This is a genomic window from Aliidiomarina minuta, assembly GCF_003987145.1.
GTDB lineage: Bacteria > Pseudomonadota > Gammaproteobacteria > Enterobacterales > Alteromonadaceae > Aliidiomarina > Aliidiomarina minuta.
Genome location: NZ_PIPL01000003.1, coordinates 173,015 through 230,685, shown reverse-complemented (window position 1 = coordinate 230,685; position 57,671 = coordinate 173,015). Strand labels below are relative to the sequence as shown.

Genomic DNA, 57,671 nt, shown 5'->3' with positions numbered 1-57,671 from the left:
CAGGGACGGCTTTCTGTGGGCCCGGAATGGAGTGAGTTTGACGGCACTAAAGTCCGCTCCAGCTTTCGCGCCCGCGTCAACCTGCCTCATGCGGAACGCCGTTTTTCTGCTTTCATTGGCCGTGTCGATATTGATGACTTTGTAGCAGGTGAAGATACTCAGAGACGTAGCTCGGTATTGCGCAATGTATCTGGAGATAGTGAGTGGCTGGTTGGTTTAGGCTTTGACCCTCATCAGGGCGAACAAAGCCGGTTTTCAGTCAATGCCGGAATTCGCGGAGGCTTGCGAGCTGACCTCTATACTGAAGGCCGCTACTTATTTCAGTACCGCATGTCAGACAGAACCCAGGTACGAACCCGCAGCGTTGGTTTTTGGCGTAATAGTGACGGTTTTGGCTTTGCCCAGCGTCTGGACTATGAACAAACGGCTGGTGACGACTGGCTTGGTCGCTTTACCATAGAAGGCACCCGGGCTGAGCGCATTTCCGGCATTCGTTGGCACAGTAGCGCCTCTGTCTATCATTTATATGCTGAGGAACGCGCCATTGCGACTGAAATCTGGTATGCCGGAGAAAGTGGCAATGTAGTTCCGGACCGGGACATGGGTATACGCGGCATTCATCGCCAGTCATGGCGCCGGGATTGGTTTTACATTGAAAGCTGGATCGGTATGCACTGGCCAAAAGAAGAGCCCGGCCAGACACGCAAAGGCTCCTGGCTGGTCGGGATAGAATTTGAAATGTGGTATGGGCAGAACTAATCCTGCGACGTAAAATCTTCCATATCGAGTTCTTCGTCCAGGCGAATCTCGGCACCTGCCCGTTCGCGCAACAGCTCCATAGCACCATCAAAACCATGCTGACGTAGTACCGCCTGCATTTCAGAGCGCTGAGCACTAAGCATGCTTATATTCTCAGCTTCCAGATCAAATGCCATCCAGGGAGCATCGGGGCTTTGACGGCGTAGATTGAAGTTCAAACGAACGGGAGGCCCACCTTCCTGAATCAGCCGGGCACGAACGATTACCGTACGTTCGTTCTCATAATCGCTTTCACGGCCAAATTCTAATACGTGTTTATCTTCATCGTACTGAGTGAAAACACGGGCATAGGTAGTTACCAGATAATCACGAAAAGCATCTACATACTCGCGACGCTGATCATTATCCAAGCGTTGCCAGTTACGCCCCATCACCTGAGCCGCAGCAAAACGGTAGTCAGTATAAGGCAGTAATTCTTCTTCCATGATGGTGCGCAGGTAGTTGGGTTCTTCTTCGATTCGGCTTCGGTCATTTCCGATCCGCTCAATCATACGTTCCGCCACTTCCTGCAGCAATCGGTAGGGGTTCTCATTATCAACAATGCGCTCGTTTGCACTTGCAGGCACCATAGCAAGCACAAGAAGCATCAACCCTGCCATTAAAGATCTCATAATTCACTCCTAAAATAGAGATATCGGTGTAGTTGGACTATTCTAACCACTTTTACGTTCTGTATGTTCTCTTAATATTGTATCTACTTATGTAGAAAAGCGATCATTATGCGAGTGTAAAAAATATGCCTGCAATGGCAGCACTCATTAAGTTAGCCAGTGTAGCTGCCAACAAGGCGCGCATACCTAGCTCTGCGATGTCTTTACGACGACTTGGTGCCATCCCACCCAAACCACCTAACAGAATAGCAATAGATGAGAAATTTGCGAAACCACACAACATGAAGGTGATAATAACCTGACTGTGCTCGCTTAACTGGTCTTTATAGTTAGCAAAATCCAGGTAAGCCACAAACTCGTTTATCACCAGTTTCTGGCCAATAAAGCTACCTGCCACCCTTGCTTCATCCCAGCTCACACCAAGAATGAATGCCAGGGGCTGGAAAATAAAACCAAATATCTGCTGCATAGTGAGCTCGGCGTAACCGAACCAGCTGCCAACCCAACCAAGTATGCCATTTAACAGCGCTATCAGAGCGACAAAGGCGAGCAGCATGGCGCCTACATTCAGGGCTAGCTGTAAGCCACTGGAGGCACCCGAAGCAGCCGCATCTATAATATTGGTACGACGTTCTTCTACCGGTGTTTCAGCAAGCTCATCTCTGGGTTGTTCAGTTTCAGGCATAATAATCTTAGCCATTAACAGGCTACCCGGCGCCGCCATAAAACAGGCCGCGATCAGATATTTTAATTCAATACCCAGCCCGGCATATCCCGCCAGTACCGAACCGGCTACTGAGCCTAAACCGCCGACCATAACAGCAAAAAGTTCAGAACGGGTCATATTAGGAATAAAGGGCCGCACCACCAAAGGAGCTTCGGTCTGCCCGACAAAGATATTAGCTGCCGCTGACATAGACTCAGGACGACTTGTGCCCAAGAAACGTTGCAAAAGGCCACCAATAAGGCGAATGACCCAGCTCATGACACCAATATGATAGAGCACTGAAATAAGTGCCGAGAAAAAACGATAACACCAAGTACATGAATGGCGAAAATAAAGCCTTGAGAATAAGCGCCTAAATCGCCAAACAAAAACTCCATACCTTCATTGGCGTAGCCAATGACATTAGCTACACCTAAGGCAAAACCGCCTAGCAAATCCTGGCCAAACGGCACGTAGAGAACAAAAGCACCTAAACCCGCCTGTAATGCAAAGGCCCCGCTCACTGTGCGCCAGCGAATACTGCCCCGTGCGGCGGAAAAAAGGTAAGCAATAAGCAGTAAAACAGCGATACCAATCAGGCCTATCATGCAAAGTCCTTGTTCTTGGGTCGTTTGTAAGGGAGGTGGTAATTATTCAGCCAGCAGCTGACGGATTTTTGCTTTTATAATATCAATCGCTATTTCGTTCTGCCCACCACGGGTTACTACCAGGTCAGCATGTTGCTTGGATGGGAAGATAAAGTCAAAAAAAGCGGGCCGAACGTAATTTTCATATTGTTCAGTAATGGAGGCCAGGCTACGACCGCGCAGCTCCATATCGCGATTGATGCGGCGCAGCAGGCAAGTGTCTAAAGGCGTGTCCATAAAAACCGAGATATCAAATTGCTCACGCAAGCTTTCATCACTGAGCAATAATATACCCTCAACCAGAATAACCCGGGCCGGTGAGACCGTGATACTTTTTTCCAGGCGAGTGTGTTCCTGATAAGAATATTGAGGCATTTCAACTGACTGGCCACTACGTAACAACTGCAGATGTTCACTTAACAGGCCATGTTCGAAAGCGGCAGGATGGTCATAATTGGTTAACTGGCGCTGCTCAAAGGAAAGGTGACTTTGGTCACGATAATAGGCATCTTCCTGCAATACTGAAATGCGTTCCCCGCCCAGCTCTGCCACTAATTCCTGATAGACCGTTGATGCAAAAAGACTCTTACCAGAAGCTGACGCTCCGGCAATGGCAATAATAGTTGTTTTACCCACAAGAAACCTTCATATCGCTGCTGATAAGGACGCATTAAGCGCGCATTATCACCAATTCAGCAGCAGATATAAATACAAGAATGTATAAAAATCCTGACGGACAAATTTAACTCGTTGGTCTGTAGGGTGATTACTCAGTATTTGAGCGCTATACTGGAGCCTGACTTGACCCTTATCTCTCGACTAAGAAGGAGAACGCATGTCAGCCCGAGACTTTGCTGAAGAGCTTTTAAACAAAGCCGATATTAAAATCAATGGTGACAGACCCTGGGATCTTCAGCTGCACAACGACACCACCATTAATCGGGCGCTGGCCTACGGTAATTTGGGATTAGGCGAAGCTTATATGGATGGCCACTGGGACGCTGAGCAGCTGGATGTGTTTTTCGAAAAGCTCCTGCGCGCCAAAGTAGCCAAACAAATTAGCCCTTCCCGCCTCTTTTTTCATGTTATCAAGAACCGCTGGTTCAATCGCCAGAGTAAAAGGCGATCCTGGGAAGTAGGCCAGAAACATTACGACATCGGCAACGATTTATACCAGTCAATGCTCGACAAACGTATGGTTTATACTTGTGCCTACTGGGCCCAGGCAAGTGACCTGGACACTGCGCAGGAACACAAGCTGGAATTAACCTGCCGCAAACTTGGCCTTAAACCGGGCATGCGCATTCTTGATGTCGGCTGCGGCTGGGGAAGCTTTATGAAATATGCGGCAGAAAACTACGGCGTCGAGTGCGTTGGCGTCACTATCTCTAAAGAGCAGGTAGCGATGGGGCAGGAATTGTGTGAAGGGTTGCCCGTCGAATTTCGTTTGCAGGACTATCGCGAACTGAACGAAGAGTTCGATGCCATCGTCAGTCTGGGTATGTTTGAACATGTAGGCCCCAAAAATCACCGCACGTACATGGAGGTAGTAAATCGCTGCCTGAAAGAAGACGGACTCTTTCTGTTGCATACTATCGGGCGCAATGTTGGCGGTACTATGCCCGACCCCTGGATTGAAAAATATATCTTCCCAAATGGCGAATTACCTTCCATCGGCCAGGTAGGTAAAGCCGCGGAAAATTTGTTTGTTGTAGAGGACCTGCATAATTTTGGCGCCAGTTACGACAAAACGTTAATGGCATGGCAACAGAACTTTGAGCAGCACTGGCCTGAGTTGCAGAAGAATGAAAAATACGACGAACGCTTTCGCCGTATGTGGCGGTATTACCTGTTGTCCTGCGCGGGTGCTTTCCGCGCCCGCGACATTCAGCTCTGGCAGTGGGTCTTGTCTAAACAAGGGGTACCAGGCCACTACCAGCGCCCTTCTATATAAATCACATTAGAGGTAGCCGCCTTCATGTCCCCAGGCAGCTGGTGGCGCTTCTACTGTCTCATCTAAATAAAAATCCACGCGCCATGTCCATTCGCCGTCTGACATAGTACCGTAGCTGTAACGGACTCCTGGCTCTATCTCTATACGCCAGCCCAGCACTTCGTCGTTGGGCCCAGTGCGCTCTGTATATATAAAATACTGGCGATTAAAATAGCCTTCGTCTTCGGTATAACCACCGTACATGGTGTTGCCTTCATCTTCAGAACCATCCTCCAGCCGATGGTCATGACGCAACTCCAGGGAGTCTTCATGCATAGTGTAGATCCAGGTACGTGAGCGGTCCCAGCTGTCCTCTTCAGGCTGCTCTATATGAAAAGGCGCAAAGATCTGATCTTCACTGCACTCCACAAAATGCACAATAAGCTCTTCGTTACCTTCAAGCAGATCATTGTCCTCGCGTTCAACCACGCGCTCACCGCGATAAGCATTGCCGCACAAGTCATGCAGCGCAGCGAAAAACTGCTGCTGCGGAGGAATATCTATCTCCCGCTGTCGTTCTGTACAGGCACTTAACGTCAAAATTGAGACCGATGCCACAATCAAAGACGGACTACTCATACGCATTGCTTTCTTCCTTAAATGACACATCATACAAAAACAATAGCTTTTGCTTTGAGCTAATGCAAAAAAGCGATGTTTTCTATCGCTTTAAATCATCTGCACCAACTGTCATTAAGGGCTATACTAGCTTCAATACGTTTCAAAAAAGGATCGACTCATGCAACAATTAAACGTGATTGGTTTAGATCAGCAAGGCGCTGAAAAACTTGGTAAGAAACTGAATAAATTATTAGCCAGCTACCAGATTTTTTACATGAACGTTCGAGGCTTTCACTGGAATATTCGTGGTGAGCGCTTCTTTGAGCTACATGTGAAATTTGAAGAAACTTACAATGACCTGCTGCTCAAAATTGATGAAATAGCTGAACGGATATTAACCCTGGGCCAACAGCCGCAACACACCTATTCAAACTATCTGGATAACAGCAGTGTGGAAGAAGCTGCTAACATTCATGACGGCCGTGAATGTGTAGAAAGCATACTGAATAGTTACCAGAGCGTTATCCGTTTACAGCGTGAAATACTTTCTGCCGCCGCTGAAATCGAAGACGAAGGCACGGCTTCCCTGATGGGCGATTACATCACGGAACAGGAAAAAACTGCCTGGATGTTAACTTCTTACCTGAAATAACGCTAATGACGGCTGCCAAAGTGGCGGCCGCCTCTTCCTTTTTGTATACTGCGCACCTGATAAATTTTGGCTCTGGTTTTACGTTCCAGGCTGCGAAAAGGTGATTTACCATGCAATATATCTGCGCTGCGCTCTACAAGTTTGTCGAGCTTGATAACTTTGAACAACTCCGCCAACCCCTGTATGACGCCATGCTTGCCAATCAAGTCAAAGGCACGCTTTTGCTTGCCCGTGAAGGCATCAACGGTACTATCTGCGGTACCCAATCGCAGGTCGACGCGGTGCTGGAGCACCTGCGCCAGGATCCTCGTCTAGTGGATATAGACCACAAAGAATCTCCTAGCGAAGGCCAGGCGTTTTACCGCACTAAGGTTAAACTTAAAGATGAAATCGTCACCATGGGCGTAGACTGGATAGACCCTAAACGCACCGTAGGTAACTACGTAGAAGCCCATGAATGGAATGATTTAATCAGCGACCCCGATGTACTGCTGGTGGATACGCGCAACGACTATGAAGTCTCTGTGGGCACTTTTGCAGGCGCTATCAACCCTAAGACGGAAAGCTTTCGTGAATTTCCTGAATACGTCAAAGAACATCTGGATAAGGGCAAACATAAAAAAGTTGCTATGTTCTGCACCGGTGGCATTCGCTGCGAAAAATCTACCGCTTATTTGAAAGAGCTCGGCTTTGATGATGTTTACCACCTAAAAGGCGGTATCCTGAAGTATTTAGAAGAAGTGCCAGAAGAACAAAGCCGTTGGAATGGTGAGTGTTTTGTTTTTGATCAGCGGGTTACCGTCAAGCACGGTTTAGTGCAGGGTAGCTACGATCAGTGCTACGCCTGCCGCATGCCCATTACTGAACAGGAAAAAGCATCAGAGCAGTACCAGAAAGGTATCAGCTGCCCGCACTGCTTTGACAAAACAACGCCGAGCCAGAAAGCGCGCTACGCCGAACGGGAGAAACAGATCCAACTGGCTAAAAACCGCGGCGAAGAGCATATCCGTGACGGAAAGCTAGCTGAGCACTAATCAGCTTTTACTGACAAACTCACAAAGGCGGTCGATGGCAGTTACCACTCGACCGCAATAACGACGTAAAAAGTCAGTATCCAGCTTGCTGCCCTCGGCTAATGCCTGGAGCGCTGCTTCCCCATCAAAATCGACATAAGCCAGACGTAATGAAAACTCCGTGTCGGCACGTCCAAAGCAACTACCTGGTAAACAGGCAACGCCGGTCTCTTCCAGTAAACGCTCGCAGAATTCCTGACTGGTGGTAAATCCACGTAACATCAACAGCTCCCGCAAAGGCTCAAAGCTAGGGAATAAATAAAAACCACCCTGGGGCTTAATTACCTGAGCGCCGATACTACTCAGCTGATCGTAGGCGTATCCAGCGAGAGCAGATAATACCGCACGCGAATTCTTTAAATATAAATCCATAGCCGGATGCGCTTCAAAAGCATTAATGGCGGCATATTGAATTGGCGCGCTGGTAGAAGTGAAAGTTTCGCTGGCGACTACCGCCATGGCGTCTGCCAGCCATTTAAGCTGCGGTGGAAACGCAAAAGCGCCCAGCCGCCAGCCGCCTGCTCCGGCCCATTTACTGATACCGTCGCTAATAATGGTACCTTCAGGGTAAAAACGGGCAATGGAGATATGGTCACCATTAAAGTTCACGCCTCCATAAATTTCATCGGATAGCACCAATACCCGATAACGACGAGCTACCTCTGCTATCTCACGTAACTGCTCTTCACTGTAACTTAAGCCTGTGGGGTTACTAGGGTAGTTAATAATTAACAGTCGTGGCAATTCGGGATCCTGCTCACACAATGCTTGCAGTGACTTCGCAGTAACACCCAAACCAGTATCCAGAGAAGTCGATAACCAATGCAAATTGCGACCGATAATGCGCGCCTGAGGCGCATAAGAAACCCAGCTCGGGCTTGGAATAACAAGGTCACCATAATAGGTGAGCTGCATAATAAACATTAATTCTTTGGTGCCTGGGCCTATCAGAATATTATCCGCATCATAGTCCAGTCCCTGCGTTCTTTGCAGATAACCTGAAATACCTTGGCGCAGTGCGGGCAAGCCTTTGACCGCAAGATAGTCTTTTTCTCCAGCATGCTCACGCAACGCCTGTTGTACATGAGCTGGCACCGGAAAAGGTGACTGCCCAAGGCCAAGCTTAAAAACTTCCCGCCCTTGTGCTTGTAATGCCGCACTGCGCTCATTGATAGCCACAGTGGCCGAGGGTTTCATGCCCCGCACATTCAGGTTTATCTGCACCGCTGGTGATAATCCTTGATCTGCACTCATAATAAATAACCGCCTATTCAGTAACTTTGGGTAAACGCATAGCCCGCAATGCCGCAACAAGGCCAACTACTATCAACAACCATAAAACGCTGTGAGTACCCAGCCAGGAGTCCAATGCGCCAAGCAACATGCCAAGCAACAGTAACACTCCTATCACCGTGTTACTCACTGCAGTCAGTTGCGCCCGATTATCCTGAGTGGCCATATCCACCAGATAAGTTTTCCGTCCCACCCGAGCTCCGTGATGCGCCACTGCGGCAAGGAATATTAAGCCACCACCGACCGGCAGCCAGGCCAGGGAGTCAGCAGCAAAGGAGTCTACCGCAAGGGTCAGAGCCATCACCACAACACCCATCAAAGCAGCCGCTGCCATCACATGATGACTGGCTTTATCTGACCATTTGCCCCAAAAGCGCCCGGCAAGCATACCTGCCAGACCACTGGCCAGTAACAATCCGCCCAACCCTGCAACACCGTCATTTTCCGACTGACGCTGAATCAGAACCACAATGTAAGGAATAGAAAACGCGGTAGAAACGAGCAAAGCCCGGGTAGCCACAAAGTGGCCAAAGGTTTTATCTGTCCACAATAAACGCAGCGACTTTATCGCTTCACTAATCGCGTTGCCACCACCACTGGTAGCACCTGGAACTTCCGGGATCATGGCATAACTGAAAGCGGCCAGAACCCATAACAGGGCAGCACCACCCAATAACAACACGAATAAAAGGTTGCTGCCTTCCACATCCGGCGCAAGAATAATGACTAATGCTGTCGCCAGAGTCATCAGGCCTGCGGTACTGGCGGCTAGCCCGGTCAAACGACCGCGCCGGGTCTTTGAAATAGTCTTACCTAAAACATCTTTGCTAGCGACAGAACAAATACCTCGCGCCAAACTAAATAGCGCCAGCCAGCCAACGATCCACCAGCCAAAAGCACTGCCCTCCAGCAAGAAAATACCGACAACCATAGCTAACAATGCGAATGCTTGCCCCAGGCTACCAGCCACCCAGAACCATTTACGTAGTGGTCTTTCGCGCATTTTCTGGGCGATAAACAGTTGAGGTAACAACGAAAGCGACTCACGTAGCGGCACCAACATACTGATGAAAAAAACCGGCGCCCCGGTAGCGGATAATAACCAGGGCAATACTAAACGGGCGCTGACTAACGAATCGCCGAGCTTAGTCAGTGTTAATGACCATAGATGTAGCATGAAAGCTTTCGGTTGCTCATCACAGGCATCACCCGGAATATCCTTGCACACCCGGGCGTCTTCATCCTCAGCCAGGTACTGATACATCTTCTCTGAGAGCGGCTGCTCGTCTTTCATGGATACTCCTGCTGTCTGCTTAAGCGATTAATTTAGCATGAATTTTTTAGATACTCATGAAAAGCCGGGGTGGCGTATAAAAATTGTTCAACTTTAATAAAATAAGGTTATAATCAGTTATTAAGATGTGGCTAGGACCACTGGAGAAATAATGGATATTAACAAAGCCCCCAACCTTAGCATTCTGCAATACACCATGAGTGCGCAGGACAAACGCATGGAACAAATGGCTTCCGGTAACCGGGTCAATTCCGCTGCTGATGACGCCGCTGCATTGCAAATCATTGAGCGTATGAACTCAGAAGCCAGTGCTTACCAGCGTTCTGTGCGCAACGCCTTTGATGGCATTTCGATGCTTCAGGTGGCAGAAGGCGGTATGCAGCAGATTACTAATGATCTGCAACGCATTCGTGAACTTAGTATTCAGGCTGGCAATGGCATCTTAAACGACAATGATCGCCAGGCCTTGCAGTCTGAAGTAAACGAGCTTCGGGATGGTATTTACCGCGCCATTGATACCACCTCGATGGGCGAGCAAAACCTGCTGAATGAGGAAGTGGAACGCGGCTTTATGGTCGGTAGCGGGCGCGGTGGCGAAGAACAGCGTATGACCGTTAGCGGCGCTGACTTAAGAGCCCGCGGCCTCGATGCACTGGATGCTATTGATCTCACATCCAGTCAGGGAGCTATGGACGCTATCAGCAGTGTTGATCAAATGAGCGAGACTGTTGATAAAACACGCGCCGAATTTGGAGCACAGCAAAGCGCTTTCATGAGCGCGGTTAATAACCTGACTTCAGCGGATGTGAACACGCAAGCTGCCCGCTCGCGCATTCGCGACCTGGACTATGCTCAGGCTACTGCTGAAAGTACCCGTAACTCGATATTGTCGCAGGCCAATATTGCAGTGCTGGGGCAGGCTAACTTACAACGTAATCAGGTGCTTAATTTACTCGATTAAGTTTTTTGCAGCGCATACCAGAGCTCATTCAGTATGCCCACTAAAGCGCGCCAGGAAGCTATCTCGCCGGGTGTCACCTCACTATTGCTGGCTTGACTGTAATAGTGACATAACAGCTGCACCTGAGCCTGTTGCAGCTCATTGATTTCAATACAGGAAGCGATATCAAAATAGGGGTGTCCGTAACCGGCGTATTCCCAGTCGACAACTTTCACGGGCTCACTGAGCAAAATATGATCCAGTGACAAGTCATTATGGCAAAAACAGCCACCCTCTTTATCCCAGTCCCGGACCAGCCCGCTAAAATGTTGTAACTGTTCTAAATAGGCTTGAGCAAGTTGCGGTGCATTATGCGCCAGACTATCGCAATAATGGCTGATGCGATCATACAACGACCAATTATTAAGCCTCGGCTTACAATGGTGAATCCGCCACAGTGTATTGGCCAGAATTTGCATGCGACTGCGTTCATCCATAACACTCTGCTTTAATGTCGCCGCATTCTCCCAAACGAAAAGTACCAGCTCATAATTATCGCTGGCATATTCAATTGCAGGGCACAAATCCAGTTCGCTTAACTGCCGCTGCAGACTGACCTCAGCACTTCGGTCAATCTGGTTACGTTGCTCCGAGCGCTGGGCCTTCAGGAAGTACGTTGTCTCTTGATTACTGATTTTCCAGCTGCTATTTACTTCGCCACCATTAAGTTTTTTAGCTTCCCACTCACCTTCCAGTGGTAGCTGCTTCAATAACTCATGAATATCAGTTTTCATCAGTTACGCACCATATCCTGACGCCAGCGCCAAAATGCGATGACGACCATCACTGTGTACAAAGCAAACAGGAGTGCTGTGGCATAAAAGCCTTTGCTCCAGAATAAAAACACATAAAACGAGTCTATCACCAGCCAGTAGTACCAGGTTTCCAGTATTTTTTTCGTTACCAGGAAGGTAGCGAAAAAACTAAAAACAGTGGTAAAGGTGTCCAGGTAAACTTCTTCTGCATCCGTGTAATGGGTCAGCAACCAGACGATGCACAGGCTTAATACACTCAACACAATGATACTGTATAAATGCCAGCGCCAGTTCAGTTGGGTGACCTTAAGCTCTGCATTTTTACCAGGAGCACCGCGCTTCCACTGCCAGAAACCGTATGCGGCCATAACCAAATAAAAGGCCTGTAGCAGGCTCTCCATATATAGTCGGGCATCGGCAAACAGCACTGTGTATATAACGGCTCCAATAGCTGCCGCAGGCCAGCACCAGAGGCTCTGACGAATTGCCAGGGTCAGATAAGCAATCGCCAGAACTACTGCCAGCAACTCCCAGGGAGAGGATAGCATCAGCGCATCAAGAAACGCTGCCATTAAGGCCTGAGATCGCTATTAATGAACTTGCATACCAGAACCTGACTGGGCACCTTCTGGTAAACCCGCTCCAGTTCTTTAGTGAGCACTTCCATCACTATCTTATAATCACCAAATATTTGCGTGCTCATAGTGTTGGTATTGACGACCAGATCGGGGTAGGTCGCCAGGCGCTCTACAAAGTCTTTTATTACGGGCCGATACTCATCGGCCAATGGATATAAAGATATTTCAGCAGAAAATTGCATACCTACCTCTAGAAACTATAACGTGCAGTTAAACCGAACCGACGCGGTTCCCCGTATTGCACATACGACGCCGGCGCATATTCGTCACGAGGGTCATTACCGAAACTAAACCCACGAGTTTCATAATCTTCATTCAGCAGGTTGCGCGCCCATAAGCTAAACAACCAGTCTCCGAATTCATAGTTAAGTCGTGCATGCACTAACTGATAGGCCGATGACTTATCATCATGAGAATTAGAGAAATAGAAACTATCGCGGCCATCCACTTCAACCCGCAGCTGCAAACCTGGTAGCAACGCAAATTCGCCACCAGCATGGAACTGATAAGCAGGTGCATGCGCCTGCGAACGGCCGGTGATGTTTTCACCGTCTTCCAGCACGAAGTCACGTAATTCAGTTTGCAGTAAACCCAGGCTGGCAAACCAGCGCATACGGTCAGTGGGCAGATAGTCAAACTCGGCTTCCACACCGTAATTTATACCTGATGAGGCGTTGTCCAGATAAGAAACAAACTGCTGATCACGCTCCACATAAGCGCTGACCTGCATATCATCGCGCCAGCTGTAAAAAGCAGTCAAGTGAACGCCCATGCTTTGTTCTGGGAAGAACGCCCGGTAACCGGCTTCGGTGCTGATTAAAAGCTCAGGTGCAAAGGTAGCCCGTGATTCCAAAAACTCGCTGACCTCACTAAGCCCGTCATCACTTGCTCGACCCAGGGCTTCGCCATTCACTCCACCTTGCTTAAAACCACGGGCCACTGAAACATACACCTGCTGTTCGTTATCCAGTTCATATTGCAGGCTGGCACGACCACCCCAGGTGGTATCACTCGGGTTGGCTTCAATGCCCCGGCTATCAATATAGTCATTATCATAACCTTGCAGCCGAAGACCGTAACTGGCATGAAGGCGAGGAGTCCACTGTTGTTGCAGTTCACCATAAACAGCCCAGGTCTGAGTTTCATACTCGCTGCTGAAAGGAGCAACCAGATAAGTATACTCACGGGTTAAGTCGGTGTCGTTGCTGCGCAGGTAGGCACCTGCTACCCAGTCGGTAACTGTACCAAAAAGATTAACAGGCTCTGTTGACAACCAGCGCGCCTCTGCGGTCAGGTCGTCACGCTCGCGGAAATAGGCGTCAAAAGAGCTGTATTCCCAACCCGGTGCAATACCTACGTAAGACCAGTCTTCATCAAAGCTGTACTCACTATCTGCAGTCAGTGCACTCAACGAAAGCTGTATTTCACTGCCCTGCAGTCCGCTCCAATTGGCCTGTACCCTGCCCGCATGGCTATCCAGCGTATCGCGACCAGGTTCATCTGAAAGGGTATCGCGGTTTTGATCCAGCGACCAAGCATCATAACCGTTGTCGATATCAAAGCGATGATAGGTAAAATGCATGTCCAGTGTTTGCGACACCTGCCAGAGCATGTTCAGCCGTGCTGTCAGTTCATCCTGATTTTGCGTATCACTGCGGCCCAGATGGATGTTTTCCATAAAGCCGTCACTGCTATGTAATTGCAGTGAGCCCCGGGCGCTAAGGTTCTCATTAACAGCCCCACCAAACGCCAGACCTGAACTGTAAGTGTTGTAGTTCGCCATACTCAATTCCAGCTCACCACTGGTCGCATCTGAAACCGGTGTACTGCTCAGATAAATCATGCCAGCCATGGCATCCGCGCCGAAACGAGTACTTTGCGGACCACGGAATACTTCTACCTGCGCGATATCAAACAAAGTACCAGCAGCGCCCAGGCCACTGTAATTAATGCCGTCAATGATTAAGCCAACAGAAGGACTGATGGGGTCTACAAACTGACTGCGCTCACCAATACCTCTAATCTGGAAAAAGCTAGCGCGTGAGGCACCGGCGGCCAGATTCACATTGGGCGCCATATTGAGGCTTTCTTCGAGGTGCTCAGCCTGACGCTGACGCATGTCTTCGCCACTTAAAACGCTGACACTACCAGGCAAATCTTCAATACCCTGCGCACGAAAGTCACCGACGACGGTGATACGCTCAATAGACGCGTCATCATCCGCAAGCGCCAGTGTCGGCGCCAGAAGCATTGCAATAGCTGTACTTAGAATTGATTTTTTCATGGTGGATCTCGTCTTTAACTAAAAAAAAAGATGAGATCCGGTTACGGGCAGACTATATAGTTACGAATTGTATGACCAATCCCTACGCCAGTATTAACCGGATCAGGTAAAAAGGGTTCGCTTAGCATCTCAGCCTGTATCCAGGCACCCCTTGGCATATTTGCATATGTGCTTGCAAGATCAGCGGCAGTATAGCCGAACTGATATTTAAATAAAACTTAAGGCATCACCGTATAGCTGGTTTTCTGGTAACCCACGCTGAATAAATTCATCCCGGACCACTCGCACCATTTCAAAGCGCCCAGCGACATAAATATCCAGCGCTTCCAGATTAGCAAAATCACCTAATACAGCATGGTGAACCAGACCTCGGCTATGTTCCCATTCCGCCGGAGGCGACTCCAGTACCGGTCGATAACTAAAGTTCTCATGCATACGCTGCATTTGCTCCAGCTGTTCATGCAGGTACAGATCGTTCAACTGCCGAGCTCCCCAATACAGCACAACATGGCGCGGATCGGTACTCGACAAGTGATGTTGTAAAATTGACCAGACATAGGAAAATCCGGTGCCTCCGGCTACTAAAACCATAGCCCGCTCACTGGCAGCACGATAATGAGCGCTACCTAATGGAGCTTCCACCTTGATTTCACCCTCGGTCTGCATCAATTCAACGACTTCGGTAGAGTACGGGTTATCTTCAGCAACACCGATATGCAGTTCGAGACGATTCTGATCAGCGGGCATAGATGCAATAGAAAAAGGTCGTTTGTCGTTTTCACCCATCACAACCTGTAAATACTGCCCGGCATAAAACACGACCGGCGCAGAAGGTGTTAATTCCACACGATACACCTGGGGTGTCATTAACTTCATGCTTTTTACTTCACAACGCAATACTGACATAGACCGCCTATCCTAAAATATTTAACTCGTGCCAAAGCTCATCAACGCGCTTTTTCACATCTTCACTCATAACAATGGGTTCGCCCCATTCACGGTCAGTTTCACCCGGCCATTTATTCGTCGCATCCATGCCCATTTTTGAACCCAGACCGGAAACCGGTGATGCAAAATCCAGGTAATCAATAGGCGTATTTTCTACTAATACCGTGTCCCTGGCCGGATCCATGCGCGTGGTAATCGCCCAGATCACATCTTTCCAGTCACGGGCATCGATATCGTCATCGCAGACCACAACAAATTTGGTGTACATAAACTGCCGCAGAAACGACCAGACCCCCATCATGACGCGTTTAGCATGGCCCGGATACTGCTTCTTCATGGTTACTACGGCCATACGATAAGAACAGCCTTCAGGCGGCAGATAAAAATCTACAATTTCTGGAAACTGCTTTTGCAAAATTGGAATAAAGACTTCATTCAGAGCCACACCTAACACCGCGGGTTCATCCGGTGGGCGTCCCGTATAGGTCGTATGGTAGATAGGTTCTTTACGATGGGTGATGTGAGTCACGGTAAATACCGGGAACTCATCCACTTCATTGTAATAGCCGGTGTGATCGCCATAAGGCCCTTCGGGAGCCGTTTCTCCGGCCTCAATGTAGCCTTCCAGAATAATTTCAGCGTGCGCTGGTACCTGCAAGTCGTTGCTCACAGACTTCACCACTTCGGTTTTACCGTCCCGTAATAAACCTGCGAAGGCATACTCGGATAAGGTGTCAGGTACCGGGGTAACCGCACCCAGAATAGTGGCAGGATCGGCTCCTAAAGCGACAGAAACAGGAAAACGCTCGCCAGGGTTCTGTTTACAGAATTCCTGAAAATCCAAAGCACCACCACGATGGCTTAACCAACGCATAATAAGTTTGTTCTTGCCCAGCTTCTGCTGCCGGTAAATACCCAGATTCTGACGTTTTTTATGCGGACCCCGAGTGACCGTAAGGCCCCAGGTAATCAGTGGCGCGGCATCACCAGGCCAGCAGGTCTGGATAGGAATAGTATCTAAGTCAACCTCATCACCACTTAACACCACTTGCTGGCAGGGCGCTTTTTTAATGACTTTGGGGGCCATGCTGAGAACTTTTTTCAATAACGGCAGTTTATTCACTGCGTCTTTGAAACCACTGGGAGGCTCAGGCTCTTTTAAGTAGGCAAGTAACTTACCCACATCGCGCAGGGCGCTTAAACTTTCCTGGCCCATGCCTTTGGCAACCCGATCCGGCGTACCAAAAAGGTTTGCCAGTACTGGCATCTGATGCCCTTTGACGTTCTCAAACAACAACGCCGGCCCACCCGCTTTCAGGGTACGGTCGGCGATTTCTGTCATTTCCAGATAAGGGTCTATCTCGTGGGTAATACGTTTAAGCTCACCCTGACTTTCCAGCTGCGCCAGAAAGTCACGTAGGTCCTGATACTTCATAGCGACTTGAATGCCTCTAGTGCAGCGCCAGTATGACTACTTAGCTTTTCTGGCGCTTCATCGATTCGAAGAATTCATCATTGGTCTTAGTCATCACTAAGCGGTCAATTAAGAATTCCATGGCTTCAATTTCATTCATAGGATGTACGATTTTACGTAAAATCCACATCTTCTGCAGCTCGTCTGGCGTGGTCAAAAGCTCTTCACGACGGGTGCCTGAACGATTGAAGTCGATAGCAGGGAATACACGTTTCTCGGCGATTTTACGATTTAAGTGCAGCTCCATATTACCGGTGCCTTTAAACTCTTCGTAAATGACTTCATCCATTTTTGAGCCGGTATCAATCAGTGCCGTTGCAATGATAGTCAGGCTGCCGCCCTCTTCAACATTACGCGCCGCACCAAAGAAACGTTTTGGACGATGCAGTGCGTTGGCATCCACACCACCGGTCAGTACTTTACCTGAACTTGGGATAACTGTGTTGTAGGCACGTGCAAGACGGGTAATGGAATCCAGCAGAATAACCACATCACGTTTGTGTTCAACCAGGCGTTTGGCTTTTTCAATCACCATCTCAGCAACCTGAACGTGACGGCTGGCAGGTTCATCAAAGGTAGAAGCAATGACTTCGCCTTTTACCAGACGGCTCATCTCGGTCACTTCTTCCGGACGCTCATCAATGAGCAGTACCATAAGATCGCAATCCGGATGATTCGCTGCAATGGACTGGGCTATGTTCTGCAGTAGCAGGGTTTTACCTGCTTTAGGCGGTGCTACCACCAAACCACGTTGCCCTTTGCCGATAGGGGAAGCTAAATCCAGTATACGCGCCGTAATATCTTCAGTAGAACCGTTGCCACGCTCCATCACCATGCGCTCTTCTGCATGTAACGGGGTCAGGTTTTCAAAAAGAATTTTATTACGGGAGTTTTCTGGCTTATCAAAGTTTACTTCGCGGATTTTTAGCAGGGCAAAATAACGTTCACCGTCTTTGGGCGGCCGGATTTTACCCGCCACCGTATCGCCAGTGCGCAAGTTAAACCTGCGGATCTGGCTGGGCGACACGTAAATGTCATCAGGCCCGGCAAGGTACGAAGAGTCACCGGAGCGCAAAAAGCCAAAGCCGTCCTGCAAAATCTCGAGGACGCCATCGCCAAAAATATCTTCACCACTTTTGGCATGGGCTTTTAAAATTGAGAATATAATGTCTTGCTTACGCAAGCGGGCGGTATTATCCAGGCCCAGACTGGTGGCCAACTCAACGAGTTCGCTGATAGGCTTGTTTTTCAGTTCTGTCAGATTCATAAGCGGTAGGTCTTGAGAAGTTATCTACAGTTGGTACGGGTTGTTGTGAATGCATTAAGCGTAAATAAGCCTAATGCAGCTAAGTGCTGAATTTTACTAAAATATTAAATACTTTCGACCGCAGAGGCTGGTCTAAAGGGTAGCTGCAAGAGTTCAGGAAACGGCAGCTTCAGAAACGATATTGGTTTAAATTAACACCTATTTTCAAAGACGTCCAGTTTTTCAGCGTAAGCAAACGCGGATACCGAAAATTTCTCAGTATTCGCGTCGCTTCAACCGGCAAATTTATCAGACATGCTCACTAATAAATTCACTTAACTGCGCTTTCGACATAGCACCTACTTTAGTACCCACAACTTCACCGCCTTTGAACAGCAGCAGAGTAGGAATACCACGGATACCATACTTAGGCGGTGTTTCATTATTGTGGTCGACATTCAGTTTGCCAATAGTCAACTTGCCTTCAAACTCAGTGGCAATGTCATCCAGAATTGGCGCAATCATCTTACAAGGTCCACACCACTCAGCCCAAAAATCTACAAGGACTGGTTGATCAGCGTTAATTACGTCGGCGTCAAAGCTCTCGTCGCTCAGCTGAACAATTTTGTCGCTCATGGTACTCTCCGGTCGTTTTACACAGCAAGGAAGCTGCGTTTTAAAGTTAGACTACATATTTAATCATTTCTGTTTTTTATTGCAAGCACAAACCTGATATGCTGAGCGCCATGAGCGAAAAACACCTAACCGAAACCAAGTTTGCCAGTCTTGGATTGCATCCCAATGTTTTAGATGCCCTAGATAAAGCTGGCTTCACCTACTGTACTCCGATCCAAGAGCTTAGTTTGCCTCTTGCCCTGCAGGGTAAAGATGTGGCCGGACAAGCCCAAACCGGGACCGGTAAAACCATTGCTTTTCTGGTGGCTATATTCAACCACCTGATGACAACGGAACGTAAGGATCCAGCATCCAAACAACCCCGTGCTCTGGTCATGGCACCGACCCGCGAACTGGCCGTACAGATCCACAATGACGCCGAAGAACTGGCTAAGCAATGTGGTTTGAAACTGGCCGTTGTATATGGTGGTGAAAACTACGAAGCCCAGCGTGCACAGCTGGCTGAAGGCGTTGACGTACTCGTCGGCACCTGCGGCCGCCTTATCGATTATTGCAAGCAGGGCGTATATAAATTAGATGCCATCGACGTAGTTGTTCTGGACGAAGCGGACCGTATGTTTGACCTCGGTTTCATCGATGACATACGCTACATGTTCCGGCAAATGACAGCGCCGGCAGACCGTCTGAATATGCTCTTTTCAGCTACACTTTCACTGCGTGTAAAAGAGCTGGCTTATGAGCATATGAACGAGCCTACCAGCGTCGAAATTGAACCCGAACAAATGACCGGTGCACGCATCGAAGAAGAGCTTTTTTACCCCTCAAAACCGGATAAAATTAAGCTTTTACTGACCCTTATTGAAGAGGATTGGCCGGACAAGGCAATCGTTTTTTCCAATACAAAACATGGCTGCGATAAGGTCTATCAGTGGCTAAAAGCAGACCGTCACCGTGTCGGATTGTTAACCGGCGATGTTCCACAACGTAAGCGTCTTAAAATTCTGGAAGACTTTACCAGTGGTGTTATTGATATTCTGGTAGCAACTGATGTGGCCGCTCGCGGTTTACACATTCCATCGGTGAGTCATGTATTTAACTTTGACCTGCCGGACGACTGCGAAGATTATGTGCATCGCATCGGCCGTACAGGTCGCGCTGGCAAGAGCGGTAAGGCGATCAGCCTGGCCTGTGAGGAATATGTGTACAATCTGCCAGCTATCGAAGATTATATTAAGCACCCCATACCGGTAACTAAATATGATCCCGAAGCCTTACTGGAAGATGTACCTAAGCCGCATTTCCCACAAAAGCGGCGTATGCAAAGCGGCAAGAACTATAACCGCCGTCACTCTGGACCTAAGCGCCAGGGACAGAACCGTAGACCTGGCTAAGAACAGCGGCTGACGTATGCGTTCTAAAGCCTACTACGCTGCTATCGACCTGGGTTCCAACAGCTTCCATATGCTGGTGGTCCGGGTCGTTGCTGGCAGCGTACAGGTAGTTAGTAAAATCAAACGCAAAGTTCGTCTTGCCGCTGGTCTCACTGATGATGGCGAACTTAGCGAAGACGCGAAACAAAGAGCTATCGATTGCCTGCGCATTTTCTCTGACCGCGTGCAGGATATTGACCCTTCCCATATACGGGCCGTTGGCACAGCCACACTGCGCAAGATAGCTCAGGACAAAGACTTTCTGGCTCACGCCGAAAATACCCTCGGGCACCCTATCCAAATCATTAGTGGCGATGAAGAAGCCGCTACTATATATCAGGGCATCGCCCACACCACCGCTTTCAAAGGGCGCATGCTGGTTATCGATATTGGTGGTGCCAGCACTGAACTGGTGCTTGGGTCCGGCTTTACACCGCAACTGCTAAACAGCCTCGATATGGGCTGCGTAACCTGGTATAGCAAGTATTTTAACGATGGTGCGATTAATAGCGAAAATACAATCGCCGCTATCAACGGCGCAACTGAAACTCTGCGGCCCTTCTTTGACGCCTATAACGGGCAGCAGTGGTCATTGGTGCTGGGCGCTTCCGGCACGTTTAAAGCCTTGCAGGAAATAGCTGAAGCAAAAGGCGCTAACAATACCTTTAAACTGCAATGGATGGAGCAGCTTTTGGAACAGGCTATCGCCTGCGGTCACCATCAGCAGCTGCAGATAGAGGGCCTCGCCGACAATCGCAAAGCTGTCTTCGTCAGCGGTTTATGCATTCTCATTGCCCTGTGCAGAAATCTTACGATTAAATCCCTGCAATCGACCAGTGGAGCACTGCGCGAAGGTATTCTGTATAGCATGCTGGAACCGATACAGCAGCAGGATGTCCAGTTGCGGACACTACACAGCCTGGTCGCCAATTATCATCTGGATGAAGATCAGTCGTTACGGGTATTCAGTCTGGCAGAGAATTTTTATCGTCAGCTGGAAGGGCAATGGACTATGCCGCCGCATAGCCTGCGGCTGCTACGAGCCGCTTCCTACTTGCATGAACTGGGCCTCAGCCTGTCTTATAAGCAGGCCAGTAGCCATGCGACTTACATGCTGCGTCATTTAGATCTACCGGGCTTTGATCAAGCAGCCCGTGCTGCGCTGATTGAGCTGCTTGCCGCTACCGCTGGCATTATTGACGATGAGAAATCGTCACAGTTTGCAAGCAGCAGCCAGCCTATGCGCCACCTGACCCGCCTACTACGTCTGGCCATCATGTGCTGCCAACGCCGCTGCGACAGTAGCATCACTAACTACCAGGTAGCCGTTAACAACGGCATCCTGACCCTGTCAGCTACTACTGGTTTTTTCGATGGCAACCCCTTCCTGCTGAGCTTACTGCAAGATGAAGCAGAACAGTTGCCTGACGGCGAACAACTACAACTAAAAGCTCGTTAAGTGTTGCCTTGCAGGTGTTCTGCAACCCGTTTAGCAAAATAGGTTAGAATTCCATCAGCCCCGGCCCGTTTAAACGCAAGCAGCCCTTCAAAAATAGTGTCGTCACCCAGCCAGCCGTTTTCTATAGCTGCCATATGCATGGCATATTCGCCACTCACCTGATAAGCAAAAGTAGGCACGCCGAACTCTTCTTTCACACGGCGTACCACGTCCAGATAGGGCATGCCGGGTTTGACCATGACCATATCTGCACCTTCTTCAATATCCATAGCAACTTCATGCAAAGCCTCGTCGCTATTGGCGGGATCCATCTGGTAGGTCTTTTTATCAGCACCTTTCAGGTTGGCCGCTGAACCCACCGCATCGCGAAAAGGCCCATAGTAGGCCGAAGCATATTTAGCCGAATACGCCATAATCTGAGTATTCTGAAAGCCCGCCGCTTCCAAGGCTTCACGAATAGCCCCAATGCGGCCGTCCATCATATCTGAAGGCGCCACCACATCAGCACCAGCTTTAGCATGGGACAACGCCTGTTTTACCAGAATCTCGGTAGTGAGGTCATTCTGCACATAACCACTGTCGTCCAGAATGCCATCCTGCCCATGACTGGTGAACGGATCCAGAGCTACATCGGTCATAATTCCCAGCTCAGGACAGGCCGCTTTAACGGCACGTACAGCGCGCTGCGCCAACCCTTCATCATCGTAGGCTGCTTCCGCCAATAATGACTTATCGGCTGCCGGCGTCACCGGAAAGATAGCAATCATAGGAATCCCCAGGTCTACCAGGAGATGAGCTTCTTTCACCAGTAAATCAATGGATAAACGTTCCACACCAGGCATAGAGCTGATCAGCTCACGTTGCCCTTCGCCAGGTAACACAAACATGGGATATATCAGATCATCGACACTTAATTTATGTTCGCTAACCAAACGTCGGCTGAAATCATGCCGGCGCAGGCGACGTAAACGACGGTTCGGAAAACCACTGTATATGCTCATCAGATATCCTTAAAAAACAAAAATCAGCCCCAGTCACTAAACAGGCGCTGCGCGTTCGTGGTCGTTAACTCTTGTAGCTGGCTCAGCGAGTGACCTGTTAGTTCGGCCAGACGCTCAGCAATATATGGCAGATACGCGGGCTCATTCTGCCGCGATTTAGGTCTTGGCCGTATATTACGCGGCAATAAATAAGGTGCATCCGTCTCGAGTAGCAAGCGCTGACTATCAATATTAGCTGCCGCTCCAGCCAAATCCTGGCCACGGCGCTCATCGCAGAGCCAGCCGGTAATGCCTATATAACAATCTAATGCCTGATAAGCTTCCAGCGCATTGTTATCGCCGGTAAAACAATGGGTAAAAAGCGCCACCAGCTCAGATCGGGCTGGCTTGAGTATTGCAAGCTGGTCCTGCAGGGCATCTCGCTCATGCAGGTACAATGGTAGCCCAAGTTCTGCGGCCACCTCTACCTGAGCGGAGAATACCCTGCGCTGGATATCTGGTGGAGAGAAGTTTCGATTGTAGTCCAGACCACATTCACCAATAGCCCGCACAGCAGGATGCTGAGCCAGCTCTTTTAATTGCTGAATAAAATCAGAGGGCGCTTTCGCAGCCTGGTGCGGATGAATACCCACAGTTACCACACAACGAGGATCCTGCTCAGCAAACGCGATAGCGCGTCGTGCTTCTTCCAGATCAGAAGCAATCAATACGAAACGCGTAACCTGTTGCTCAACCGCTCTTTGTAAGGTCAGTTTAAAGGCTTCTGTCTGCTCCTGCGGAGGCATATTAAGCCCTGCATCAACCCATACTCCAGCCATTTAATTAGCCCGGCGCACCCGCGTGGTTCTATTATTGCTATCAGAACCCAAATGAAAAGAACCAAGCGCGCCTCGTTCAATATAATAAGCTGCATCGTCGCTTAAAACAAAAGAGCGCAGTACCTCTGTTTGATGCCATTCCTGACCTTCAGCTGTTCTGAAGCGCCAGGCTCCACGAGGGTTTTGCCACTTGTCTATTATGTCGATATAAATCTTATCTTCAGTTTCTTTCTTAGTACGATTTTCCAGTCCAAATTCTGACCGACTTTGAGAAATCGGCGTCACAATCTGCTCAGCTTGTTCCGTAGAATTTTCGTCCCCCTGCAACTGTTGGGCAAGCTCGTCATAACAATCAAGACGCTGAACCGCCCCCTGAATAAGATTACACTCCACCAACTGCTGCTCAAAACCAGCACCCTCAGCCAAAGCCGATAAGGGCAATAAAAACGTCAATATGCCTGCCAAACAATACTTGATCATACTCAATCCTCAGTTTTTTGCTCATCCGGCTCGCTCGAAGCCTTCTTACCTGGTGTGTAAAAACGAGCGAAAAATAAACCCAGCTCAAACAGCAGCCACATTGGCACAGCCAGTAATGTCTGCGAAATCACATCTGGAGGAGTCAGCAACATACCAACTATGAAAACCCCTACTATGACGTAGGCTCGTTTTGCCCGCAATTGCTCCGGTGTGGTAGTTCCACTCCAACACAGCAATAAAATAGCAATGGGTATTTCAAAGGCAATACCAAAAGCAAAGAATATCTTCAATACAAAATCAAGGTAACTGGAAATATCAGTAGCTATAGTAATACCTTCAGGCGCCATGCTGGTAAAAAAGGCAAACGCCAAAGGCAGAACGACATAATAGGCAAAGGCAATGCCGCCATAAAAAAGCAGGGTGCTACTAATCAACAAAGGGGCAACCAGGCGTTTCTCTTTTTTATAAAGCCCAGGAGCTATAAAACGCCATACCTGATGCAATAAAAAAGGGACAGCAATGGCAACGGAAAGCACCATGGTTAGCTTAAAAGGCGCAAAAAACGGAGCTCCGACTTCTGTCGCTATCATGCTGGTGCCTTCCGGCAAATGCGCCATCAGGGGCGATGCCAGCCAATGATAGATGTCACGGGCGAAATATATCAGCGCCACAAAAATAAGCAGCACAGCGGCAATGCTGCGCAATAACGCATTACGTAATTCGGCTAAATGGCTGAGCAAAGAACCTTCATCCTGATTCATTCGGTTTGTCCTCAGCGTCCTTATTCTTTTCCTCGGAAGGTTTCTCTGCCGCAGCATCTTTTTTAGCGTACGGTGCCTGCACACTGGCAGCGGCTCGTTGCAACTCAGCCAGCGACTTTTTCAAATCATCGGGTAGATTGTCAATATCGTCTGCACTTTCAATTTTTTTTAAATTTTCATGCAGCTCTTTGATTCGCAACTCATGATTGAGTTCGGCTTCCATTCGACTTCCAAACTGGCGCGCACGGGCCATGCCGCGCTGCACCGAACGTATTGCTCTGGGCAAACGTTCCGGTCCAAGTACCAGCAAGCCCATCAGAGCAATAATTAATAACTCCCAGAAGCCGATATCAAACATAGTTAGTCACGTTTGTCCTGTTCCTGTTTCTCAGCTTCGCTTTGCTTGCTGAAGTCAGCATCTTCTTTATGCTGCACTTTAGATGCAGGTTCTTCTTTTTTCTCATCATCGCCCATTTCTTTCTTAAAACCACGTAGAGCTGAACCCAGATCGCCGCCGAGACTGCGTATTTTTTTACTGCCAAACAGCAGCACAATGATGAGCAGAATAATAACTAACTGCCAGATACTAATACCCATATATTACCTCACTTTATAAAATGTCGGGGCCTGTCGCGCCAGGCTTTGAACCATGAAAACAAGGCTACAGCGCCGGCTCCGGCAGCCCACCAGGGCTCTTCTGCTACTAATACCAGCACCAGGGTTGAAACACTTAAGGTGCTTGCCACGAAAGCCCAAATACGACTTTCAGCAGCCTGCTGTTGTTGCATCAGCAGTTCTTCCATATAGTTCTGTTGTATTTTCATCTGCATTTTACTTTGCTGCAAAGTGTCATACACCAGTGACGGCATTTGCGGTAACTTTTCCGCCCAGTAAGGAGCATGTTCTTTCACGGAACGTAATACCGCTCGCCAGCCAACCTGTTCGTGCATCCAGCGCTCGAGATAAGGTTTGGCCGTTTTCCAGAGGTCTAAGTCCGGATACAGATTACGTCCTAAACCTTCGACATAAAGCAACGTTTTCTGCAGCAGGACCAGTTGCGGCTGCACTTCCATTTCAAAACGCCGTGCCGTATTAAACAGATTAATTAATACATGACCGAAAGAAATTTCTTTCAGCGGTTTTTCAAAAATGGGTTCGCATACTGTGCGTATCGCCGATTCAAAGTCTTCAATATTAATATGCGAAGGCACCCAGCCGGAATCCACATGCAACTCAGCAACCTTACGATAATCGCGATTAAAAAAGGCGATGAAGTTTTCCGCCAGATAACGTTTATCATCCCGGTTTAACGTACCCACAATGCCAAAATCGATAGCCAGATAACGCGGGTCTTCGGGACGGGATGCGTCAACAAAAATATTACCGGGGTGCATATCCGCGTGAAAAAAGCTATCTCTGAAGACCTGAGTGAAGAAGACTTCAACACCACGTTCCGCCAGTAACTTAAGGTTTACTCCGGCATCCGCCAGGGTTTCCACATCGCCAATCGGAATACCCGCGATGCGCTCCATCACCATGACGTTGTTGCGTGTGTAATCACTATAGACTTCAGGAATATACAGTACTTCTGAGTCAGAAAAATTACGTCGTAGCTGAATAGCGTTAGCTGCTTCCCGAGCCAGGTTCAGCTCATCCAGCAAAGTCTTGCGGTATTCACGAATAACTTCTACTGGCTTTAAGCGTTTACCGTCTGGAAGATAACGCGCGGCCAGCATGGCAACAGACTCCATTAAGTCCAGATCAGCATGAATTGTCGCGGTAATATCCGGACGAATAACTTTAACCACCACTTCTTTAATGCTGTCATCAGGCAAAAGCAGGCTTGCCGTGTGCACCTGCGCAATAGAAGCTGAAGCTAAAGGTACCTGCTGAAACTCTACAAAAATATCTTCGACAGGCTTATCGTTCAGAGCCTTTTCTATAATACGCTGCGCCTGGTCACCGGGAAACGGAGGAACCTTATCCTGCAACATCGCCAGTTGCACAATAATATCCGGATGTAATAAGTCGCGGCGCGTGGAAAGCATCTGTCCCAGCTTCACAAAAACGGGCCCCAGGTCCTCGAGTGCCAGTCGGAAACGGACGCCAAGTGGCTTATCTTTATGCTTATTCCTAAGCCAGAATAAGCAACGCCTTGCTATACGGACATACCAGGGCAACCAGCGCTTCGGAATCATCTCGTCCACACCATGCTGCAACAGGGTTCGCAGAATTCTATAAAACCGCAGGCTACGCACTGTTATTTCTTATCCTTGTGTAACGCCTCAACACGCTTTTGCAGCGCCTTAAGGTCATCAGTAAAGATGGCAAACTCAGTTTTACCAAGCAGCAATTTTTTTTCGTCAATGAGCACATCAGCAAACCAGCGGCGCCAGTTATGTACATCCGGTAACCGCTGTTGCAGCTCGCCAACTCCCTGCGCCAGCCAAAAACCAGCGACATCACCGAAACGGTCCGCCAGAGCCTGTTCCCAATCAATATTCAGGCCCAGTACAACCTGACTGGCCTGTTGTGCAAAAATCGGGTCACCCTGCAGAATAACATCGCCCCGCTGGATAGCCTGAGTGACCTGCGTGGCATCGCTTAACTGTCCAAGAACGCTCAGGCTGGTTTGCACTTCGCCATTGATCACTTCATAGCCTTCACCGAGAAACAGCACCTCATGCTCTGTGAACGACAATGTCATTGGCCAGGGCAATTCCTGCAAGCGTAGCCTGAAGGTTTTACCCTGTACCGCCTGCAACCGGCCTTTGCTACCGGGATCCGCACGCAACGCGCTATTCACTAACGTTTCAGCCAGAGCATTAATAGCAGGTTGCAAAGACATCAGAATTTAAACCCCCGGTGCAGAGCGACAATGCCCCCGGTCATATTCTGGTAGTCTACATTCTCAAAACCAGCTGCCTGCATCAGGTTTTTCAAGGTTTCCTGATCAGGATGCATACGAATTGATTCGGCCAGGTACTGGTAGCTTTCTTTATCATTCGCAATAAGTCCGCCCATCTGCGGCAATATATTAAATGAATAAAAATCGTACGCCTGATTCAGCAGTTCCTGCTCGGGTTTAGAAAATTCCAGTACCAGCAGTCGCCCGCCGGGTTTGAGCACGCGCAGCATAGAGCGCAGCGCTTTGTCTTTATCGGTGACATTACGCAAGCCAAAAGCGATAGTGATGACATCAAAGTGGTCATCGGGGAAAGGGAGTTCTTCTGCGTTGGCCTGGACATAGTCAACATTGCCTACAATGCCCATGTCCTGCAGCTTAGTACGACCAACTTCCAGCATAGATGCGTTGATGTCCGCTAATACGACCTGACCTTCAGGGCCAACAATTCGCGAAAATCTGGCGGCCAGATCACCAGTGCCACCCGCCAGGTCCAGAATACGCTGACCTTTTCGTGCCGCGCTGCTGTCAATGGTTTGCCGTTTCCATAGCCGATGAATGCCAAATGACATCACATCATTCATTACATCGTATTTCGCTGCCACCGAATCAAAAACGCCGCCGACAAGGCTGACTTTCTTTTCTTTATCAACGGTTTGATAACCAAAATGAGTGGTTTCTTGTGGATTCTCTTTCATAGCCTTTAGCTCACTGTCCGCGTGCGAAGCCATAGTGTACTGCAAGGGCGGCTTTTCCCCAACACCTGGCGTATGAAAAGCTACACTTGAGCGTAACGTTCGCCCTGGGGTAACCAGCGCAACATAAGGCGCTTACCAAGATCAGGATAGTCCTGCACAATGACAGGGGCCAGTTGCTGAATTTTCGGAATTAATCCTGCGTCACGCACTAAGTCAGCCACCTTCATCTGCGCCAGACCGGTCTGGCGAGCTCCCAGCAATTCACCCGGCCCGCGCAACTCAAGATCGCGCTCTGCAATCACAAAACCATCGTCGCTTTCGCGCAATACTGCCAGCCGCTGACTAGCCTGCGCAGAGAGCGGCGTTTTGTACAGCAACACACAATGGGAAGCAACGGCGCCGCGCCCCACACGACCACGTAGCTGATGCAACTGGGCCAGTCCCAGACGTTCCGGGTTTTCAATAATCATCAGGCTCGCATTCGGCACATCAACCCCTACTTCAATCACCGTAGTGGCCACCAGTAAATCCAGTTCACCGGCTTTGAATTCATGCATAATGCGTTCTTTCTCTTTACTTTTCAGCCGCCCATGCACCAAACCAATGCGTAACTCCGGCAAGGCCAGCTGTAGCTGTTCTGCGGTATCTTCTGCCGCCTGGCATTGCAGGGCTTCGGATTCTTCAATTAAAGTGCAGACCCAATACGCCTGGCGGTTTTCTCCCCGACTAACTTCGTCAACCCGCTGAATAACCTGATCGCGACGTGTGTCGGGGATAGCGACCGTGGTAATTGCCGTGCGGCCAGGGGGCAGCTCGTCAATAATGGAAGTGGCCAGATCGGCATAAGCCGTCATTGCCAGCGTTCGCGGAATAGGCGTTGCTGTCATCACCAACTGGTGGGGGTGTACGCCCTGTTGTTCGCCCTTTTCACGCAACGCCAGCCGCTGATGCACACCAAAACGGTGCTGCTCATCAATAATCACTAACGCCAGATTGTGAAAATGTACCGACTCCTGAAACAAAGCATGAGTACCCACTACAAACTGCGTCTGACCACTGCGTAAATGCTCCAGCTGCTGTTCCCGACTTTTGCCCTTTTGTTTGCCCGCTAACCAGCCCACCTGAATCCCCAAAGCCTCAAACCAAAGCCTGAAATTCATGGCATGTTGTTCCGCCAGAAGTTCAGTAGGCGCCATTAAGGCAACCTGATAACCCGCTTCGATAACCTGCAGTGCAGCCAGTGCAGCCACCACCGTTTTGCCTGAACCCACATCGCCCTGCACCAAACGCAGCATAGGTTGCGGCAACTGCATATCCGCGTCAATTTCAGTGGCTACCCGGCGCTGCGCGTTGGTGGGGCTAAAGGGCAGGCGCCGTAAAAACTGTTCGCGCAACTGGCCCTCGGGGTGAATAGCATAAGCGACCACCTGTTGGGCCTGTTGTCGCGCCTGCAACATACTAACGTGATGCGCCAGCAGCTCTTCCATGGCTAGCCTGCGCTGCGCCGGGTGCACACCTTCCAATAGTGACTGCTGATCGGCATCAGTTGGTGGATTATGTAAAATGCGAATAGCTTCTGCCAGTGGCATTTCGTCACTGGCTAAGGACGCGGGTAATAATTCCGGCACACTGTCCTGGTTCAGATAGCTCAATGCCTGACTGGCAATACTGCGCAGAGTCGCCTGATGTACCCCTTCAGTGGCCGGATATATAGGCGTCAGCGTCTCTTCCAGTACCACAGGCCCTTCATCCAGCAGGCGATATTCCGGGTGAATAATTTCAGGCCCTGTTGGGCCCGGCCGAACCTCGCCATAAATATGCAGCTGGGTTCCTGTAGTTAACCCTTTTTGCTGCGCCGCGCTGAACTGAAAAAAACGTAAAGTAAGCGTACCGGTATTATCGGCAACCCGGCACAATAAAGCGCGACGTTTGCCATAGTGCACCCGGGTATCCACTACGCGGGCAACTATAGTGGCAAATTCGCCAGGACGCACGCTGGCAATAGCGGCAACCCTTGTCCTGTCCTGATAACGATTCGGCAAATGAAAAAGCGCGTCCTGCACAGAAAACAGACCCAGTTTTTCCAGTTTAGCCGCCATCTTAGGGCCTACACCCTTCAGTGTTGTCAGCGCTATTTGCGCCAGGGGAGATACTCTATCCACAGGCTGTCCATTTATTGCTTACAATTCAATTGCTACGGCTCTTACAAAACAGTATAACGTTAAGGAAATGCTCCCCGCCAGTTGCCTAGAAGCGAGCAACCCGTTAAGGTGTGGCAATACTAATTTAAAACGATCTGCATACACACGTGAGGAAAGCCGATGAGAGGCTTGTTTTATCAGCACCGCCCCTGGCAGAAATTAAACTGTCTGACCGCATTTCTAGCTGCACTTATGGTGCTTTTCTTTCACGGAATACTCAATTTGCTCAGTACGGGCCGCAGCGCTTTAACTGCAGATGACTCTTCACTGACTCATATTCTGAGTTCATCAGAAATACACCGGCTACTTTCTGAGAGTGACTTCTGGATCGCTCAGGTGCAAGGTTTCTTTTCTATTTTCAGCAATATCGGACTCTGGCTACACATTGTCTGGTTACCTGTCAGCATCGCATTGATCATCGTTATTCGGGGGCTTTGCACCCTGACTGGCCGCCCCCGCTGGCAAGCCAGTATATTTCTTATGGTAGCAGGCTCACTGGCACTGCATCTGATACACATTTTCATTTCACCAGCCGCCACCCTGAATCAACTGGCAGCCGGCCCCGCAGTGGCCCTGTATTTTTCTCTGGCCGCGTTCTGGGCATCGGCCAGTCGTTTACGAGGACCTAACTCACACTAAAAGTTAAACTTGCGCGTGACATCATACAGATCCATGCGCCGGTCTTTCAGGTTAGTCACTGAGCCTTCATGGTGAAGGTAACGCAGCTCGTCCAGGTTCAGATCGGAGAACATCAGCATTTCAGTGTTAGGTGTGGTCTCCGACATCACCGCGTCATGCGGGAAGGCAAAATCGGAAGGCGAAAATACACTGGACTGCGCATACTGCACATCCAGGCTTTCCACTTCCGGCAGGTTGCCTACAGAACCACAGATAATGACATAACACTCATTCTCGATAGCGCGAGCCTGAGCACAATGGCGCACCCGTAAATAGGCATTGCGGGTATCCGTCCAGAAAGGTACAAAGAGCATTTCCAATCCCTCTTCTGCCATCAAACGGCCGAGTTCAGGGAACTCCACATCGTAACAAATCAGGATGCCAATACGTCCCGCATCGGTTTGAAATACCTGTACCTGATTACCACCTTCAATGACCCAGTCACGTTTTTCATGGGGCGTAATATGTAGCTTACGCTGCTCATCTACAGTTCCATCGCGATGACACAGATAACTTACGTTATACAGCGCATCACCGTCCTGCACCGGCATAGATCCGGTAATAATATTAATGTTGTAACTAACCGCCATCTGCTGCATCTCGCGCTTAAAGCGCTCGGTAAAGCCTGCCAGGAAACGAATCGCGTCCATTTGCTGACTGCTGTCACAGAGCCCCATCAAAGGCGCGTTAAAGAATTCAGGGAACAGCGCAAAGTCACTCTTATAGCTGGATAAGGCATCAACGAAATACTCGACCTGCTTAAGCAATTCTTCAACCGATTTCACCGCCCGCATTTGCCATTGCACAGCCCCAATACGCACATTGCGCGAACGCGAAGCTATGATGCTGTCAGAGGGTTCATAAAGGAAATTATTCCACTCCAGTAGAGTCGCGTAACCCTGTGATTTTTCATCTTCCGGCAGGTATTTACCCAATAACCGTTTAACGCTGAATTCATTGGCCAGCTGGAAAGTTAAAATAGGGTCATATATCTCACGGCGGTGCACTTTTTCAAGATACTGACTGGCCGTCATATCCTTGGCATATTTGTGATAGTTAACAATGCGCCCACCAGCCAGGATCGCCTTAAGGTTGAGCTGCATGCACAGTTCTTTGCGTGCATCGTACAAGCGCCGGCCCAGGCGAAAACCCCGGTATTCAGGGTGAATAAGCACATCCAGACCATACAGGGCGTCGCCATCCTTCTCATTCAGAATGGTTTCACGTTTACCCAGCAAGTCGTCATATCGGTGTGGATTGCTGAAACGGTCATAAGTAACTCTCACCGTTAAGGCAACACCGACAATTTTACCGCCATCTTCCAGGCAAATCTGCCCTTCCGGAAACTCTTTCACCAGCTTACGAATAGTGTGTTCTTCCCAGGATCCACCAATATCGTGATACACCGAGTCCATCAGTTCTTTCAGTTGCGGATAATCATCGTCGCGCAAGTTGCGCATCTGCAGATGCAGCTCATCTGGTGTCATACCTTACCTCTTTGCTATTCGTTTCTGTCTGTTAGTGTACTATCAAATAGTGATACGGTGGTTACTTTGATCACTTTCATACAATGCTTGCTCTCAGGCTCGTAGATATATAAACTTCCGGACGTCCAAACATCTGAATTAGGTTTTAATATATGTCATCAGTAAAACCCAGCGCGCTCGCTCTGCTGCCATTAGCTCTGTTTCTCGTGCTATTTCTCGGCACTGGTGTGTACTTCCATTATCAGGGCGTTGAAATGGCTTTTTATCAGCTCGCAGCCCCCGTAGCTATACTGCCAGCAATTATTCTCGCTGTAATACTCAGTAAAGAGAGCCTGAACGAACGTATTAACACCTTTATTGCCGGTGTTGGCCATAACAACATCATTACCATGTGTCTGATTTATCTGCTAGCGGGTGCCTTTTCTACCGTAGCAGCCGCCACCGGAGGGGTAGACGCAGTTGTCGCTCTAGGCCTTAATATTATTCCACCAGCATTGATTCTGCCGGGCTTATTTTTAATCGCTGCCGTAGTTTCCACCGCGATGGGCACCTCCATGGGTACACTGGCAGCGCTTAGTCCCGTTGCTCTGGGTTTAAGTCAGGCCGCGGGTATCAGCCCTGCCCTTATGGCCGGTGTACTGGTCAGTGGCGCTATGTTTGGTGATAACCTGTCTTTTATTTCAGATACTACTATCGCAGCGACCCGTACCCAGGGCTGCGCCATGAAAGACAAATTCAAAGCTAACCTGAGACTGGCAGTTCCCGCCGCCCTGCTGACCATCGCCTGGCTGGCAACGATTGACGTCGGTAGCGCACCTATTGAAGTACCAGATGCTAACCTGTGGCTGGCTATTCCCTACTTCGCCATCATTGCACTGGCCGTAGCTGGTTTGAATGTATTCATTGTGCTGACGCTGGGAATTTTAATGGCGGCGGCCTTCGGCATGGTGGCTGTCGACTACGCAATGGCAAGTTTCACCCAGGATATCTATCTTGGTTTTGAAAGCATGCAGGAGATTTTCCTCTTGTCACTCTTTATCGGCGGCCTGTCTGCTTTGATCCGCCAGCAGGGTGGTCTTGCTTTCCTTTCGCAAAGTGTTGTGAGCCTCACTTCCAGGCTCAGCAAACAACCTCAGCGTTCGTCGTCCTTCGGCATCGCAGGTATGACAGCACTGACTAACCTGGCAGTTGCCAATAACACAGTCACTATATTACTGGCCGGTGAAGTCAGTAAAAAGCTGGCTGAAGAAGGCAGGCTAGCCCCCAAACAAAGTGCCAGCTTTCTGGATATCTTTGCCTGTGTAGTGCAGGGGGTTCTGCCTTATGGTGCTCAAGCGCTGCTGCTCGGGGCTACTTTTAGCATTTCGCCTCTCGCCGTCAGTGTGCATACCGGATATTGCTTTATTCTCGGTGCCGTAGCCATTGGTTACATTGTTTTCTTCCGGCCAATCATGCTGGAACCGGAAGCTGAACCCGACAAGATCTAGGTCGTCGACGAGACTTCCATTACACCGTCAATTTCAATCTGGGCACCTTTGGGGAGGGCACGAACCCCAATGGCTGCCCGTGCCGGATAAGGCGTGCTGAAAAATTCAGTCATTACCTCATTAACGACTGCGAACTGGCCTAAATCAGTCAGATAAATCTGCATCTTAACCATTTCCTGAAGGCTACCATCAGCGGCTTCACACACCGCTGACAGGTTTTTAAAGACCTGTACGGCCTGCTGGCGAAAGTCATCACTAACCATTTCCATGCTCGCTGGTACTAAGGGGATTTGACCCGACAAATACACCGTAGTGCCGACTTTTACCGCTTGCGAATAAGGGCCTATAGCGGCAGGAGCCTTCTCTGTGTTAACAATTATCTTGGACATTTTATTTCCTCAAGCGGGACACGCGCTGCACGTTAGACAGTTTGCGCAATTGACGCATAACTTCAGCTAAGTGCTTGCGGTCATTAATAGTAATAGCTACATCAATAAAATAAATACTGGAGTCTATTTCTTCAGTTTTCAAACCATGAATATTACAGCCAGTCTTAGCTATGGTTGAGGTCAGACGCGCCAGCGCGCCCTGATGGTTAACCATTTCAATACGCAACTCAGAAACAAACTGAGCGTCTGGTTTGTTGTCCCATTGCACCGGGAAGTATTTGCCCGGTTCTTCCTCATAACCACGTACGTTTTTACACTCGCGGCGGTGAATAACTAAGCCTTTACCCGGGCTCACGTGAGCCAGAATGTCGTCTCCCGGAATGGGTCGGCAACACTTAGCAAAAGTAACCAGTAAACCGTCGGCCCCTTTAATCGCCAGGCTACGACTGCTGGTATCGTCGCTATCGCCTCTAAGGCCCTGCTCGTCCCCCAGCAAGCGACGAGCTACGGCCACGCTCATCAGATTACCCAGGCCAATATCACGAATTAATTCCGCTTTATTGCTGCGCTTCATTTCTTTAGCGACACGGGCATACTCAGTATCATCAATATCGTCGTAATTCATCTGCCCTAAGGCTGCACGTAACAAACGTTCGCCCAATACTTCGGCTTCATCAGTTTCCTGACTTTTCAGCACCTGGCGGATTTTCGCCCGCGCTTTGCCTGTGACTACAAAATTCAGCCAGGCAATATTTGGCCGCGACCCTGGCGCGGTCCTGATTTCTACTGTCTGTCCGGTTTCCAGCGGCTTGCTCAGTGAATACGCCCGGTGATTGACCCGCGCACCAATACAGGTATTGCCCACATCGGTATGCACGGCATAGGCGAAGTCCACAGCGGTCGCCCCCTGTGGAAGCTCAACAATGCGCCCATCCGGGGCGAACACATAAATTTCTTCCGGGAAAAGCTCAGATTTAACGTTTTCTATAAATTCAAACGAACTGCCAGCGCTTTGCTGCAATTCCAGCAGACTCTGCATCCATTTTTGCGCCCGCACCTGCGCGGTCGTCCCGCTGTCATCATTATCTTTATACAACCAATGCGCCGCCACACCACGATCCGCCATCAGCTCCATTTCTTCAGTACGCACCTGAATTTCCACCGGCACCCCATGAGGGCCTTTAAGAGAGGTGTGCAGGGATTGGTAACCATTGGATTTAGGGATCGCAATGTAATCTTTAAAACGGGTCTCTATAGGTTTATACAGATTATGCACAGCGCCAATAACGCGGTAACAGGTATCTACAGTGTCTACTACAATGCGAAAAGCGTAAATATCCATGACCTGATCGAAATTGAGTTCTTTATGCAGCATTTTGCGGTAAATACTATAAAGATGCTTTTCGCGGCCGGAAACCCGTGCCTGAATGCCTATCTCGTCTAATCGGTTAATAATTTCCTGCTTCGTTCTATCCAGCAGTTCTTTACGATTGCCCCGTGCTTTTTTAACTTCACTTTCCAGAAAACGCGCACGCATCGGGTACATGGCTTTAAAACCCAGGGCTTCTAATTCGTTTTTTATATTGTGAATACCCAGGCGGTGCGCCAGAGGAGAGTAGATCTCTAAAGTTTCACGCGCGATACGACGCCGTTTATCAGGGCGCAGGTGGCCTATGGTGCGCATATTATGAGTGCGGTCCGCCAGCTTGATTAGAATAACCCGGATATCCTGCACCATAGCCATGATCATCTTGCGGTAATTCTCGGTTTGCAGCTCTTCCTTGCTGGTAAACTCCAGTTTATCCAGCTTAGAAACGCCTTCCACCAGTTCCGCTACCGTCGCGCCAAAAAGCTCAGCAAGGTCTTCCTTACCCAGGCGGGTGTCTTCAATAACATCGTGTAACAGGGCTGCCATCAGAGTTTCATGATCCAGGCGCATGTCTGCCAGGATCCCAGCTACCGCAACGGGATGGGTTATGTAGGGTTCGCCACTTTGTCGTTTCTGATCACCATGAGCGTCGAAGGACACTTTAAAGGCTTCATAAATCCGTTCAACCTGCTCAGGCGGCAAGTATGCAGAAACCTGATTTCGTAAACCTTCAAATAAATACACGCAACATCTCTTAATTGGATAAAAGTTACATCATCAGGGCAGGATACGAATAAATAGAGGTTTTGCCAACGCTTTCGTTAATTTAGCAAACCGATAGGGGATATCGGTTTATCTGCACAGAAATAAAAACGCCCGCGAAAATCTCGCGGGCTGTTTATATTATTCGTGACCGTCAGAATTACGCAATGCTGTAACAGCTGCCATTTCGGCTTCATCGCTTGCGTACTGAGCGACCTGATCATCCTGATCAAGACGAGCGGCGTCAATTAAACCCGCTTCAATTTCGCGCAGTGCGATAACGGTTGGTTTTTCGTTGTCAGTCTCAACTAATGGCGCTTTGCCATAGTTAGCGATCTGACGCGCGCGGCGTGATGCGACCAGCACCAGATCAAACCGGTTACCAATGCGATCTACAGCGTCTTCTACAGTTACCCGTGCCATCTCAACACTCCACTAAAGTTGTTCAAAATCCTGTAAGGTCGCGTATTGTACTGGAAATGAGCTATTCCGCCAAGAGATCATGCAGAATTTCACGATGCCGTATCTGTTGTTTGGAACGTCGCTGGCGCTGACTGAGTACAATATGTTCAAGCTTATCAACGGAGTCATCAAAGTTTTCATTGACAATAAGGTAGCTAAATTCACTGTAATGTTTCATTTCTGCCTGCGCTTTACTCATGCGTTCAGCGATAACTTCTTCACTATCCTGGCCCCGGGTACGCAATCGGCGCTCCAGTTCCGCATTTGAAGGCGGTAGAATAAAGATAGTGTGTACACCCGGATACGCGGCCTTCACCTGACGGGTTCCCTGCCAGTCGATATCCAGAAAAACATCGACGCCGCTGGCCAGCGTATCTTCAATAACATGCCGGGAAGTGCCGTAATAATGAGTGAACACTTTCGCATACTCATAGAAGTCGCCTTTTTCAGCCTGCTCTATAAAGCTTTTTTCATCGACAAAATAATAATGCTCGCCTTCCACCTCGCCAGGCCGGGGCTTACGGGTCGTGGTGCTGACCGAAACCTGCATTGAGTTATCGGGGTGGCGCTTTAACAGGGCTTGGATCATACTGGATTTGCCAGCTCCGCTAGGAGCTGCAATGACAAATAGATTTCCACTGACTTTGCTCATAATTTGGGCCGCAACTTGTGTGTCAGAAAAGTTGCAATATAAAATACCCTGAAATGAGCAAAAAGACTAATATTGCGATATGCTGAAGCATGTTTTAAACCCCTTGAAACGTTCTGGAAAGGTAAAAAAATGGATATCACCAGCTGGATTCTGATTGCAGTAGCGGTACTGATTGTGTTGTTTATTATTCGTGTATACAACCAACTGGTCACCCTTAAAAATCGTTTTAAAAATTCCTTTGCGCAGATTGAGGTGCAACTGAAACGTCGCCATGATCTGATCCCTAACCTGGTCGAAACCGCCAAGGGTTACTTAAGTCACGAGCGGGAAACCCTGGAGTCAGTTACTCAGGCGCGTAACCAGGCACAATCGGCCCTGCAAAAAGCCTCGGGCGCTGCCGGACAAAAAGGACCTATGCAGGATCTGGCCGGGGCTGAAAATGCACTGACTGGTGCTATGGGTCGCCTCAACGTGGTTATGGAAGCTTACCCTGACCTGAAAGCCAGTCAGAATATGCAACAACTAAGTGAAGAACTGACCACCACTGAAAACCGTGTGGCTTTCTCACGTCAGGCATATAATGATTCCGTGATGAACTACAACACCTACCGCCAGTCGTTTCCTCAGGTCGCGCTGGCAGGTTTATTCGGTCACGGTGAAGATGCTAGTCTGCTTGAGTTCGAAGACAGCGAACAAATTCAGCAGGCGCCTAAGGTATCCTTCTAACTTATGAATTTCTTTCATCATCAAGACATTGCCCGGCGTAACACCCGCTTACTGGGCATTTTATTTACCCTTGCGGTTATTCTGCTGGTCAGTGCGGTGGCTATTCTGGTCGCCGTTTTTGCCGGGGGCCTGGAGCAAACGCAACAGGCGCCAGGCGCGCCCGCTCCAGAATGGCGACTGCACTGGGATATTGTCATTGCTTCCGCTGGCGTGGCCCTTTCAGTAGTGGGTTTTGCCGTCCTTTACAAATGGATGGTATTACGTCCCGGTGGCAAAGTGGTCGCTGAACATCTGGGGGGCCGTCGCTTAAGCCCGGACAGCACGGACCCTCTCGAGCGCAAAGTGCTCAACGTGGTCGAGGAAATGGCAATTGCTGCCAATATGCCGGTTCCACCTGTGTACCTGCTTGATAAAGAACCTGCTATTAATGCATTTGCCGCAGGATATAGCCCTCGTGATGCAGTCATTGGCATTACCCGCGGTGGCGCAGAAAAACTAACCCGAGCACAATTGCAGGGTGTCGTGGCTCATGAGATTGCCCATATTCTGAATGGCGACATGCGTCTTAATATTCGCATTATCGCTATCCTCAATGGCATTCTCTTTATTTCCCATGCGGGTTACCTGCTATTGCGCTTTGGTGCCTTACGCGGTGGCCGCAGTAACGGTAAAAACGCAGCCCTGCCTTTACTGGGTCTTGGTTTGCTCATAGTGGGCGCGATCGGCGTTTTATTTGGCAACATTATAAAAGCCGCAGTCAGCCGCCAGCGCGAGTACCTCGCTGATGCTTCTGCCGCGCAGTTCACCCGCGAACCTGAGGCCCTGGCCGGTGCTCTGCAGCAAATTGGTGTTGCCCAAAAAGGCAGTAAAGTAGAAAGCCCTAATGCTGATGAAGCTGCTCACTTGTTCTTCGGCCAGGCGGTGGGCAAATTTATGTCGGTGATGGCCACCCATCCCCCTCTGCAGGATCGTATTAAGCGTCTGACGCCGCACTGGGATGGTAAATATAAAGCCAATCCAGAAGCCAAACCTGACCTGGATACTAAAGCGCAGGAACAAAGTCAGGAGCAGTTCGCTCGTCGCCTGACCGCACTGGTTGCTGCTTTGCCCATTCCGCAGGATCTCATTGAAGACGCCCGCAACCCCGATCATGCCAGAGCACTCATTTTTGCATTGCTGTTAAGCGACAACACGGAAACCCGTGCCAGTCAGTTGCAACTCTTACGGGAACGTCAGTCAGAGGCTCTGGTCGCCGACGTTGAAGCACATATAGAAAGTGTTAAGGCGCTGCCCATGGAAGACCAGCTTCCGCTCACTGAGCTGACCATGCCAGCACTTAAAATGATGGACAGCCGGGCCGCTTCCGCATTCTTAAATACCATGCAACAGGTCATTGATGTGGATGCGCAGGTGACCTTATACGAATGGTGCCTGTATGAAGTGGTTTCGCGTTATCTGCAGGGCGAACATAATCGTCGTCAGCAAAGTACCGGTGGGGTTAAGAAAAATCGAATGCAGGATGCGCAGCTAAGCCTTTCCGTACTGGCCCGTTATGGCCACGAGGAACAGGAAACTGCCGAAAAAGCTTTCAAAGCCGGCGCCGATAAGTTCTCTACCCAACTTAACTATCTGGATCAGGAGCAACTTAATTTTGCTCAGTTAAGCGACGCATTGTCACGTATTGATCAATGGCGAGCGCTGGAGAAGGAGCGTATCGTCGATGCCTGGCTTGCCTGTGCTGGATACGACCACAGCATCAGCCCTATTGAGCGCAAGTTACTCTTCACGTTATGCAGCTGTATCGGCGAACCTCTTCCCGAACTACCTGATGCTTCTTAATCCTTCGTTAAATGCACCGCAGCACGGATGCTGGCGGCGGTGCGTTTGGGATCTTCCTGCATAAAACAATGCTTCCCCGGTACCCAGTGCAGAAGCATAGCGTCAGTCAAACCTGCCCAGCGCTTTGCGGCCTGCCGGGCGAAAGGATAAGTATCCTCGCCCATCCAAACCTGGGTTGGCACTGACAATTGGCCTAAATAAGGCCACAATCCCTTCGCATATGAGCTAAACAGCTCGGCCTCCCGTTGCGGCGGGCACTTTAGAGTCCACTGCCCTTGCTCTCCCGCATGCATCGCATGTTTTACATAAGCTTCCAGGGCATCCGGGTGCCAGTTCCTGAACATGCCTCTATTATTCAGTCCCGCCAGAGCCTCCTGCTCAGAAGGCCATTCTGAACGACGTTTCAGCGCCCGGCGTGCATAGGGGTTAAAACGATAAAGTCCAAGACTATCCAGTAAGCGCATTGGCAACAGCATGCGTCGCTGAAATAAAATAGGATCTAATAACAGCAACTGATTAAACAGTTGCGGCTGCTGTTTGCTCATCATCAGGGTGGTAATGCCACCAAAGCTGTGTCCTGCTCCGTACACCGCCTGGTTGCCAAATAACGGCTGACCCACTTGCTGCCACGCCTCAACCGCGAGGTCAGCGCTAGCATTCCAGCCGACAAAACGCCCGCCATTATCACTGTCACCGTGGCCCTGAACGTCATGTAAAAAGAAATCAAAATCGTCTGACAGTTCCTGCCATAAAGGCAGATAGGTCAAACCGTTATAGCTATTCCCATGAATAAAGTGCAATACGGGCAGGTTACGCGGCTGCGAATGCTGCCCACGCAGAATAAAACCTTGTGGGGTTTGCCATTGCCACGACTTCCACTGAATACTTTTATCGTTCATCTGCCAATAACCTTAACAATTGTCGGTTGAAAAAATCTGTCCTGAGGTGCCTAATACAAGCATATCAGCAGTCAGCTATGAGGTACCAGATGTCGCAGTGGGTAACCGCTACCGTAGTAGAGCATAAAAGTTGGCATGCCGACTTATTTAGTTTGCGTGTCCAGGCCCCGTCTTTTGACTTCACCGCCGGACAGTTCGTACGGCTGGGCCTGGAAGATGCCGAAGGGCAGCGTATCCAGCGCGCATATTCACTCGTGAATGCGCCCCATGAGTCTACGCTGGACTTTGTTATCACCCGCGTACCTGACGGCTTATTGTCGCCAAAACTACAACAGTTGCAGGCAGGAGACAATCTTCAGCTAAGTCAGACCGCCAGCGGCTTTTTTACTATTGAGCAGGTGCCGGATGGCGACAGTCTCTGGTTACTCTCGACAGGCACTGGCGTCGGTCCTTTTCTGTCTATGCTGCATACTCAGGCACCCTGGCAGCGCTTTTCGCAGATCAAATTGGTTCACGCCGTGCGCACTGAAGCCGACTTATGTTACCGCGAGGCATTCCTTGCGCTGCAGGAAAAACATGGTAAACAATTTCACTACCAACCTGTCGTGAGTCGAGAACCCGTGAAAGGAGCATTGTCCGGTAGAATTCCCGCGCTCATCGACTCTGGAGAACTTGAACATGCCTGTCAGGGCACTCTCAACCTCAATGCTCAGGTTATGATTTGTGGCAATCCTGAAATGATAAAAGATGCGCGGCATTCATTAAGCGCCAAAGGACTGGAAAAAAACTTAAAACGTAAACCGGGTAATGTCACAGTTGAACAGTACTGGAAATAACATTTGATATAGCTATCGATTTTTATTGACCTCATTTCACAAAATTAATACATTAGGTGCATGACAAAAGTATATGTACGTTCAGTTACTCTCATTATTGTAATTATTTTGTTGCAATTAATGAGCGTCGCCAAAGCATCTACGGCCAAACAAATAAACTGGTCTTTGAATACTGCGCCTCCGTTTCACGTACTTTATGGCAATTATCGGAATCAGGGAATTTGTGACACCCTCATGGACGTCGTAGATGAGAAATTGCCCGAATACGGCAGCAGCCGGGTCGTTATGCCACAAACCCGTATTGGCCTGCAGTTTGAGCGTGAGCAGAACCTTTGTTTCCCCTGCATGATCAAACAGCCTGATAATGCACAGGCAGTTTTCTCAGAATCTACCCATCTTTATTTCCCCCACGGCATTATTACGACCACCGAAAAAGCGATACAGATACGTGAAGAGTTCGGTGAACCTGTGCGTTTAGCACAATTACTCGCCTCCAATAACTTTCGACTAGGGCATCCTTCAGGCCGCAAGTTCGGCGATCTACAGCCGATACTGGATGCTCATGAAGGCGATGATAGCTATCGTTTATTACGTACAGGAGAAAACGCGACCGTCGCCATTTTATCCATGATCAAACTGGGTCGCATTGATTACACTATTGACTACAAAAGCCTGAAAACTTTTGATGACCGTACTTCCAACGGTAGCCTGGAATTTCTAAATATTGCTGAGAATGAAGGGCAACTGGTGTCAGGCGCTATAGGCTGCACCAATAACGAGTGGGGCCGCCAGGTGATTGAGGATATTAATCAGGCCCTGCCAGGTATCCGGCAAGACCCTCTTTTTTTACAAACTCTGCAATTATGGTTTGCTAATCACGACAACTATATGCCGTTATTGGAAGAGCAGATATGGCAAGGTCAGTAGCTAGTCTCGTGCCTGACTTATAAGGTAATCCGCCAAAGCACCCATGCCGGTCACTTCACCACCAGCCACTTGCTCGGCTTCAGCGTTGTAGTTGGTATTCGTATTAACATCGTAAACAAATAAACGACCCTGTTTGTCCTCAATCATTTCAATACCCGCCACATCCACTTGCGCCTGGCGCATAAAAGTCTGTAGTTGCTTCAGCACCGGGTGATCATTGTAAACATCGGTAATCTGAAATTTTGCCGGGGTGGCTGTGCCAGTGGGGCAGAAGTCTTCGCCAACAGCACAGACATCAGCAGGGCAAAGCTCAAAACCACCTGTTGTGTCTACCTGTACTGCGTAAACAAATTGCTGGCCGACAAATTCACAACGGGTAATATGGGGATTCGCGGGTTCAATGTATTCCTGCAACAACCAGATACCATCCAGCGGCTCCGCATAGTCACTGCCATTTATATAACTTTGCAGCTGCGCTGCAGAATCCATTTTTACCACGCCCAGACCTTTTCCACCGCGGTTCGGTTTGAGGATTAACGGCCAATGATTAAAGTCCTGAGCGGCAGGCAAAATCTGTTCACGGCCAACAACAGCCCGTGTTTGTGGTGTTTTTAACCCAGCTTTCTCCAGCGCTGCATACTGAGATAGTTTACAAACCTCGAGGTAAAGCGCAGGCGTTCCATTGAGAACCCGAACCGCATCGCTCTGCTCACGCTCCAGCCAGGTCAGGGCCATGCGTGTCAACTCCGGAGCAAAACGATGCCCTCGGGTATGCGACGAAGCACTCATGCGATTGTAATAAACGCCAGGGGCAGGCTCTTTATCGTAAGCAACACTGCCTTCGTTTAAAAACCATTCTTTAAATGTCACGTTACGTTTATCAAATTCCGCTCGCAGAGGGACTAACCATTCCTCATTCTCGTGCAGTATATAAATGTCCTTCATGGCTACCTCTTCAAATGCCTGGAGAAGGACCATCATAACTTATATAAGCAGCAAGCTTAACTCACCTCATGCAAGTCGCAGGATTTCTCTTGCAGATAACTGCTTGCCGCATTCAATCCTTGCTCGTAGCCTGTATCTAACTTATGTATCGAACGAGTGAAGCGGGACACCGGGAACTCTTCCGGAGGTGCTATTTGCGAGACTCTACAGTCTGACGGAGGGTTTTCAATAAAGGCGATTGCTTTTGCGTATTTACGCTGACGACGCAACGCGGCCCCCAGCAATCGGGGGTGTTGTGCAAACAATGGTTTTAACATGGACGGGTAACGAATAGGTTCTTTGCGATAAGAAAGCGGTACCGAACGCAGTACGGTGATATCCCGCGCTCCTCGTTTATATGCCTCGAGTACTGGAATCGAATCGCCCATACCACCATCTGACATAGGTTCACCATCCACTGCTGGATGATCCTTAAAAAATACCGGTATAGCGCAGGAAGCCGGAAATACCTGATCCAGGTTATCCAGATCGACTTTATGGTAACGTGGGTGGCCCGTTTTCACTGAGGTGGTTACTACATATAAAGGAATTCCCCGCGCTATATAGCCTTCGACATTAAGAGCTATATCACGGCGTGACGCCTGCCATAACCAGTTCACATCGCACAGATGTCCGCCCAGGGCATAACGTTTAAAATTCATGAAGTCTTTGCGCAGTGCATGGTCCGTCAGCACCTGATAACTACGGCCGCGATCCCCGGCAAGATAACCAATGGCGTTGGTAGAACCCGCCGACACACCAATTACGAAGTCGTATGCAAAAAAATCCGCATCAATAAAGGCATCCAGAACCCCAGCCGCAAATATGCCCCGCATGGCTCCACCTTCGATAACCAGCGCACGTTTATTTTGCTTTGTTTCCATGATGAGGTTCTCCTTAGGCCTACGCTACCAAGTATAGCTACCCACCATAAATTGCAAAAGACCACTTCTTCAAAGTCTGCCCGACTATCTGATTTGCGCCTGGTCATTCAGAGATATTATTACTTTCTGCCAACCTGCGTTTTTCATCCGCTTTTTCTTTAGCCACCTGAAATGCATCTGAAAAAGCCGCCGCCATAATGCCGGTAGGCATAGCAATAAGTCCAATTCCAGCTATAGCTGTCATGCCAGCAAATAATTTTCCTATTGCTGTAATAGGTGTCACATCACCGTAACCCACGGTCGTCAGTGTAGCTACGCTCCACCAGAACGCTCTCGGAATACTACCAAAAGCCTCAGGTTGATAAGGCGCCTCCACTGCATACAACATGGAGCTAGAAATAATCAACATTAACAAAGCCAGCATTACACTGAGCATCAACTCATATCGGCGGTCGCCCAAAGCATGCACAAATGCATCCCAGGCCTGACTAAAACGCCCCAGACGAGCTATACGCAATAATCGTAGTACTTTAAGAAAACGCAGGAAGAAACCGCTGTGGTCACCCGCATAAAAGATAAAAGGCAATAACGCCAGCAAGTCAATTAATGCCCAAAAACTGAATATGTAACGTATCCTGCCTGTAACGCCTTTATACCTCGGGTCTTCGCCCGCTGCGTAAACACGCAGGCAATATTCGATCAGAAAAATACAGAACAGAGCCAGTTCTGTCATGAAAAATTGCTCTGCATAACGACTGGCCAGAATCGCTTCAGTTTCCGCAATGGCAATAATTGAAGCGACCACCACCAGTGCCGCTACCAGCAGGTTCACCGGCGACATACCGTCACCTTGCCAGGCAGCAGGCTCCAGATAACGGTACATTAGTTTACGCACAATAATTCCTTATTTTTTATGCTCTGCGAGCCATTGATCGGCAGGCATAGGGCGGGAAAAATAATATCCCTGCTGCAAGTCGCATCCGCTGTCGCGAATATGGTTCGCCTGCTGGTTAGTTTCGACGCCTTCAGCCACAGTGGTTAACTGCATGCTTTTTGCCATTTGCAGCATAGCCTGAAATAACGCCGCTTCCCGTTCATTACGAAATGCGTCCTGCACAAACTGACGATCTATTTTCAACTCGCTGACTGGTAGTTGCTGCAAACGACTAAGGTTAGAGTAACCGGTGCCAAAGTCATCAATAGAGAAGCGCACACCCAGCAACGCCAGTTCGTTCATAACGCTTTGCACTTGCTCAATCCGGGATAACAACAGGTTCTCTGTAATTTCAATAATTAAGGCATTCAGACTGGCCCCCTGTTCAGCAAAAATACGCTGCATTTTAAGTACAAAGTGCGGCTGCAAAAATTGCTTAGGACTTACATTCAAGGCTATTCGATACGTACTGTCGGCAGGCAAACTAGCAATAGTTTTAGCGACCTCGGCCGCCATCCAGTCGCCCAGTTCAATAATCAGACCTAAATGCTCAGCTACCGGAATAAAAACTTCAGGTGAGACCATCTGCCCCTGTTCATCACGCCATCGCATCAAGGCTTCAGCACCCGTTGTCCGGTAGTCGGCATTCACTTTCGACTGTAACCAGCATTCCAGGCCTTTGCCTGCTTTTATCGCCTCCCGCAAGCCCACTTCCAACCGGTAATCGCGCAGAATAGAAGATGTCATTCGCGGTTGGTACACCGAATACTGGTCCCGGCCCCACTCTTTAGACTGCTGTAAGGCAGTTTCGGCACCATTCAGCACATCAAAGCTGTTTTGCCCCGGTTCAGCAAAAAACACGCCTATGCTTACCGTCAGATAGTATTCCTGACTTTCCAGCATAAAGGGCTGACGCAACACGCTGAGTAATTTTTCAATCTGCGACAGGAAATAAGCTCTGGGCTTACCGTCGTATGCTTCTTCCGGCAACGCCAGCCAGAAACGGTCACCTAGATCTTTGGCCAGTAAGCTGCCCGCCAGTCGGTGTCGATCCAGCCGTTTCGCCGCTTCCTGTAGCAGACTATCGCCAATACCATGGCCAAATACCACGTTAATACGGCTGAAAAAGTCCAGGTTTAAGGCCAGCAGAGTGACCCGCTGCTTGGGCAACCACTGCTCCAGCGCTTGCGTCAGGCTGTTTCGGTTCGCCAGGCCTGTCAGGCGATCATGAAAAGAGAGGTATTCAATTCGCTCAGCGTTTTCACGCTGCAATGAAATATCACGCACCGTGCCTATGTAGCGACGGCCCATTTCAGTTTCCGTCTGCGTAACCGCCAGATCAATGGGAAAAACCGAGCCATCTTTGCGCATCGCTTCGACTTCACGCCCAATACCAATGATCTTCTTAGCACCGGTCTGATGGTAACTATCCAGATAGGCATCATGCTCACGGGCATAAGGCTGTGGCATCAGCATACTGATATTGTGCCCAACCACCTCATGTTCCTGATAACCAAACATACGTTCTGCAGGTTTACTAAAACCGCAGATGATGCCCTTTTGATCAATAGTAATAACCCCGTCCAGCAGGTTATTAATGATTGCATTCAGCTGGCTGGCAGAAAAATCCTGTGGCTGATGTTCTGACATAAAATCAGGTTACTCCTGATGAGCAAAGCGTTTTACCAGCGAATGTAATTCATCGGTTGTTTTTTGCAGTCGCTGACTGGCCTGTGCCGTCTCGCCGGCATTTTCTTTAGCTCTGACAGCGCCATCTGCAATATCAGTTACCTGCTTATTAATATGTTCAGCCACATTGCTCTGCTCCTCAACCGCCGATGACATCTGAATCGTCATTTCGGTAATACCACCCACAGCTTCTTTAATCTTAGCCAGTGCCTGCTCAGTTTTGCTGACCATATCCACACCATGAGCCGCGGCCTGCTCGCCCTCTTGTGACACTTCCACAGCATTTTTAGAGCGGGTTACCAGCACATTAATAATTTTATGAATACGATCCGTCGATTCTCGTGTTTTACCCGCCAGCGCTCTTACTTCATCCGCAACCACGCTAAAACCACGACCATGTTCACCGGCCCGTGCCGCTTCAATAGCTGCATTTAACGCCAAGAGGTTGGTTTGCTCGGCTACCGCAGAAATCAAATCAGCCGCCTGACCTATATCTGATGTCGACTCAGCCAGTTCATTTACCGTCGCCACAATAGACTTCACCGCCTCGCTCAGCGCATTAATAGACACCAAAGCTTCAGCCGCCAGCTCCGAACTCGAATCCACATTACGTGAAGCCGCTTCAGATTTATCCGCATTCGCCTCTACGCTATCCGAAACTTCCTGAATCGAAGCTGACATCTGGTTAATCGCCGATGCAGTCTGTTGAGTCGCGTCATTCTGCTGGTCAATCAACACACTACTGGCAGCCGCCTGTTCACGTGTTGCGTTGACAATAGTGCCCAGCGACGAAGCTGCATCCTCAATTCGGGTCAGGCCGGTGCGCGCTCGCGCCGCTTCACTGCGTATCAGCATTTCCAGCCGTGCCTGATTGCCGCCATGTTCAGAATAGGTATACGCAATTAAGCGGTTGATAAAGGCCCGGGGCCGCAGCTTTAACATACCACCCCAACTACGTTCGGTTTTAATATGCAGACTTAAGGTGCAGATCGCCCCCAGTATAAATAACATCGCAGCAGCCACTGGATTATTCAGTCCCAATGCAACCAGCATTGCCAACAATGCCGGTGCCCAGGCAACTGCAGTATTGCCACCGTAATAACGAGTATATTGCCATAACGTAAAAGGTGTTTTGCCAGCGCTAAGGCGTTTATACATAGCTCCGGCCCGTGCTTTTTGCACATTTTCAGGGACTACACGGACTGACTCATAACCGACAATTTGTTTGTTTTCATACATCGGAGTTACATAGGCACTAACCCAGTAATGATCACCATTCTTACGTCGGTTTTTAACCAGGCCCATCCAGGGCTCACCGGACTTCAAAGTCTGCCACATATTCTCATAAACAGAGGGCGGCATATCCGGGTGGCGCACCAGGTTGTGAGGCGCACCCTGCAACTCGTCTGCACTAAAACCACTGACCTCTCTAAAACTATCATTAAAATAAATAATATTACCGCGAGTGTCGGTGGCTGAAATAAGTCTTTGATTTGGGTCAAACGAGAACTCTTTCTGAGTAACGGGCTGGTTGTTGCGCATGTTAAAATCCTGTTATTTTCTATTTTTGTACTTCTTTATATCTATATTACCTTTTTATCATATTTATGTTTGTTAAAAATACCGATTCAATAAATAACCGTCTTAAATAGTTTTCACTGACAGCGCTTGCTGTAAAAAGTCCACGACTCGTCTCACTTTTGCGGATAAATGCCTGTTTTGTGGATATAACGCCCAGATACCATCATCAGGTTCACGATCATCGTCCAGAAGCACAACCAGACACCCCTGATTTATTTTTTCTGCCACGTAATAGTCTGGCAACTGAGCAATGCCTAAACCCTTCAGGGCTGCATCCATCAAAGCCAGGCCACTATTACAGCGTATACGACCACGGGGCCGGAATTGAACATTCTTACCTGACTGCATAAAACGCCAGTGCTCCACAGTACCGGTCAAACATTGATGCTGACTCAGCTCACTGATATCACCCGGCATTCCTGATTCCTTTAGATAAGCAGGCGAGGCCACCAGATAATGGGTTCTTTTGCCCAGACGGCGAGCGATAAGACTGGAGTCATGCAACTGGCCCAGACGAATCGCCAGGTCAAAGCTACCCTGAATAAGATCCAACTTGTCATTGGTAAGCTGCAAGTCCAGTTCCATATCCGGGTATTCAGAGAGGAAATCATGTAATATTGGGGCTATCCGGGTTTCTCCGAAATACACTGGCGCGGTGATTTTTAACGTGCCCTGCGGCACCGCCTTCAAATTACTCATCGTCCGATCCGCTTCATCCAGGCTTTGCACCAGATGCCTGCAATGCTGTAAATACAGGGTGCCTTCTTCGGTCAGGCTTACCCGACGTGTCGAGCGGTACAATAATTTCACCGTCAATCGTTTCTCCAGCTCACTAACATTGCGGCTTACCTGAGCCACGGATAAACCCAGCTTTTGCGCAGCCGCCGTAAAACTTTGCTGTTCAGCAACAGCTACAAACTCACTAATACCTTGCCAGTCACGCATGATTACCACCAAATATGCAAAAGTGATTTGCATTTTAACCTGATTACTATCAACGAGGAAATAATTACAATAGGTCTATACTAAACAGCGAATGTTATTCGCCCTGATCACAACCTAAGGACACACTATGGATACCATAAAAACACGAGCAGCCGTTGCCTGGGGCCCTGGCGAACCACTTTCTATTGAAGAAGTTGATTTACAGCCACCGCAAAAAGGCGAAGTTCTGGTACGCATTGTCGCCACTGGCGTTTGCCATACCGATGCTTACACATTGTCCGGTTCTGATCCTGAGGGCATTTTCCCAGCTATTTTAGGCCATGAAGGTGCTGGTATTGTAGAAGCCATCGGCGAAGGCGTGACGTCGGTAGAAATAGGCGATCACGTAATTCCTTTATACACGCCTGAATGTGGCGTGTGTAAGTTCTGTACCTCGGGTAAAACCAACCTGTGTCAGGCAATTCGCAGCACTCAGGGCCAGGGGCTGATGCCAGACGGCACCACTCGCTTCTCTAAAGATGGCCAGCCCATTTACCACTACATGGGTACTTCAACCTTTGCCGAACATACTGTAGTGCCTGAAATCGCACTGGCTAAAATCAGTAAAGAAGCGCCCCTGGAAGAAGTCTGCCTGCTGGGTTGTGGTGTCACCACCGGCATGGGTGCTGTACGCAACACCGCCAAAGTGGAAGCCGGCGATACAGTGGCCGTATTTGGTCTGGGTGGCATTGGCTTATCCGTTATCATCGGCGCGGTTATGGCCGGTGCCAGCCGCATTATCGCCATTGATGTCAACGAAGATAAGTTTGAGATCGCCAAGCAACTCGGTGCGACCGACTTTATTAATCCGAATGATTACGATAAGCCTGTGCAGGAAGTGATTGTTGAACTGACTGAAGGTGGCGTTGACTATTCCTTTGAATGCATTGGCAACGTAAAAGTCATGCGTTCGGCTCTAGAGTCCTGCCATAAAGGCTGGGGCGAGTCGGTGATAATCGGAGTTGCCGGTGCCGGCGAAGAAATTTCCACCCGGCCCTTCCAACTGGTAACCGGCCGGGTATGGCGTGGCAGTGCTTTTGGTGGTGTTAAAGGTCGCAGCCAGTTACCAGATTATGTACAACGTTATCTTGATGGTGAATTTAAGCTCAGTACCTTTATTACCCATAATATGGGGCTGGACGATATCAATCAGGCTTTTGATTTAATGCATGAAGGCAAATCTATTCGCTCGGTCATTCATTTCGACCGCTAACGGAGACGGACTATGACGACAGCTAAACTGAATAAGGCTAGCGAACAGCTGGCCTTTGGCGGCCGCCAGATTCGCTTTACTCACTCCTCTGAAGTGCTGCACTGCGAAATGCAGTTCTCAGTATTTTTACCACCGCAGGCCGAGCACAAAGCAGTACCTGCGGTTTATTGGTTGTCTGGCCTAACCTGCAATGATGAAAATTTTTCCGCCAAAGCCGGAGCACAGCGTGCTGCTGCGGAACTTGGCCTTGCACTTATCATTCCGGATACCAGCCCTCGGGGTGAAGACGTTCCTGACGATGCTGACGGCGCTTTTGACTTTGGCCTTGGCGCTGGCTTTTATGTCAACGCCACGCAAAAGCCCTGGCAAAAACACTATCAGATGTATGATTATATTCTGCATGAATTGCCAGCGCTGGTAGAAGCGGAATTGCCGCTGAACGAAGAGCGCGCAATAAGCGGTCATTCGATGGGCGGGCATGGCGCCCTGGTCATTGGTTTAAACAATACTGAAAAGTATCGTTCCATTTCAGCCTTTTCACCAGTTTGTAATCCCACTGATTGCCCATGGGGCAGAAAAGCATTCAGCCATTATCTGGGTGACGATAAAAGTCTTTGGCAGGCATATGACGCTTCTATATTGCTAAGAGCTAAAGTTTCGGCGCCACCGATCCTGGTTGATCAGGGAACCGCCGATAACTTCCTTGAGGAACAACTGAAAACGCAAGCGCTGGAAGCTGCCAATAAAGAGAGTAACAATGGCGCACAAATTCGTTATCAAGAAGGGTACGACCATAGCTACTACTTTATTGCTACTTTCATTGAAGAGCACCTGCGTTTTCATGCTGGCAACCTCTCCAGCAAGCAGAATATTTAGTCACGAAAGTTCTCATACTGCAACGGCAGCTCAATGTCCGAGCCTTTAAGTAACGCGATGGCCTCTTGCAGGTCGTCGCGTTTTTTACCTGTCACACGCACTTTCTCGCCCTGGATCTGCGCCTGCACTTTCAGCTTGGCATCTTTTAATTTCTTAATAATTTTCTTCGCTTCCGGCTGCTCCAGTCCCTGCTTAAAAACAACATGATAACTGTAGTTTTTGCCGCTATGCACAGGCTCGTCTTCCATATCTACACCCGCCATAGAAATTCCGCGCTTGCTGCAATGATTGCGCAACAGTTCCAGCATTTGATTCAGCTGAAAATCAGATTCGGTGGTCAAAGTGACGGTATATTCTTTAAGCTCAATCTTTGCTTCAACCCCGCGAAAGTCAAAACGGGTGCTCAGCTCCCGGGCTGCATTATCCACAGCATTACGTAATTCCACATCGTCTATTTCTGAAACCACATCAAAACTTGGCATAAAAGCTCCTGCATAAGGTAAATATTAACTGTCAAATCATAGCAGTTTTACTCGCCCCAGGCATCGGAAAGCTCACCAATTCCCGCTTCACCGGCAGCAATCGGCATCTGTTCTACCAGAAAGTCGATAAGCAAACGTACTGCGGGTAACAAGCCCCGGCGGTGCGGATATACCAAATGCATATTACCCACAGGCAATCGCCAGTCGGGCAGTACGGGTTGCAATAATCCCTGGGCCACATATTCGTGGCATAAATACACGGGCAGGGCCGCCATACCTTGCTTCTGAGCCGCAGCTTCACGCAACACCCAGAGATCATCAGTAATCAGACGCGGTTTATAGCTGATGCTCATGCTTTCACCTTTTACCGAAGTAAAATCATACTGGTAACGACCACTGGTGTAATGCATAGAAAGCGAAGGCCAGCTAATGAGATCGGTCGGGTCCTGAGGTTTTCCTTTCTGCGCAACAAAATCGGCATGAGCAAATAACGCCATTGGCGAGGGGGCCAGTGGGCGGGCTATCAACGAGGAGTCCTCAATTTTAGAGCGAACCCGCAGTGCGACATCTATCTGATCATCGATCAAATTAACGGCCGCATTGCTTACCACCAGATCAATCACTACATCCGGATATTGTTGCATGAACAAAGGCAGGATCTTTATCAACAGGCTCTGACTTAAAGCATAAGGGCTGCTAAGGCGAACCCGGCCACGAGGCTTTTCCTGTACAAACTGAGTGACCTCTTCGGCCGCCTCAGCCGCTGCCACCAGCGTCTGACAATGCACCAGAAAGGCACGTCCCACATCGGTCAGGCTGAGCTTACGTGTACTCCGATTCAGTAACCGCACTCCCTGAGCTAATTCCAGTTCATTAATGCGCCGGCTTAAGGTCGACTTCGGCATGCCCAGCACCCTAGCCGCCTGGCTGAAACTCCCTTGCTCAGCAACATGAGCAAAAAGGGCCAGATTGGTTAAATTCTGCATACATTAACACCATATTTGGAACAGTGATTCCTACTTTACCCCGCTAGTCCTTAAATTGGAACGGCATTATCATGAGCAGCATCAGTACATAACCAACTACAAAAGGTACAACATGAATATTTTACATTTGAACAGTGGCATTTTTGCTGACCAGTCAGTTTCAACTCAGTTAAGCAACAAAGTAATTTCGCGTCTGCAACAGGAAAATCCACAAGCAACCGTGGTTACTCGCGATCTGATCAGCAACCCGATTTCACACCTTGATGCTGAAATACTAATGGCAGCAGGCACTGAAGAAAACGCCCGTAGTTCGCGTCAGCAAGAAGAGCTGGCTTTAACTGAAACTTTGCTGGAAGAGCTTTTTGCTGCAGATCTTGTAGTCATTGGTGCTCCTATGTACAACTTCACGGTTCCAAGCCAATTGAAAGCCTGGATTGACCGTATCGCGCAGTCAGGTCGCACTTTCCGTTATACCGAAAGCGGCGCAGAAGGTTTATTAACCGGTAAGCGGGCTATTCTGGCTTCGGCTCGTGGTGGTTTTTATAGCGAAGGTGAAGCGGTGGCAATGGATCATCAGGAAAGCTACATGAAGAACGTGCTTGCCTTCGTAGGCATCACCGACGTTACTATAGTTCGTGCTGAGGGACTTAATATCAGTGCTGAACAACGTGCGGAGTCAATTGATAAAGCCAGCACTAATATCGACGCTCTGGCGGCTGGATAAAATGAAATGAACCCGGTGGCAAACCACTGGGTTCACTTCTTACCAGGCTTCTATTACTGGGCTTCAGCAATAATTTCGTTCGCGGTTTTACCTTGAACCCGATCTTTCATTGCGGTTTCAATTTCTTCCTCGGACTTACCTTCGCTCATGCCTTTCATCATCTCGTCCATCATGATGGCGCTTAAAGCTTCAGAAAAACGCTCCTGCTCGGCTTCGTCCAGTTCAGCCATAACGTTTTGAATTGAGCTGTCAAAAGCTGACTCGTTGGTCATGTCCAAAGTCGGTTCTCCGCCACTACAGGCAGCAAGAGCTAATGCAAATATACTGGCAAGCAATACTTTATAAAGATTGTTCATATGCAGATTTCCTTGGTTTATTTGGGCAAAAATGAAGTATATCGCAAATCTGACTCCTTCCGAGTGAAATATATTTCGAAAATAGTGAACCTTTAGCTTCCCTAGTGAGTAAACCTATCTGTTCTCATCACCTAAAAGTACTAGCAAGAAAGTAAGGGGTTTTATGAAAATCGCGACACGACTATATACAGGTTTTGGTATTTTGCTGGCAATGATGCTCGCGATTACCGTTTTTGGCGTTACTCAGGTAGTACAGGTGGATCGTGTTCTGACTGCTGTAAACGAGCAGGATTCAGTAGAACAGCGTCAGGCCATTAACTTTCGCGGAAGCGTGCATGACCGGGCCATTGCCATCCGGGATGCCGTTATGGTGCAGGATCGCCAGGCTGCACAAACACACTTAAATGAAATAGAAGAGTTAGACAATTTTTATCAACAGGCTAATCGTGAGCTGCAGCAACTTTATAGCGAGCGTGCACGCAGCGATCATGAACGCCGCCTGTTGAGCGATATTGAACGCGCAGAAAACGCGACACTGGCTTTAACTGAGCGCACCATTGCTATGTTGGATCGTGGCGAGCATGAACGGGCCACTCGCTTCGTTCTTGATGAAGTGTCCCCCGCTTACTCTGACTGGTTAGCCACTATTAATGCCATGATCGATCATCAGGAAATCAATATTCAGGGTCAGGTCAATGGCGTTATTGATCAAACCACAGGTTTTGCTGCGGCCATGATGACCATCACCCTTATCGCGATTATTGCCGGTATTGTGATTGCCTATCGCATCATCACACGTCTGCTGCGTACTATCGGTGGCGAGCCTGAAGAAGCCGCCGAGCTTATTAAGCGAATTGCGGCAGGTGATTTAACGGTCAGCGTGCGCACTAAATATAAAGGCAGCATTATGGCTGCAGTTGGGCAGCTAGCGCAGGATCTCTCGCTCATGATCAAAGAGACCATAAGTGCTTCCAGCGAACTGGCCGCAGCCTCCATGCAACTGGCGCAAACCGCTGCACGCAATGAACAACTGATCGAGCAACAACAATCTGAGACCGACCAGGGCGCAGCTGCAATTCATCAGATGTCGCAAACTGTGCAGGAAGTTGCCAGCCACACAGTAGAGGCCTCTAACGTAGCAGGCAACGCCGATACCGAGTTTAAAACGGGTGAGCAGGAAGTGGCCAAAAGCCAGAGCTCAATAAACTCGCTGGCCGATGAAGTCAGAGGTGCTGCTCAGGTTATTGACAATCTTTCCGAAGAAAGCCGTAAAATTGGCAGCGTGCTGGAAGTGATTCAGGGCATAGCTGAACAAACCAATTTACTGGCATTGAATGCCGCCATTGAAGCGGCCCGTGCAGGTGAACATGGCCGCGGTTTCGCAGTAGTCGCGGATGAAGTTCGTAGTCTGGCGACCCGTACGCAGCAGTCTACCAGCCAGATAAACGAAATGATTGAGCGCATGCAAGGCGGTGCGTCACAGGCAGTCAGTGTTATGCAGCGTGGTCAGGAGCAGGCATCTGAAAGTGTCGAACAGGCCCGTCGTGCTGGCGAATCCCTGCAAGGCATCAATAAGTCAGTCACTATGCTTAATGACATGAACGCGCAAATCGCTACCGCCGCTGAAGAACAGTCGACCGTCGCTGAAGAGATCAACCAGAACTTCGTGCGCATTACCGATTCTGCTGCGGCTTCTTCGAAGGGCGCCAAAGAAATCAGTGAAGCCAGTCGTGACCTTGAAGCGCTGGCACAATCACTGCAAAATAACGTACGTAAATTCAGCGTCAGCGAGTAATTAGATGCGTAAGGTTATTTTTTCACACGGCAAGGAAAGCGGCCCCTGGGGTACCAAAATAAAACGTCTGGCAGAGATTGCCAGGCGTTTTAAGCTGGACGTTGAAAGCGTCGACTACAGCGACACCATGGACCCTGATATAAGGGCCCAGCGGCTGCTCAACACACTGCATGATGAAACAGCAGAAGAATGTATCTTAGTAGGTTCCAGCATGGGTGGCTACGTCACCCTGCAGGCCGCAAAAGAAGTCCCTGTGGCAGCCAGTTTTGTGTTGGCGCCTGCCATTTATATGCCCGGTTATGAAGACAAAGCACCAAACCATACACTGCAAAACCTGGCGATAGTACATGGCTGGGATGACGAAATCATACCGGTTGAGCATTCCATTCGTTTTGCCCGTGAGCAAAACTGCACTCTGCACCTGGTCAACGACGATCATCGACTCATTAACAGTTTGCCTCAGATTGAACTCTGGTTCAGTGCCTTTCTTAACCAGCTCGGGCTCCAAGCTGATTAAACTCATCCAGCGCAAACTGATCGGTCATGCCGCTCACCATGTCCTGTAATAAACGGCAGCGGCAATACAGCTCCCAGGTCTGGGCATCGGCAACTACCTGCTCAGGCTTGCGCGTTATCTGCAACAAATAAGCTCGCTGGTGTTTACCTGGCAACCTTTTATACAAACGGCTCTCAAGCAATAACTGACGCCCTTCTCCCTGCGTTAACTGACGGAATTCGTCCGTCGACAGTTCCAGTAACGGTCGGTAATAATCGAGCAATCCAGTGATGATTCGATACCCCTGCAACTCCAGGGTTTCTACCTCAGGCACACTGAAAATATGGCGTACAGCAACATTTTTAAGGGTTTTGATTAACTGGTGACAGGCAGAATCGTCTTCGAGAAGCGCCTGATTCAGACTGCCTGCAAAAACCGACGGCAGCTGTTCAATAAAGGTATCGGCGGCATGCTCAACTAAAGCGTGAATAAAACCCACTCTGAGTTTGACAAAAAATTCATGCTTCTTATTAATAGGCTCTTCGTCCGCAGCTTGCAAAGCTGCACTTAATACCTCAGCAAAACTATGGTCGGCAAAATGTGCAGCTTCGGCATCAATACCGGCATTTTCGCATAACTTCTCAAATTCTTGCTGCAAATGCTGGCTCAAATCCTGGTAACTCAGAATATTCTTATCCACACCATCTTCCATATCCGCCAGGCAGTAGGAGATATCATCAGCAGCTTCCATCAGATAGGTCAGTGGGTGGCGGTGCCCGTCTGGCAGTTTA

At 49.1% G+C, this 57,671-nt stretch carries 57 protein-coding genes, 1 pseudogene and 1 riboswitch (2 of these 59 running past the window's edge); of the genes and pseudogenes, 18 read left to right on the top strand and 40 right to left on the bottom strand.

The window, feature by feature from the left end:
* Positions 1-759, top strand: partial view of a hypothetical protein gene (locus CWE09_RS12810; RefSeq protein ID WP_126804451.1) — the 3' portion only. The gene continues 231 nt to the left of window position 1, outside the view; only the last 759 of its 990 coding nucleotides appear in the window; its start codon lies off the left edge, out of view; its stop codon occupies positions 757-759.
* Here CWE09_RS12810 and CWE09_RS12805 read toward each other — a convergent pair.
* From CWE09_RS12805 to udk, 3 genes and pseudogenes are all read right to left on the bottom strand, one after another.
* Positions 756-1,430: an MlaC/ttg2D family ABC transporter substrate-binding protein gene (locus CWE09_RS12805; protein ID WP_126804450.1), complete on the bottom strand. Its 675-nt coding sequence runs from the start codon at positions 1,428-1,430 to the stop codon at positions 756-758. The genes CWE09_RS12810 and CWE09_RS12805 overlap by 4 nt on opposite strands.
* A gap of 106 nt (positions 1,431-1,536) precedes the next feature.
* A pseudogene (locus CWE09_RS12800) lies at positions 1,537-2,744 on the bottom strand (NupC/NupG family nucleoside CNT transporter).
* 42 nt (positions 2,745-2,786) lie between these two features.
* A complete protein-coding gene (gene udk / locus CWE09_RS12795; protein WP_126804449.1) occupies positions 2,787-3,419 on the bottom strand; it encodes a uridine kinase in 633 nt (210 codons plus the stop codon).
* A 199-nt stretch (positions 3,420-3,618) separates the two neighbouring features.
* Between udk and cfa the strand changes: the two genes are divergently transcribed.
* Positions 3,619-4,737, top strand: coding sequence for a cyclopropane fatty acyl phospholipid synthase (cfa, locus tag CWE09_RS12790; protein ID WP_126804448.1), 1,119 nt, complete (start codon positions 3,619-3,621; stop codon positions 4,735-4,737).
* 6 nt (positions 4,738-4,743) lie between these two features.
* Here cfa and CWE09_RS12785 read toward each other — a convergent pair whose 3' ends face one another.
* Entirely contained in the window at positions 4,744-5,361 is a 618-nt protein-coding gene (locus CWE09_RS12785; protein WP_126804447.1) for a hypothetical protein, read from the bottom strand.
* A gap of 154 nt (positions 5,362-5,515) precedes the next feature.
* Here CWE09_RS12785 and CWE09_RS12780 point away from each other — a divergent pair, with 154 nt between their 5' ends.
* On the top strand, positions 5,516-5,989 hold the full coding sequence (locus CWE09_RS12780) for a Dps family protein (protein WP_126804446.1): 474 nt from the start codon (positions 5,516-5,518) through the stop codon (positions 5,987-5,989).
* A gap of 110 nt (positions 5,990-6,099) precedes the next feature.
* Positions 6,100-7,023: an oxygen-dependent tRNA uridine(34) hydroxylase TrhO gene (gene trhO, locus CWE09_RS12775; protein WP_126804445.1), complete on the top strand. Its 924-nt coding sequence runs from the start codon at positions 6,100-6,102 to the stop codon at positions 7,021-7,023.
* Here trhO and CWE09_RS12770 read toward each other — a convergent pair whose 3' ends face one another.
* Both CWE09_RS12770 and CWE09_RS12765 read right to left on the bottom strand, forming a co-directional pair.
* The gene (locus CWE09_RS12770; protein WP_126804444.1) at positions 7,024-8,316 is read right to left on the bottom strand and encodes a pyridoxal phosphate-dependent aminotransferase; all 1,293 of its coding nucleotides are present in this window, start codon (positions 8,314-8,316) and stop codon (positions 7,024-7,026) included.
* A gap of 13 nt (positions 8,317-8,329) precedes the next feature.
* Entirely contained in the window at positions 8,330-9,649 is a 1,320-nt protein-coding gene (locus tag CWE09_RS12765) for an MFS transporter permease (protein WP_126804443.1), read from the bottom strand.
* 151 nt (positions 9,650-9,800) lie between these two features.
* Here CWE09_RS12765 and CWE09_RS12760 point away from each other — a divergent pair, with 151 nt between their 5' ends.
* Entirely contained in the window at positions 9,801-10,610 is an 810-nt protein-coding gene (locus CWE09_RS12760) for a flagellin N-terminal helical domain-containing protein (RefSeq protein ID WP_126804442.1), read from the top strand.
* Here the strand turns inward: CWE09_RS12760 and CWE09_RS12755 are convergent.
* The 8 genes from CWE09_RS12755 to trxA all read right to left on the bottom strand — a co-directional run bounded on the left by CWE09_RS12755 (position 10,607) and on the right by trxA (position 18,630).
* Positions 10,607-11,383 carry a phosphotransferase gene (locus tag CWE09_RS12755; RefSeq protein WP_126804441.1) on the bottom strand — a complete coding sequence of 259 codons (777 nt, stop codon included), beginning with the start codon at positions 11,381-11,383 and terminating at the stop codon, positions 10,607-10,609. The genes CWE09_RS12760 and CWE09_RS12755 overlap by 4 nt on opposite strands.
* A complete protein-coding gene (gene pnuC, locus CWE09_RS12750; protein WP_126804440.1) occupies positions 11,383-11,976 on the bottom strand; it encodes a nicotinamide riboside transporter PnuC in 594 nt (197 codons plus the stop codon). Before pnuC ends, CWE09_RS12755 begins: the two co-directional genes overlap by 1 nt.
* Entirely contained in the window at positions 11,976-12,224 is a 249-nt protein-coding gene (locus tag CWE09_RS12745; RefSeq protein ID WP_126804439.1) for a YkoF family thiamine/hydroxymethylpyrimidine-binding protein, read from the bottom strand. Before CWE09_RS12745 ends, pnuC begins: the two co-directional genes overlap by 1 nt.
* An 8-nt stretch (positions 12,225-12,232) precedes the next feature.
* Positions 12,233-14,326: a TonB-dependent receptor gene (locus CWE09_RS12740; protein WP_126804438.1), complete on the bottom strand. Its 2,094-nt coding sequence runs from the start codon at positions 14,324-14,326 to the stop codon at positions 12,233-12,235.
* A 61-nt stretch (positions 14,327-14,387) separates the two neighbouring features.
* Positions 14,388-14,488: riboswitch (TPP riboswitch) on the bottom strand.
* 45 nt (positions 14,489-14,533) lie between these two features.
* A complete protein-coding gene (fre, locus tag CWE09_RS12735; RefSeq protein WP_126804437.1) occupies positions 14,534-15,232 on the bottom strand; it encodes an NAD(P)H-flavin reductase in 699 nt (232 codons plus the stop codon).
* 7 nt (positions 15,233-15,239) lie between these two features.
* Positions 15,240-16,709: a 4-hydroxy-3-polyprenylbenzoate decarboxylase gene (ubiD, locus tag CWE09_RS12730; RefSeq protein ID WP_126804436.1), complete on the bottom strand. Its 1,470-nt coding sequence runs from the start codon at positions 16,707-16,709 to the stop codon at positions 15,240-15,242.
* A 40-nt stretch (positions 16,710-16,749) separates the two neighbouring features.
* Positions 16,750-18,015 (bottom strand): transcription termination factor Rho, encoded by a 1,266-nt coding sequence (gene rho / locus CWE09_RS12725; protein ID WP_126804435.1) that lies wholly within the window; start codon positions 18,013-18,015, stop codon positions 16,750-16,752.
* 288 nt (positions 18,016-18,303) lie between these two features.
* On the bottom strand, positions 18,304-18,630 hold the full coding sequence (trxA, locus tag CWE09_RS12720; RefSeq protein ID WP_126804434.1) for a thioredoxin TrxA: 327 nt from the start codon (positions 18,628-18,630) through the stop codon (positions 18,304-18,306).
* Positions 18,631-18,740: 110 nt separating this feature from the next.
* On the opposite strand from trxA, the gene rhlB reads away from it, so the two are divergent.
* Together rhlB and CWE09_RS12710 are read left to right on the top strand one after the other, a co-directional pair.
* Positions 18,741-20,021 carry an ATP-dependent RNA helicase RhlB gene (rhlB, locus tag CWE09_RS12715; protein ID WP_126804433.1) on the top strand — a complete coding sequence of 427 codons (1,281 nt, stop codon included), beginning with the start codon at positions 18,741-18,743 and terminating at the stop codon, positions 20,019-20,021.
* 16 nt (positions 20,022-20,037) lie between these two features.
* Positions 20,038-21,519, top strand: coding sequence for a Ppx/GppA phosphatase family protein (locus CWE09_RS12710; protein WP_126804432.1), 1,482 nt, complete (start codon positions 20,038-20,040; stop codon positions 21,517-21,519).
* Here the strand turns inward: CWE09_RS12710 and hemB are convergent.
* The 10 genes from hemB to recG form a co-directional block, all read right to left on the bottom strand.
* The gene (gene hemB / locus CWE09_RS12705) at positions 21,516-22,520 is read right to left on the bottom strand and encodes a porphobilinogen synthase (RefSeq protein ID WP_126804431.1); all 1,005 of its coding nucleotides are present in this window, start codon (positions 22,518-22,520) and stop codon (positions 21,516-21,518) included. The genes CWE09_RS12710 and hemB overlap by 4 nt on opposite strands.
* Before the next feature lie 23 nt (positions 22,521-22,543).
* Positions 22,544-23,338: a TatD family hydrolase gene (locus tag CWE09_RS12700; RefSeq protein ID WP_126804430.1), complete on the bottom strand. Its 795-nt coding sequence runs from the start codon at positions 23,336-23,338 to the stop codon at positions 22,544-22,546.
* Positions 23,339-23,818: a hypothetical protein gene (locus CWE09_RS12695; protein WP_126804429.1), complete on the bottom strand. Its 480-nt coding sequence runs from the start codon at positions 23,816-23,818 to the stop codon at positions 23,339-23,341. It abuts the gene before it with no gap.
* 2 nt (positions 23,819-23,820) lie between these two features.
* Positions 23,821-24,579, bottom strand: coding sequence for a twin-arginine translocase subunit TatC (gene tatC / locus CWE09_RS12690; RefSeq protein WP_126804428.1), 759 nt, complete (start codon positions 24,577-24,579; stop codon positions 23,821-23,823).
* Positions 24,566-24,937, bottom strand: coding sequence for a Sec-independent protein translocase protein TatB (gene tatB / locus CWE09_RS12685; RefSeq protein WP_126804427.1), 372 nt, complete (start codon positions 24,935-24,937; stop codon positions 24,566-24,568). The genes tatC and tatB overlap by 14 nt, the downstream gene beginning before the upstream one ends.
* A gap of 2 nt (positions 24,938-24,939) precedes the next feature.
* On the bottom strand, positions 24,940-25,176 hold the full coding sequence (gene tatA, locus CWE09_RS12680) for a twin-arginine translocase TatA/TatE family subunit (RefSeq protein WP_126804426.1): 237 nt from the start codon (positions 25,174-25,176) through the stop codon (positions 24,940-24,942).
* Positions 25,177-25,184: 8 nt separating this feature from the next.
* Positions 25,185-26,837 (bottom strand): ubiquinone biosynthesis regulatory protein kinase UbiB, encoded by a 1,653-nt coding sequence (ubiB, locus tag CWE09_RS12675; RefSeq protein ID WP_126804425.1) that lies wholly within the window; start codon positions 26,835-26,837, stop codon positions 25,185-25,187.
* A 2-nt stretch (positions 26,838-26,839) separates the two neighbouring features.
* On the bottom strand, positions 26,840-27,427 hold the full coding sequence (locus CWE09_RS12670; RefSeq protein WP_126804424.1) for a ubiquinone biosynthesis accessory factor UbiJ: 588 nt from the start codon (positions 27,425-27,427) through the stop codon (positions 26,840-26,842).
* Entirely contained in the window at positions 27,427-28,182 is a 756-nt protein-coding gene (gene ubiE / locus CWE09_RS12665) for a bifunctional demethylmenaquinone methyltransferase/2-methoxy-6-polyprenyl-1,4-benzoquinol methylase UbiE (protein WP_126804540.1), read from the bottom strand. Before ubiE ends, CWE09_RS12670 begins: the two co-directional genes overlap by 1 nt.
* An 80-nt stretch (positions 28,183-28,262) precedes the next feature.
* Positions 28,263-30,344, bottom strand: coding sequence for an ATP-dependent DNA helicase RecG (recG, locus tag CWE09_RS12660; protein WP_126804423.1), 2,082 nt, complete (start codon positions 30,342-30,344; stop codon positions 28,263-28,265).
* Between the two features lie 159 nt (positions 30,345-30,503).
* Between recG and CWE09_RS12655 the strand changes: the two genes are divergently transcribed.
* Positions 30,504-31,022, top strand: a complete 519-nt coding sequence (locus CWE09_RS12655; RefSeq protein ID WP_126804422.1) for a hypothetical protein — start codon at positions 30,504-30,506, stop codon at positions 31,020-31,022.
* Here CWE09_RS12655 and CWE09_RS12650 read toward each other — a convergent pair.
* The gene (locus CWE09_RS12650; RefSeq protein WP_126804421.1) at positions 31,019-32,548 is read right to left on the bottom strand and encodes a bifunctional GNAT family N-acetyltransferase/carbon-nitrogen hydrolase family protein; all 1,530 of its coding nucleotides are present in this window, start codon (positions 32,546-32,548) and stop codon (positions 31,019-31,021) included. The two genes, CWE09_RS12655 and CWE09_RS12650, sit on opposite strands and share 4 nt — an antisense overlap.
* Before the next feature lie 152 nt (positions 32,549-32,700).
* On the opposite strand from CWE09_RS12650, the gene CWE09_RS12645 reads away from it, so the two are divergent.
* Entirely contained in the window at positions 32,701-34,035 is a 1,335-nt protein-coding gene (locus tag CWE09_RS12645; protein ID WP_126804420.1) for a Na+/H+ antiporter NhaC family protein, read from the top strand.
* Here the strand turns inward: CWE09_RS12645 and CWE09_RS12640 are convergent.
* The 4 genes from CWE09_RS12640 to gmk form a co-directional block, all read right to left on the bottom strand.
* Positions 34,032-34,424 (bottom strand): RidA family protein, encoded by a 393-nt coding sequence (locus CWE09_RS12640; protein WP_126804419.1) that lies wholly within the window; start codon positions 34,422-34,424, stop codon positions 34,032-34,034. The genes CWE09_RS12645 and CWE09_RS12640 overlap by 4 nt on opposite strands.
* 1 nt (position 34,425) lies before the next feature.
* Positions 34,426-36,537, bottom strand: coding sequence for a bifunctional GTP diphosphokinase/guanosine-3',5'-bis pyrophosphate 3'-pyrophosphohydrolase (gene spoT, locus CWE09_RS12635; protein WP_126804418.1), 2,112 nt, complete (start codon positions 36,535-36,537; stop codon positions 34,426-34,428).
* Positions 36,538-36,696: 159 nt separating this feature from the next.
* A complete protein-coding gene (gene rpoZ / locus CWE09_RS12630) occupies positions 36,697-36,978 on the bottom strand; it encodes a DNA-directed RNA polymerase subunit omega (protein WP_126804417.1) in 282 nt (93 codons plus the stop codon).
* A gap of 61 nt (positions 36,979-37,039) precedes the next feature.
* Positions 37,040-37,669: a guanylate kinase gene (gene gmk, locus CWE09_RS12625; protein ID WP_126804416.1), complete on the bottom strand. Its 630-nt coding sequence runs from the start codon at positions 37,667-37,669 to the stop codon at positions 37,040-37,042.
* Between the two features lie 129 nt (positions 37,670-37,798).
* On the opposite strand from gmk, the gene CWE09_RS12620 reads away from it, so the two are divergent.
* Both CWE09_RS12620 and CWE09_RS12615 read left to right on the top strand, forming a co-directional pair.
* On the top strand, positions 37,799-38,395 hold the full coding sequence (locus CWE09_RS12620) for a LemA family protein (protein WP_126804415.1): 597 nt from the start codon (positions 37,799-37,801) through the stop codon (positions 38,393-38,395).
* A 3-nt stretch (positions 38,396-38,398) separates the two neighbouring features.
* Entirely contained in the window at positions 38,399-40,234 is a 1,836-nt protein-coding gene (locus CWE09_RS12615; protein ID WP_126804414.1) for a M48 family metallopeptidase, read from the top strand.
* Here the strand turns inward: CWE09_RS12615 and CWE09_RS12610 are convergent.
* A complete protein-coding gene (locus tag CWE09_RS12610; RefSeq protein WP_126804413.1) occupies positions 40,231-41,133 on the bottom strand; it encodes an alpha/beta fold hydrolase in 903 nt (300 codons plus the stop codon). The genes CWE09_RS12615 and CWE09_RS12610 overlap by 4 nt on opposite strands.
* An 89-nt stretch (positions 41,134-41,222) precedes the next feature.
* Here CWE09_RS12610 and CWE09_RS12605 point away from each other — a divergent pair, with 89 nt between their 5' ends.
* Complete coding sequence (locus CWE09_RS12605) at positions 41,223-41,969, top strand: ferredoxin--NADP reductase (RefSeq protein WP_126804412.1); 747 nt, start codon at positions 41,223-41,225, stop codon at positions 41,967-41,969.
* A gap of 60 nt (positions 41,970-42,029) precedes the next feature.
* Positions 42,030-42,896 (top strand): ABC transporter substrate-binding protein, encoded by an 867-nt coding sequence (locus CWE09_RS12600; RefSeq protein ID WP_126804411.1) that lies wholly within the window; start codon positions 42,030-42,032, stop codon positions 42,894-42,896.
* Here the strand turns inward: CWE09_RS12600 and CWE09_RS12595 are convergent, their stop codons facing one another.
* The 6 genes from CWE09_RS12595 to CWE09_RS12570 form a co-directional block, all read right to left on the bottom strand.
* Positions 42,897-43,841: an ATP-grasp domain-containing protein gene (locus tag CWE09_RS12595; protein WP_126804410.1), complete on the bottom strand. Its 945-nt coding sequence runs from the start codon at positions 43,839-43,841 to the stop codon at positions 42,897-42,899.
* A gap of 56 nt (positions 43,842-43,897) precedes the next feature.
* Complete coding sequence (locus CWE09_RS12590) at positions 43,898-44,764, bottom strand: patatin-like phospholipase family protein (RefSeq protein ID WP_126804409.1); 867 nt, start codon at positions 44,762-44,764, stop codon at positions 43,898-43,900.
* Positions 44,765-44,867: 103 nt separating this feature from the next.
* Positions 44,868-45,659, bottom strand: a complete 792-nt coding sequence (locus CWE09_RS12585) for an ion transporter (RefSeq protein ID WP_198679794.1) — start codon at positions 45,657-45,659, stop codon at positions 44,868-44,870.
* A 9-nt stretch (positions 45,660-45,668) separates the two neighbouring features.
* Positions 45,669-47,348: a sensor domain-containing protein gene (locus CWE09_RS12580; protein ID WP_126804408.1), complete on the bottom strand. Its 1,680-nt coding sequence runs from the start codon at positions 47,346-47,348 to the stop codon at positions 45,669-45,671.
* A gap of 9 nt (positions 47,349-47,357) precedes the next feature.
* The gene (locus tag CWE09_RS12575; RefSeq protein WP_126804407.1) at positions 47,358-48,929 is read right to left on the bottom strand and encodes a methyl-accepting chemotaxis protein; all 1,572 of its coding nucleotides are present in this window, start codon (positions 48,927-48,929) and stop codon (positions 47,358-47,360) included.
* A 102-nt stretch (positions 48,930-49,031) separates the two neighbouring features.
* Positions 49,032-49,913 (bottom strand): LysR substrate-binding domain-containing protein, encoded by an 882-nt coding sequence (locus CWE09_RS12570; RefSeq protein ID WP_126804406.1) that lies wholly within the window; start codon positions 49,911-49,913, stop codon positions 49,032-49,034.
* 127 nt (positions 49,914-50,040) lie between these two features.
* Here CWE09_RS12570 and CWE09_RS12565 point away from each other — a divergent pair, with 127 nt between their 5' ends.
* Entirely contained in the window at positions 50,041-51,165 is a 1,125-nt protein-coding gene (locus tag CWE09_RS12565) for an S-(hydroxymethyl)glutathione dehydrogenase/class III alcohol dehydrogenase (RefSeq protein WP_126804405.1), read from the top strand.
* Positions 51,166-51,177: 12 nt separating this feature from the next.
* The gene (gene fghA / locus CWE09_RS12560; RefSeq protein ID WP_126804404.1) at positions 51,178-52,041 is read left to right on the top strand and encodes an S-formylglutathione hydrolase; all 864 of its coding nucleotides are present in this window, start codon (positions 51,178-51,180) and stop codon (positions 52,039-52,041) included.
* Here the strand turns inward: fghA and CWE09_RS12555 are convergent.
* A complete protein-coding gene (locus CWE09_RS12555; protein ID WP_126804403.1) occupies positions 52,038-52,523 on the bottom strand; it encodes a YajQ family cyclic di-GMP-binding protein in 486 nt (161 codons plus the stop codon). The genes fghA and CWE09_RS12555 overlap by 4 nt on opposite strands.
* A gap of 47 nt (positions 52,524-52,570) precedes the next feature.
* On the bottom strand, positions 52,571-53,509 hold the full coding sequence (locus tag CWE09_RS12550) for a LysR family transcriptional regulator (protein ID WP_126804402.1): 939 nt from the start codon (positions 53,507-53,509) through the stop codon (positions 52,571-52,573).
* A gap of 112 nt (positions 53,510-53,621) precedes the next feature.
* On the opposite strand from CWE09_RS12550, the gene CWE09_RS12545 reads away from it, so the two are divergent.
* On the top strand, positions 53,622-54,233 hold the full coding sequence (locus tag CWE09_RS12545) for an FMN-dependent NADH-azoreductase (RefSeq protein ID WP_126804401.1): 612 nt from the start codon (positions 53,622-53,624) through the stop codon (positions 54,231-54,233).
* A gap of 53 nt (positions 54,234-54,286) precedes the next feature.
* On the opposite strand, the gene CWE09_RS12540 is transcribed toward CWE09_RS12545, so the two are convergent.
* Entirely contained in the window at positions 54,287-54,589 is a 303-nt protein-coding gene (locus tag CWE09_RS12540) for a DUF6694 family lipoprotein (protein WP_126804400.1), read from the bottom strand.
* Positions 54,590-54,752: 163 nt separating this feature from the next.
* Between CWE09_RS12540 and CWE09_RS12535 the strand changes: the two genes are divergently transcribed.
* Together CWE09_RS12535 and CWE09_RS12530 are read left to right on the top strand one after the other, a co-directional pair.
* Positions 54,753-56,384 carry a methyl-accepting chemotaxis protein gene (locus CWE09_RS12535; protein ID WP_126804399.1) on the top strand — a complete coding sequence of 544 codons (1,632 nt, stop codon included), beginning with the start codon at positions 54,753-54,755 and terminating at the stop codon, positions 56,382-56,384.
* A 4-nt stretch (positions 56,385-56,388) separates the two neighbouring features.
* Positions 56,389-56,901: a YqiA/YcfP family alpha/beta fold hydrolase gene (locus CWE09_RS12530; protein WP_126804398.1), complete on the top strand. Its 513-nt coding sequence runs from the start codon at positions 56,389-56,391 to the stop codon at positions 56,899-56,901.
* On the opposite strand, the gene dgt is transcribed toward CWE09_RS12530, so the two are convergent.
* Positions 56,873-57,671, bottom strand: the 3' portion of a protein-coding gene (gene dgt / locus CWE09_RS12525) for a dGTPase (RefSeq protein ID WP_126804397.1). The gene runs 653 nt beyond the window's last position; 799 of the gene's 1,452 nt are visible here — the last part of the coding sequence; its start codon lies off the right edge, out of view — the gene reads right to left on this strand; the stop codon is at positions 56,873-56,875. The genes CWE09_RS12530 and dgt overlap by 29 nt on opposite strands.

Coding starts and splice junctions, on each gene's coding strand:
- CWE09_RS12670 (WP_126804424.1), bottom strand. CDS start 27,427: ATGTCTTTGCAACCTGCTATTAATGCTCTGGCTGAAACGTTAGTGAAT.
- CWE09_RS12745 (WP_126804439.1), bottom strand. CDS start 12,224: ATGCAATTTTCTGCTGAAATATCTTTATATCCATTGGCCGATGAGTAT.
- CWE09_RS12590 (WP_126804409.1), bottom strand. CDS start 44,764: ATGGAAACAAAGCAAAATAAACGTGCGCTGGTTATCGAAGGTGGAGCC.
- CWE09_RS12805 (WP_126804450.1), bottom strand. CDS start 1,430: ATGAGATCTTTAATGGCAGGGTTGATGCTTCTTGTGCTTGCTATGGTG.
- pnuC (WP_126804440.1), bottom strand. CDS start 11,976: ATGGCAGCGTTTCTTGATGCGCTGATGCTATCCTCTCCCTGGGAGTTG.
- CWE09_RS12610 (WP_126804413.1), bottom strand. CDS start 41,133: ATGAACGATAAAAGTATTCAGTGGAAGTCGTGGCAATGGCAAACCCCA.
- CWE09_RS12785 (WP_126804447.1), bottom strand. CDS start 5,361: ATGCGTATGAGTAGTCCGTCTTTGATTGTGGCATCGGTCTCAATTTTG.
- rhlB (WP_126804433.1), top strand. CDS start 18,741: ATGAGCGAAAAACACCTAACCGAAACCAAGTTTGCCAGTCTTGGATTG.
- CWE09_RS12570 (WP_126804406.1), bottom strand. CDS start 49,913: ATGCGTGACTGGCAAGGTATTAGTGAGTTTGTAGCTGTTGCTGAACAG.
- CWE09_RS12550 (WP_126804402.1), bottom strand. CDS start 53,509: ATGCAGAATTTAACCAATCTGGCCCTTTTTGCTCATGTTGCTGAGCAA.
- tatA (WP_126804426.1), bottom strand. CDS start 25,176: ATGGGTATTAGTATCTGGCAGTTAGTTATTATTCTGCTCATCATTGTG.
- CWE09_RS12710 (WP_126804432.1), top strand. CDS start 20,038: ATGCGTTCTAAAGCCTACTACGCTGCTATCGACCTGGGTTCCAACAGC.
- CWE09_RS12580 (WP_126804408.1), bottom strand. CDS start 47,348: ATGTCAGAACATCAGCCACAGGATTTTTCTGCCAGCCAGCTGAATGCA.
- ubiE (WP_126804540.1), bottom strand. CDS start 28,182: ATGAAAGAGAATCCACAAGAAACCACTCATTTTGGTTATCAAACCGTT.
- hemB (WP_126804431.1), bottom strand. CDS start 22,520: ATGAGCATATACAGTGGTTTTCCGAACCGTCGTTTACGTCGCCTGCGC.
- trxA (WP_126804434.1), bottom strand. CDS start 18,630: ATGAGCGACAAAATTGTTCAGCTGAGCGACGAGAGCTTTGACGCCGAC.
- CWE09_RS12770 (WP_126804444.1), bottom strand. CDS start 8,316: ATGAGTGCAGATCAAGGATTATCACCAGCGGTGCAGATAAACCTGAAT.
- CWE09_RS12620 (WP_126804415.1), top strand. CDS start 37,799: ATGGATATCACCAGCTGGATTCTGATTGCAGTAGCGGTACTGATTGTG.
- CWE09_RS12535 (WP_126804399.1), top strand. CDS start 54,753: ATGAAAATCGCGACACGACTATATACAGGTTTTGGTATTTTGCTGGCA.
- CWE09_RS12780 (WP_126804446.1), top strand. CDS start 5,516: ATGCAACAATTAAACGTGATTGGTTTAGATCAGCAAGGCGCTGAAAAA.
- CWE09_RS12530 (WP_126804398.1), top strand. CDS start 56,389: ATGCGTAAGGTTATTTTTTCACACGGCAAGGAAAGCGGCCCCTGGGGT.
- CWE09_RS12575 (WP_126804407.1), bottom strand. CDS start 48,929: ATGCGCAACAACCAGCCCGTTACTCAGAAAGAGTTCTCGTTTGACCCA.
- gmk (WP_126804416.1), bottom strand. CDS start 37,669: ATGAGCAAAGTCAGTGGAAATCTATTTGTCATTGCAGCTCCTAGCGGA.
- fghA (WP_126804404.1), top strand. CDS start 51,178: ATGACGACAGCTAAACTGAATAAGGCTAGCGAACAGCTGGCCTTTGGC.
- CWE09_RS12700 (WP_126804430.1), bottom strand. CDS start 23,338: ATGGCTGGAGTATGGGTTGATGCAGGGCTTAATATGCCTCCGCAGGAG.
- CWE09_RS12655 (WP_126804422.1), top strand. CDS start 30,504: ATGAGAGGCTTGTTTTATCAGCACCGCCCCTGGCAGAAATTAAACTGT.
- CWE09_RS12640 (WP_126804419.1), bottom strand. CDS start 34,424: ATGTCCAAGATAATTGTTAACACAGAGAAGGCTCCTGCCGCTATAGGC.
- CWE09_RS12545 (WP_126804401.1), top strand. CDS start 53,622: ATGAATATTTTACATTTGAACAGTGGCATTTTTGCTGACCAGTCAGTT.
- CWE09_RS12565 (WP_126804405.1), top strand. CDS start 50,041: ATGGATACCATAAAAACACGAGCAGCCGTTGCCTGGGGCCCTGGCGAA.
- CWE09_RS12740 (WP_126804438.1), bottom strand. CDS start 14,326: ATGAAAAAATCAATTCTAAGTACAGCTATTGCAATGCTTCTGGCGCCG.
- trhO (WP_126804445.1), top strand. CDS start 6,100: ATGCAATATATCTGCGCTGCGCTCTACAAGTTTGTCGAGCTTGATAAC.
- CWE09_RS12695 (WP_126804429.1), bottom strand. CDS start 23,818: ATGATCAAGTATTGTTTGGCAGGCATATTGACGTTTTTATTGCCCTTA.
- tatB (WP_126804427.1), bottom strand. CDS start 24,937: ATGTTTGATATCGGCTTCTGGGAGTTATTAATTATTGCTCTGATGGGC.
- CWE09_RS12645 (WP_126804420.1), top strand. CDS start 32,701: ATGTCATCAGTAAAACCCAGCGCGCTCGCTCTGCTGCCATTAGCTCTG.
- cfa (WP_126804448.1), top strand. CDS start 3,619: ATGTCAGCCCGAGACTTTGCTGAAGAGCTTTTAAACAAAGCCGATATT.
- tatC (WP_126804428.1), bottom strand. CDS start 24,579: ATGAATCAGGATGAAGGTTCTTTGCTCAGCCATTTAGCCGAATTACGT.
- CWE09_RS12605 (WP_126804412.1), top strand. CDS start 41,223: ATGTCGCAGTGGGTAACCGCTACCGTAGTAGAGCATAAAAGTTGGCAT.
- rpoZ (WP_126804417.1), bottom strand. CDS start 36,978: ATGGCACGGGTAACTGTAGAAGACGCTGTAGATCGCATTGGTAACCGG.
- CWE09_RS12540 (WP_126804400.1), bottom strand. CDS start 54,589: ATGAACAATCTTTATAAAGTATTGCTTGCCAGTATATTTGCATTAGCT.
- CWE09_RS12650 (WP_126804421.1), bottom strand. CDS start 32,548: ATGACACCAGATGAGCTGCATCTGCAGATGCGCAACTTGCGCGACGAT.
- CWE09_RS12615 (WP_126804414.1), top strand. CDS start 38,399: ATGAATTTCTTTCATCATCAAGACATTGCCCGGCGTAACACCCGCTTA.
- ubiD (WP_126804436.1), bottom strand. CDS start 16,709: ATGAAGTATCAGGACCTACGTGACTTTCTGGCGCAGCTGGAAAGTCAG.
- CWE09_RS12600 (WP_126804411.1), top strand. CDS start 42,030: ATGACAAAAGTATATGTACGTTCAGTTACTCTCATTATTGTAATTATT.
- CWE09_RS12765 (WP_126804443.1), bottom strand. CDS start 9,649: ATGAAAGACGAGCAGCCGCTCTCAGAGAAGATGTATCAGTACCTGGCT.
- CWE09_RS12755 (WP_126804441.1), bottom strand. CDS start 11,383: ATGAAAACTGATATTCATGAGTTATTGAAGCAGCTACCACTGGAAGGT.
- CWE09_RS12555 (WP_126804403.1), bottom strand. CDS start 52,523: ATGCCAAGTTTTGATGTGGTTTCAGAAATAGACGATGTGGAATTACGT.
- CWE09_RS12595 (WP_126804410.1), bottom strand. CDS start 43,841: ATGAAGGACATTTATATACTGCACGAGAATGAGGAATGGTTAGTCCCT.
- rho (WP_126804435.1), bottom strand. CDS start 18,015: ATGAATCTGACAGAACTGAAAAACAAGCCTATCAGCGAACTCGTTGAG.
- CWE09_RS12760 (WP_126804442.1), top strand. CDS start 9,801: ATGGATATTAACAAAGCCCCCAACCTTAGCATTCTGCAATACACCATG.
- fre (WP_126804437.1), bottom strand. CDS start 15,232: ATGTCAGTATTGCGTTGTGAAGTAAAAAGCATGAAGTTAATGACACCC.